The sequence below is a fragment of the Alteromonas sp. ABE4_545 genome, from assembly GCF_056161325.1.
Genome location: NZ_JBSWYY010000025.1, coordinates 1 through 48,477, shown reverse-complemented (window position 1 = coordinate 48,477; position 48,477 = coordinate 1). Strand labels below are relative to the sequence as shown.

The window sequence follows — 48,477 nt, the reverse complement described above, 5'->3', positions numbered from 1 at the left end:
ATCATCATTTACTCTCACAACCAAGTTACAAGATCTGATCAGAGTGAAGAGATAATGTTCAAAAAAAATCCCCACTAATTTCTTAGCGGGGATTTGTGTATAAGAGACAGCTGTTCAAAGCGGCCTTTTCAATCAACAACTAACTATGATTATTTATTGATAACAATCTCGTAGCCATTACCTGTTTCAGTAGGTTCTACTGTGATGAAGTAGTTTGCTGTCTCATTAAAGCCAGTACTATCTGTACGATGAAGTAGCGTTTGCTCATCGTTGATGTCTTCATGAACTGCAATCACTTCATAGTAATCTTCTGGAAGTGATTCTTCTTCCACTTCACCTAGCTCAACGTTCTGAACGCTATACTCAGCGTTTTCAGTGGTCTCATCGCTACGTACAAGGTAGAAGTCAACATCTGAATAGTCAGGTACTAAGTTAATGAAGTTAACTGTCTTATCGTAAGCCTGTGACTCAGCACTTTCTACGAATGAAAGTGACACAAGGCCGCCCTCGTTTTCATAGATAATGATCGCTTTACTCTCACTCTGGTTCAGAGTCACTAGCTTGTTAGTTAGCGGTGTTAGAGAACCGTCACCAATTGACAATGACAAGTTGTAATCGCCGTACTCTATCTCAGTGAAATCTGATAATTCACCAGCAGAAAGCTCATAAGTTACTGCTTCAGATGAACTATCACCAGTTAACGTTACTGTTACCGGAGAGTCTGAGTTCAAGCTGTTGTAAATACGGTACTGCGAAGTTGCTTCAACGTCTACTGCACTGGTCACTGTCGATGAGTTAAGAATGAAGTCAACAGCCATACCTGATTGAAGTGCACCTGTTACATCACGAGCTGCAAGTACGTATTCAGTGTTGTATGCAAAGTCAATAGTGTCTGATTCGAATACCACATCCGTTGAACCTGGCTCAGTCAAATATAACGTGTACTCACCTTCATCAAAGTCATCGCTATCACTGTCTGGATCCCAGTATTCAAACTCAACAAGTTCAGAATAGGTCACGGTACCAAGGAAGTTGGCGGCTTCAAACGGGTCGCCATCTTCACTCAAATACACGTCAAAAGACTCGCCATCAGTCATGAACGACGTTGCGAATAGACGGAAGTGATCGTCTAAATTTTCACGCTTCATTTCGTACGTGTAGAACTCAGGGTTTTCAAAATCACCGCCCAATACAACCAGTGTTTTGTAACCTGTACGCATTCTAATTTCGAACGTATCGATTGTGACTTCTTGATCGTCAGAATCTGTGTAAACGAATTCGAAATCCTGCTTACCATTTTCTAGAGAGATAAGACTAGTGGTATCGCCAAACTTAGCGCTGCCAAGCTCATCACCGTCTTCATCAAGTACGGTTACAGTCGCACCATTAGGAGACGCATTGTAAAACTGCAGATAGGCATAAGAGTAATCAGAATTACCGCCGCCTGAGCCGCCACAACTGGCAACACTCAATATCAGCATCAAGATGCCAACACATTTACAAAGAGGTGAAAAAAGGGAGGATCGCATAAACTCATTTATCCTTGATTTTTAAACTAGTGCATAGCAGGAACGCATATTACCCCGCTAAGGCCGGTGACATGATGCACAGGTTCAGCATTTTACGCAACCTTTACATCAAGATTGCCTACATTTTAGCCGCACCGTGACAACAATGCCCCGGTCGATCTTTAAACGCGCTTAACAGTGACCTTTTCTTGGTACATTGTTCGCAATCATCGTTGGTGTTCATCATACCTGTTTCACGGTCCAGTGAGAACACTAACCTACGACTGTAACTATGAAAAAAGGTTTCCTTAATCTCGTAATTTTTGCTGTTTTTTAACCAAAAAATAAAGTCCCGCCGATATAAATACATCAAACGGGACTTTTTAATTTTTTATAAGTTACTGTTTAGCCATGTTTTTATGGAAGTCTGCCAAGTCCTTCACAACGGTTGCACCGTCGATGTCGGCAAACGGTTTATCTGCAAATTTGCTTCCTCGCATTTGTACAGAAACCCTTGCCGCCTCTTCACTCAACATCGTAGCCTGATAGAAGGCTTTTACATCCTCTAATGTGACGGCTTCAGCAGCGGCAATCAAGCGAGCTTTGCTATCGAAGTCGTAGCGCTCTTTCACCCAATCGCTGAACAATGGCGCAGCTTCTGCTGACAGGTTTTTCGGTGGCTCTTTTAATGTCACCAGCACACTCGCTTTAAGCTTTTCAAACTCTTCTTCAGTCATTGCATCGAGCACGTCTTTATACTCAAGCTTGAATTTGTCAAAGCGCGCTTGCATGTCTGCCACATCTTTCACAGGCGTTTGAATGTACATAGCAAAGCCAGTGTATTCGTCGAGGCCAACAGATGTTCCACCTACCGCGTACGCAAGCTGTTCTTCGGTACGCAATTTGTCAAACGCTATGCTGCGGAAGTGACCGCGTAAAATTGTTGCCGCCGCACGCGTAGCAAACCCTGGCGTTGGATGCATATAGGCATCCACAATTGCAACGTCAGCAACATCGATATCTTGTTGCCATACTACAGTTTGTTTAGCCTCTGGCTTCCAATATTCTCTCGCATCGTAATCGGTATTGTTGCGAGTATCAGGAAGGAATGACAACATTGCGTCAACGGTACTTTGTAAGTCGCTGTTGTCGTAATTACCAAACGCAAAGATACGCAATTGGTTGTTAGCCAACAATTTATCTTGGAAGGCCGTCAGATCTGACGCTTTTAGCGACTTCGCTGCGGCTATTAATTCGTCACCCGAGTATTCTCCCATTCGAATAAGCGTTTGATATGCATCGAAGGCTTGATAGAACGGAAACTGTTTACCTTGGTTTTGGATATTGCGAATGAAACGGTCTACCGCCTGTGCAAACTGAGCATCATCCACGTTCACCTTCAAGCCCGCCAGTGCTTCATTTAGCAAGGTTTGTTGTTTATCGGTAAATCCAGAAACCGAAATGGTTAAACCGTTACCCGAGGTTACGCCCAAATTCATCCCTGCAATGCTGGCTTCTGTTAACAGTGCACTTTGCTGCAATCCAAAAATATCTACCCAGATATCCTGAAGCACGCTGGCGTTGATATCTTTTTCTTGTTGTGGACTATTCAGGTAAATTTCCATCACACCGCGTGGTTGCGCAGCAAATAGCTCACTGGGGTACTGCCATACTTTCACTTTGTCATTGTCTATCACAAGTTCCGGTTTGTCTTTGGTGCCAGAGGTCACAATGTCAAAGTTTTCAGGCAGTAAGCGATTCACAGAAGGTAAGTTCATCGGAAACGGTGAAGGTTGAGACCAGGTCGCAATTTCTTCCGGACTGATGTTATCTACCTTGTATTTACCATCATAGAAGTGCATTTCGCTATCTGTTGGCTCTTCTTTACTGATGTACCAAACACGCAGATGTTCTGGTGTTAGCTGTGCAAGCACCTTGTTGATGGCATCTGCATCGAAGTGATCATAGTAGAATGGCGCGGCAATAGCGTATTCAACCGGGTATTCCTGCATAGACGCAGCGAGGTTAGAGACATAGCCAAATTCATCTTGTTTTTCCAAGAACTTAAACTGGTTATTCAGGCTTGTCTTAATCTCATTAAAGTATTTTTTATCAACGCCTTTGGCTTTAATCATGTCGATATATCGCATAATCGTTGCCACGATCATTTCACGGTTTTGTATACCAGCGTCGGTTAATTCAACGTTGATAGTCATAGAACCATAATTGCCGTACATATTCGGGCTAGCGTAAGCGCTTAAACTAGAAATGAGTCCCGCGCCTTTCAACTGAAACGCTGGCGTTCCGGGCATTTCAGAACCAATTAGGAATGATAGGAATCGATTTGGCTTAACTGCAAAATCATCAGCGTTATTTGTGATAGTGAAATCTAGTTTAAGCTCTTTCACATCTTCATTCGGAGAGTAATGAACGCGTTTACCGCCAATTTCCGAATAATCAACCGTTCCAGTAGTTACCGGCTTATCAATATCCTTGTTCGGGATTGAAGAGAAATGTTTCTTCGCCAATGTCTCCATTTCAGCAATAGGTAGATTGCTGATCATAGCCACTTTCATAATGTTGGCTGAGTAGTACTTGTTGAAAAACGCTACCGTTTCTGGGTGAAGTTTACTGTCTTCTTTATCGCCAAGACTCTCAAGGTTACCAATCAGGAAACGGTTGGCAGGATGGTCTCCCATCATAGCGCGAGCAAGCTTAAACTGACCAAAATAGTCCATTTCACGACGCATAGACCATTCTGCGTTCACCGCATTTTTTTCTTTTTCTGTGTATTCAGGATAAAGCTTCGGCGCTTTGAAAAAGTCTGAGAAGCGATCGAGCGCTTCGTCATAAGCAGTATTATTCACTTTGAACATATAGTTAGTAATATCTAACCAGGTATAGGCATTGTGTGCACCGCCGTTAGCGGTCATAAACTCACTGTAGCCTTTAGTGTCTGGGTAGCGCTCGGTACCCAAAAACAACATATGCTCCAAATAGTGAGCCATACCTTGTTGTGACATGGGGTCTTTTAACAAACCTACACCAACGCTTAGTGCTGCTGCAGACTTTTCGGCCGCAGGGTCTGACACCAAAACCACTTCTAGGTCATTGGCTAGGGTTAATGTTTTGTATTCACGGTTGTCGTTAGGGCTAGCAATAATTTGCTCGACCACAGTTTCTGTCGGACTAGTCGTAGAGGTTTGCGTAGTTGCACAACCAGCCATCACCGCAACGGCAACAGCACCTAAAGCGAATAGTTTTTTCATCGTCACTCCCTGAGTGTTATTAATATAGTGCGTTAACTCTAATCAAAGTTATTTACACGCGCCAGAAGTGACGATGAGAGGATTGTATAGAAATGTTTCAGACTGCAGATGAAAGCGATTTAACACAAGATGAAACGCAGCGCCTGAGATTTACCCCTGACGCTGACGGACGATTTCATATAAACACACGCCAGTAGCTACAGATACGTTCAAACTTGAAACGCTACCAGCCATCGGGAGTTTAACTAATTCATCGCAATTTTCTCGTGTTAACCGACGCATTCCTTTACCTTCGGCTCCCATCACCAATGCCATTGGCCCGGTTAACTTCACATCATAAATACTTTGTGTGGCTTCACCCGCTGTACCCACTACCCACACGCCTTGTTGTTGCATTTCTTTCAATGTGCGTGAAAGGTTAGTCACTTGTATCAAAGGCACAACCTCTGCAGCACCACAAGCAACTTTGCGCGCTGTAGCGGTTAAGCCCGCTGATTTATCTTTAGGCACAACAACTGCGTGTACACCTGCTGCGTCGGCTGTACGCAAACATGCGCCCAAATTGTGTGGGTCAGTAACGCCATCGAGCACAAGTAAAAAAGGCTGTTCGTGTTTTGCAATCAATGCATCGAGGTCAGACTCAGTGAGTACCCGAGCGGGCTTGGCGCGAGCAACAATACCTTGGTGCTGCTCACCATTTACCTTGTCATCGAGTACTTTTCGATTACAAAACTGTACCGCTACACCAAAACGACGCGCTTGATTGACGACTTTTGTAAGCCGCTCGTCATCGCGCCCTTTTAATACCCATAGTTCGATTAATCGTTCGGGTTCGTTTTCTACTACTGCCTGCATGGCGTGCAGGCCATATAACCACTCGTGTTGCGCCATTAACGTCGTCTACCTTTCGTATTTTTCTTTGACTTCTTAGCACCTCTTGGCGCTTTGTCGTCGGCTTTTCTGCGACGTCCTGTCGACTCTTTTGTTTCTGGTTTCGAGCGCGCCTTGCGCACTTTTACGGTTTTCCCATTCTTGCCCTTGAGCATAGAGCTGTCCAAGATAAGGTCAATTTTGCGCTCATCGAGATTCACCGCCGCCACTTTAACCACAACAGGATCACCTAAGCGATATTGCATGTGCCCACTTTCGCCGACCAAGCATTGCTTTACATCGTCGTAGCGATAGTAGTCATCTTGTAATGAGGTGATATGCACCAGCCCATCAATATGGTACTCACTGATGCGAATAAACAAGCCGAAACCTGTCACTGAGCTCACCACACCTTCAAAGGTTTCTCCAACGCGGTCGAGCATAAACTCACATTTCAGCCAATCGGCCACATCACGGGTGGCATCGTCGGCACGACGCTCTGTCGTCGAACACTGTTCACCCAATTGCTCCACCTCTTCCTCAGAATAGGCTTTCGCGCCAGATACGGCTTTCTTACCTTGTTGTTTGGCAATAATCGCTTTTAGTGCGCGATGCACCACCAAATCTGGATAGCGGCGAATAGGCGAAGTAAAGTGAGCATAGGCATTCAGCGCCAAACCAAAGTGACCAATATTTTCACCGTCGTACACTGCCTGCTTCATTGACCGCAATAACATGGTTTGGATGAGTTCTTGATCTGGGCGGTTTTTAGTTTTATTCACCACGTCGGTGAAGTCGGCAGGTTGGGCATCATCATTCAAGCGATGAGGCACACCAATTTCAGCCAGATAGGAGGTAAATGAGGTCAAGCGATCCGCATCAGGCTTATCGTGCACACGGAATAATGCGCTTGCTTGGTTCTTTTCAATGTATTTGGCCGCACTCACGTTGGCCATGATCATACATTCTTCAATGAGCTTGTGAGCATCATTGCGTTCAAGTGGCACAATGTTTTCAATTTTTCGCTGCGCATTAAACACAAACTTACTTTCTTGCGTTTCAAACTCAATGGCGCCGCGACGCAGACGCGCTTTTTTCAATGCGCGATACATGTCGTGGAGATTACGCAAATGCGGTACATGCGCTTCATAGCGTTTATGTAACTCAGGGTTACCTTCGAGAATCTGCCACACTTTTGTGTAAGTCAGGCGCGCGTGGGAGTTCATCACCGCTTCATAGAATTGGTAACTGTCTAACTCACCTTGTGCCGTGATGGTCATTTCACACACCATACACAAGCGATCGACTTCAGGATTCAATGAACACAGGCCATTCGACAACAACTCAGGCAACATCGGGATAACTTGGTCGGGGAAGTAAACCGAGTTACCACGATTGAGAGCTTCAGTATCCAACGCGGTTCCAGGGCGCACATAGTAGCTTACATCAGCGATGGCGACCCACAATTGCCAGCCACCTTCATCAAGTGGCTCACAGAATACTGCATCATCAAAGTCACGTGCGTCTTCGCCATCAATGGTAACTAATGGCAACTGACGTAAATCAATACGCCCCGCTTTTGCATCTTCTGGCACGAATTCACCGTAGCTTTCGATTTGCTTACTCACACCATTCGGCCACGCGTGGGGAATATCGAATGTGCGCAATGCCATCTCAATTTCCATCCCCGGCGCCATGTGTTCGCCGAGTACTTCGACAATACGGCCCACCGGATTCACTTTACGGCGTGGGCGTTGAGTGAGTTCCACCACGACCACATGCCCTTGGCGTGCACCGTTCACATGTTCTGGAGGAATGATGATTTCGTGATTGATGCGGCTATCATCAGGAATAACCACACCCATGCCTTGCTCGGTAAAGTAGCGCCCAACGATTGGCTCTGCCCGTGCTTCAATCACTTGGTTGATATAGGCCTCTTTACGGCCTTTTCGGTCTGTACCACTTTCGCGCGCTTCAACGCGATCGTCGTGCAGCAACATTTGCATTTGGCCGGCACTTACGAATAAGTCACCTGACCTATCATCTGGACGTAAAAAACCATAACCGTCGCGATGACCAATAATTCGACCTCGGATTAATTCTTCTTGCTTTTGTACCGCATACTTCTTCGCTTTGGTAAATTGAATTTGTCCTTCGCGCTCCATGGCGCGTAGGCGACGCTGAATGCCAATGCGGCTGTCTTCGTCGTGAGCGTTAACGCGGTTACAAATATCAAGAAATCCCATTGGCTGACCATTGGATTTCATCACTTCTAGCAAAAACTCTCGGCTGGCTACCGGGTTTTCGTACTTGGCTTTCTCCCGCTGATAATGCGGATCGTCACTCATAGATAATAATACACCGTAATAAATAAAATTTTCTGCCAGTAGTATAACAGTAAACCACTTAAAAAAGCTGTGTTCACAAGCAATTATGTGCAATTAATCGACAACTACTTACCGTTAATCGCTATTAAATTGTCACAAAGTTACGCTAAAGTGGGCAAAACAATTCAAAAGATCAAGACCATGGATAGACGACAATTTCTGCATTTCGCTTCTGCTCTCAGCGGTAGTGTCATTATTTCTACGCAATTAACCGCCTGTGGCAGTACGCCGAAAAAGGTCACTGACTCACTCGACGACGTTACCTTTACCCACGGCATTGCCAGCGGCGACCCAACCCAAGATTCGGTCATACTCTGGACACGTGCAGTGCCGGTTTCAGGCAACAATGCTGACATCCGTTGGGAAATAGCATCAACACCAGACTTTCAAAATATCGTGCGAGCGGGTGACGCCACAACCCAAAAAAGGAATGACTATACGATAAAAATTGATGTACGAGACCTGTCTCCCGGCACTGAATATTTTTATCGTTTTATCGGCGAAAAAACCGTGACTCAGGTAGGCCGAACGCGCACCATCCCCTCAGGTTACATAGAACAAATAAAATTTGGTGTCTTTTCCTGCGCAAATTATCCGGCTGGTTTTTTCACACCATACATGGCAGCGGCCGAAGACGACAGTATCGACATCGTTTTACACTTGGGTGATTACATCTACGAATATGCATCCGATGGCTACGCGACAGAACATGCAGCCGAACTTGGCAGATTATTTGATGCCGACAACCAAGGTGAACTATTTACCCTCACGGATTATCGAAAGCGCTACGCTAAGTATCGCGAAGACAAAGGGCTACTCGCACTCCACAAAAACAAACCCTTTATCGCCGTGTGGGACGACCATGAGATTGCCAACGACACTTATAAAACAGGTGCTGAAAATCACACGCCAGACGAAGGTGACTTTTTTGCCCGTCGTGCCGCGGCTGTTCAAGCCTATTATGAATGGCTACCTATTCGCCCCCCATTGGGTGAAAGTAGCCCTCAAATTTACCGTACCTTCGAATTTGGCGATTTGCTCACCCTTTATATGTTAGATACTCGTGTTATTGGTCGAGACAAGCAATTAAATTATGCCAATTATAAAAACGCGCAAACTGGCGAATTCAATGGGCGTCAATTCCAACAAGATGTACTGTCGCCAAACCGTACACTGTTGGGGCAATCTCAATACGAGTGGTTAAGCAAAGCAATAGCCCAATCCACCAGCCGTTGGCAGTTGTTGGGGCAACAAGTACTGATGGGGAAAATGCTATTCCCAGCGGAGATTTTCTCAAGTAAGAAACTAGACGAAGTACCAAAGGCAATTAGCCAGCTCGTTAATTTGAAAAAGAATCAACTCGAAGGCGCACGATTAACACCACAAGAACAAGCTCGCCTCGACACCAAAATGGCTTATAACCTCGATGCTTGGGATGGCTACCCTGTGGAACGTGAGAAACTACTTAAGCTTTGCAAAGATAACAATAAATCGCTGTTGGTGATTGCAGGAGATACCCATAACAGTTGGTGCAATAAACTCACCGACCAATATGGTGACTTAGTGGGGATGGAATTTGCCACAACCAGTGTCTCTTCACCTGGCATGGAGAGTTACATCAAAATGACGCCTGATCAAGCCAAGCAACTTGCCAACGCGCTCCCACTGCTTATTGATGATTTAGAGTATTGTAACTTACACCAACGCGGTTACATGACACTGACGTTAGATCGAGGCGTAGCACAAGCCGATTGGCTTTATGTGAATACTGTACGGTCTGAAGACTACGCCGTAACTAATCAGTTTTCTAAACAATACATCGGCAAATAAAGTAACCGGCCGTGTTAATCACGACACGGCCTACACTTATTCAGAATCGAGCTTAGTACGGACCAAACGCACATACACGAACTTGTCTTTCTCTTTTATGGAGTAGCTTGAATTAAAGAAGGCCACCACCCAAGCCCGTAACGGATCAGATAATGAAGGCGTGGATGTCCAGAAATCATCAGGGGGCGTGTCTGGGAAAAAAGTTGTATCAATGGCTGGGCGTACACAGTTTCTTTCCGTAATAGAAGACAACTCTTTCACATTGGGTAAGCGCCAACCTTCATTGGCATCTTGTTCATATTCAACGGCATACAGTAGCGCTGATTGCCAATCGTATTTTGTCGCTTCTCCTGTGCAATTTGTGCCATCCCATGTTTGTCCAGCAGCACAACGCTGCCATACCAAGCCAGTAGTATCGTGTAAAATTTCGGTTTCGCTCAATAGTGACAGCACCCCATCAGGGGTGGTTTCAACGGCGTCATCTAAACAAGTTTGAGCGAATATTGCAGATGAAAACGCGCCCGCCATGAGGAGTAACAGTAATCTCATCATTATCTCCCTGCTCTAACTAGGCGCACATGCGCGGCGCTGGATTTATTCAAAAAGTTGTCAACACCGGAAATAAAGTCAATTGCCCACGCATTTTGCGCGGCGTTGTTGCTCACACCATCTGCTCCAGGTTGGGCAGTCCAGTACCAAATCACGTCGGCATCTGGGTCTCCGGCATAGGGGAAATAGTCCATGTCTAGCTTCATACCATCACTGCCTCCGAAGTGAACAATCGACAAAAGCTCCATATGATTAGGCAAACGCCAGTCGTAAAAACCACATAAACCCGCAGCATTCACCGCATTAACAAAAGACTCGGTATTACAATTCGTCAGCGAGCATGTGGTATCTGTACCATTTAAATCTCCAACATAACCACCGTTGTCGGTACTGGCATACCACGAATAAGTATTGTCTGGGTTGTGCAAGGTAATATCTTCATTTTTTACCTCCCAAACTAAGCCAGTAGTGTTGTCGCGTACACAGCGGAAATCGGTGGTCGCTGCATCAGCCTCATCACCATTGGCATTCAATTTGGTAAAGTCGAACCCAGCCTCGCCACGCCCCGCTTTTTCAAACGCGTTATTGGTAGCAATAACATCTGCCCCTTTTTGCCCATCTTGTCCCGGCCAGTCATACACGAGATCCGCAGTATTAATGGCATTATTCGCCTGAAAAGCGACACCGGTATCATTCCAAAGCGGAGTGGGATAAGGCATCACGATAACCGAAATAATGTCTGACACTTCATTACCGTATGCATCAGTCACGGTAAAAACAAATTGTACGGTCTCTTGTTCTGATACCGCAGGTGCAATAGCAAAGGTTTGATCAACGTTGGCTTGATCGATCGATATAGGCACATCTGCGCTGTAACTCCACCCTACTGACAAGGGATAAGCGGTGGACACGGAAGAATCGGCACTACCGTTTAGTAAAATTGACTCACCGGTATACACATATTGATTATTGCCCGCATCTGCGGTGGGCTGAGTTGCCGAGATAGATAAAATTTGAATACTGACTGTCGCGCTATCTGAGTCGCCTTCGTCGTCTGTCACAACTAGGGTGAATTGCAGTGTTTCACCACTACTGGTTTCTGGGGTCACTATGGTCAGAGTAGGTTTATTGGTTTCCAACCCATTCATCACATTTGTGCCAGCGTCTTGTTGCCATTGCCATACTGCAATGGTGTCAGGGTCGCCTTCTATTGCATCGTAACTGGCGCGACCGTCGAGTAAGATGCTCACACCCGCAGGATACACACCTGAGTCTAAATCGGGCCAATCGGCCACGGTAACAGATGCAACAGGGAGTTCGGATTCAGGCTCCACCGTAATAACAAACACATCACTGTCGCTGGTGCCATCGGTGACGACACCGGTCAGTGTAAAGGTAAAGCTCGTGTTCTGTTCAACAACAGGCGCGGTAAAACTCAATGTCGCCCCTGTTGTGTCTAGCGTATATTCTAGTGTCGGCGAAACCTGCCATGTATAAGTAACATCGCCGGTTGCGTTAAACGCACGCGCAGTAAACGATACCGCCTCACCTTCACTTACCGAATGATCATTTGCCGCAAACACACTAAATTCTGCGGTGCTATCGTCACCACTTCCCCCACCGCCGCCACAGGCCGTCAGTAAAACCGTTAACAACAACACACTGAACTTTGTACTCACACGCACCGCCTATAAAGGGAAATAGCCACGTATGACATGCTCTTCATCATCGCAGCTTTATTCCATTGAGATACCTTTAAAGCTAGCAGTTAGTTGTAAATTTACCAATGTAAATGAAGTGCTTGAGTTAACTTTCAGGTAAATATTTTTCCATCACAGAAATAATACCCGTGTAGCGTTGACCATGCTCTGGAGCACTTAACTGAGATTTAATTCTAGCCACTTCTTCCACCCCATTTTGCTGCCCCAAGCGCAATTGCCCTTCAACTCGCGTTACGCGAACCGTAAAACCGGTAATTGCCGACAACAATCGCTGTTTATAATCTTCCACCTGTTCCACAGACCAAGGGCTGTCAACGGATTCAGCGTGATGGCACAACGCAGTCACTACGCCGTCTACTTCGTCGGGTGTATTCAACAGGTTTACCACACCACTAATGTGTACACTGGTAAACAGCCACGTGGGCACTCTAGGAGGTTTCGCATATACCGACGGACTTAAATACGCATTGTCCCCCCAGAAAATAATCTTCACCTCAGGCTGAGTCAGTAAAATATCGCAAAGTGGGTTGCGCTTATCCATGTGACTTTCAAGTTCTAGGGTGTCATCGGTCTTTGTTTTTACGCGAAATGGTAAAGGGCTTGCCGTTAATGCGTTATCCTTTGCCACAATCGTGCCCATAATAATGTCGTCCACCAGCTCAGCGGCAAGATTCATGTCAGAAAAATAATAAGGGGCTGGCGCGTACATATAGGATACTCAATGGTGATGTGAAAAACGTCACAGTAACAAATGTAGGCAAATGGCAATCCTGAAAACAGGTCAAACAGTGTTGAAAGAAGGCCATGTTTTTGGGTCAATCACTTTGGTAAGTGGGCCAAATTGAATCCGCGAGCTAGTCAGCCTTTATCCACAATGGCATGCTCGTCAGTTAATCAAATAAAAAAGTGAAGTAAGTGATGCGTGTATTCTTGTTGTTGATGGTATCCATATTAAGCTCGATAAATATCGCACAAGCGGCAACGTCGAATTCATTGCTGACAGGTACACGTCAACTCAACATCACCAGCTCACAAGTTACGTGGACCGCGCTAGATATATCGCCAGACGGCCAAACATTGATCTTCGACGCGCTGGGCGACATATACACCCTCCCCGTCAAAGGCGGTAAAGCAAAACCACTACTCACCGGCGAGGCCTTTGAGTATCACCCTGTTTATTCACCAAATGGTAAACGTATTGCGTTCTTAAGCGACCGTTCTGGCAGCCTTAATTTATGGGTGGCCAATCAAGATGGCAGCCAACCAAAGCAGTTATCAACCGATACAAGAGCCATGATTTACGCCTCACCTTCTTGGTCGGCAGACGGCAAACAAGTGTACGTATCAAAAATGCATTACTCTCTGCTTGCCTTCGAAGTCTTTGCTTACGACATCAACTCGGGGAATGAAACTCGTGTTACTGACGCCACGCCCACAGAAACTGAAGGCTTCGACAGTCGCCATAATGTCGTGGGTGTGCGCCCCACTGACGACGGCACTTACCTGTATTACAGTAAAAAGCTCGGCACAACATGGTCTCCTATGGTCCCTCCGCAGTGGCATATTTTTCGTCAATCGGTCAAAGGTGGTGATATACATGCCATCATTACTGGAAAGCAAAGTGCCATGAGCCCAGTCCCGTCACATCGGGGCGATATTCTTTTATATGCAACGCAAATGGGAGACAAAACAACTTTGCGGCTACGACATCTCGAAACGGGTGTCGACAACCAATTGCTCGCATCCATCGACCCCAGTGGACAAGAAGGCGGGTACTATATGGGCCTGCTACCCCGCGCAGTATTTTCACCTGATGATCAATACATCTACACCAGCATCAACGGCGAGATTGTCCGTATTCAAGTCAAAGACGGTACACAAACCACTATTCCCATGACGTTTCAGGCCTCGTTGGCAACTCAGCCCAATGCACGTGTTGATATTCCTCCTGAAATCGGCCCAGTACAAGCGCGACTCATCCAACAACCCGCTGTGTCACCAGATGGTCGTAGCATTGCGTTTTCAGCGTTCGGCCAACTTTATGTGCAGTCCACCGGCAAACCAACATCAGCTAAACGTATTCCTCGTACGCCTGAACACGCCTTTCAACCCGCTTGGTCGGCTGATGGAAAATGGCTAACTTACGTAACATGGCAAAGGGAAAAAGGCGGTCATATCTGGAAAATCAACCTTGCCGATAACACCGCACCAGTGCAAATGACATCGCTACCCGATTTTTATCAGCATCCTGTTTTCGCGGCAGATAACCAATCTGTTTTCGCTTTGCGCGCCAATCACTATGATCGTATGCATACATTTGGCGAGGTGTTTAGCCCTGTGAGTAATAACTTGGTGTTGGTGAAAACATCGAAAAAAGCCCCCCTATTACTCAGCGAATTTATTAATGGCAGAAGTCTGCACCGATACCAGAATACGCTGTGGGTAGACTCTCAGGCTGGGTTAAAATCCTTCGATTTAATGCAAAACACAATGGCAGATACTCACCTTGTGTTAGATATGTCGGGTAACCAGTATATCGCAGCAAAATTGCCTGTAGAGCAAGTACGCATAAGCCCTGATGGCCAGTGGTTGTTGGCGCGTTCCGCGGCCCAACTCTATGCCATTGACCTTAGTAAGCAAACTTCTGGCTCGCCGATAGATTTGAGCCAACCTAACGCTGCAATCTACAAAATTACACAAGCGGGAGCTGATTACTTTGGTTGGAGTAATCAGGGGCACGAGATCTATTGGACGGCAGGCAGTACCTACTATACCCAATCATTGGCAGACGCCATTACAGCATCGTCGTCACCCGCGGCATTGGCACTTAACGTAGCGCTTCCTCGCGATGTTCCCGAACAAAACACTTTACTGCGTGGTGCGACCATCCTGACCATGAACAAGGAACAACCTGTCATTGAAAACGCCGACCTTTTGATCAAACGTAACCATATTGCAGCACTTGCAACCCGTGGTTCACTCATACCTGATGCCGACACCAAGGTGATTGATGTCAGTGGTAAATACATTATTCCGGGGCTTATCGATGCCCACGCGCATTGGACAGATTTAAAAAGAGAAGTCATCGATACCCAAAAGCAATGGGAGTTTTCGGTCAACCTTGCGTATGGCGTAACGGCGGCTCTCGACGTGCAAACCTTTACCGCCGATACTTTTGCCTACCAAGATCTTATCGACGCGGGTCGCATGCTAGGGCCACGAGCGTTTTCCACCGGCCCTGGTGTATTTCATAACGTACGTCTTACCTCAGTAGAAGACGCAGAGCATATCCTTGCTCGCTATCGCGACCATTACCGCACTCGCAATATCAAGTCGTACATGGTGGGTAATCGTCAGCAACAGCAATACTTACAGCAAGCCGCACTGAATTTGGGAATGATGCCCACCACCGAAGGCGCGAGCAATTTACGCTTGAACTTACTGCACGCACTTGATGGTTTCAGTGGCAATGAGCACAACTTACCCGTGTCGCCCCTGCATGACGATGTGATCAGCCTATACGTCGACAGTGGTATTTCCTATACCCCTACATTGTCAGTTATGTATGGTGGAGCGCCAGCCTTGTTCGAACAAATCGCGAGTGAGAATCCTTATGACAGTGCAAAGCTGCACCACTTTATTCCAGAATTTATATTAGACAGTAAAACCCGTGACTTACCTCGCTGGCACAGAAACGCCTATGCCCGCATCAGTGACTTTGCCAAAGATGCCCTGGCTATTCAGCGACAGGGCGGCATTGTGGCAATGGGCAGTCATGGTGAGATGCAAGGCATTGGGATGCACTGGGAAATGCAAGCCTATGCCACCAGTGGTGCTACCCCGATGGAAGTATTGTATGCTGCCACAATGGGGTCGGCGACAGCGATTGGTCGAGCATCAAGTTTAGGCAGTATTCAAACTGGAAAACTGGCCGATTTAATTATTCTTGAACAAGACCCACGAACAGATATTCGACATACTCAGAGCATTGAAGCCGTGATGAAAAATGGTCGCTTGTACCAAGGCGAAACACTCGCGCCCTACCCTATACACAATCAATAGATGATTGTTTAAGACGAACTTAGGTGTAAGGAATAATTATTGCTTGGTATACTGATGCCTTATGCATCTGGTCAAGAAGAGAAAACAGGACGTTTCCGCTTTGTAATGATTGTTCAAACCTAGTCCTGGAGATTGATGTGAAAAGCAGTGCCGCTCTACAGCATGTAGACAGACCCGTAACCTCACTGACGGATGAATATCCGGCAGGGTTTGTTGACGATTGGCACAGTCACGAGCGCAATCAAGTCGTTTACGCGACCAAGGGTGTGGTGTCGGTCACCACCGAAACCGGCAGTTATGTTATTCCACCACAGCGGGCTTTGTGGATCCCAGCGAAGATGCCGCACATGGCAACGTCGCGTACCGACGTTACCTTAAAAACACTGTATATCGATTCCGGTAGCCGACAGGGCTTACCGACAGAATGTCGAGTATTCAGTGTGTCTGAATTATTGAAAGCCCTTATTAACCAAGCCGTTAATTTCCCTGTATTGTACGACCTCGACAGCAGAGAAGGGCGCATTATGCATCTGCTCCTCGATGAAATTGAGATGATGCCGGTAGATAAACTGTCTATCCCCATGCCGCATGATCGCAGGCTGGCACGTATCTGCCAGCAGTTTATGCGCGACCCAGCACAAAATCAGAGCTTGGATGAATGGAGTCACGATGCGGGCATGAGTCGTCGTACCTTCACGCGGTTATTTCGCCAACAAACTCAATTGAGCTTTGCAAACTGGTGTCAGCAGGTGCGTCTATTAGAAGCCTTGTCTCGGCTCGCCACGGGTGTACCAATTACAACCGTGTCGTACGATGTGGGATACAGCAGCACCAGTGCCTTTACCTCGGTATTTCACAAAACCTTTGGCGTTCCGCCCAGCAAGTATTACGAATAAGCGCAACAAAAAGGCAACCTCAGTCGCGTGGTCTGGCCCTCTTGCACTATCACCCGACCTTCTCGCGCATGCAGCGTGCGATAACTCACCTACTATGGAGTATTCACGAAAATAACACCAAAGTAGTTGCCCCTTTATGCTGTTAGACAATACCGGACACCTGTCAGCCAACGACATTGTACACATAGCGTTTTCTTCTGCCCGTCACCAACGAGACCTTGTGGCCCGCGGAGAAGTGACCCAACACGACCTTTTCTACGTTGCGCAACATCAGATTACCCAGCACAACCCTACACTAAACGCGGTTGTGCATTATAAAAATGACGGGGCATCTCCTAGTTTCGCCAGCGCTTCTCACCCCGTTCAATTGCCTTATTTATTAAAAGCCTCTGATGAATACCCTGGATTTCCCAAAGAGTGTGGAAGTCGCGCTTTTGTGGGCACAGTCGGCCAACAAAAACACCCTTTTATGCACGCACTCGACAATGCTGGACTCGTTCCTATTGGTATGACAACCATGCCAGAATGTGGCTTGTTGGCATCGTGTGAATCTACTCTTTATGGGCCAGCGAAAAACCCGTGGTCACTCGATTATTCTGCGCTAGGCTCTAGCTCAGGCGCGGCGATTTCAGTAGCCAGTGGGATGGTTCCTTTTGCTCATGCTTCGGATGCAGCGGGTTCGATAAGAATGCCCGCATCTGTGTGTGGCGTTGTCGGCTTTAAACCTAGCGCTGGATACAGCTTACGGGCAAGAGCATACGACTTTATTGACGACTACCTATGTACAGACTCATTGTTAGCTCGTACTGTAGACGATGTGATTGACGCAACCAATCTCACTCGACCGCAACATATTGCTCCTTATCACTTTACCCACCAACCTTTGAAGGTGGCAGTGATCTCCGAGGGTCTCGGAGGGGTCAAGCCATCAGAGGAAGTTGCCGCGGCAATGGCTCGCAGCCGGTCATTACTGGCACAAATCCCCGGCATTACTTTGGTAGACGAACACTATCCTTTCAACGTTCACGCGTTACAAGAAGCTTTGCAAACCTTATGGTGTTACCTCGGTGGGCATGTCACTGACGGCGTAATCTCACGATTAGGCACAGACAATATTGAGCAATGGCTAGAACCATGGACCTTAGGCTTACACGCTAAACGCGCAACATTACCCACCACTGCACTGATCGACGCCTACGCCATTATTGAAAAGGCGCGTTCACAAATGGCTGCTTTTTTTGCCAAGGTTGATGTTGTGCTTTCTCCGGTCGTGAACACCACTACGCCTAAGCTTGGCGACCTGTCGCCTAGTCGGCATTTTGAAACCTTGTGGCAATCACTCTTCGACTTCATGGGCCACACCCCAATTCATAACATGCTCGGGCTTCCGAGCATCAGTATTCCGCTCACCACAACGCCGGAAGGTTTACCAATAGGTACGCTTCTCTCTGCCGCCTTCGGACAGGATGATCGCGTATTACAACTGGCACAACAATTAGAGCAACTTAGCCCATGGGCACAGCGCCGCCCTTCTTTAAATACGACGACGATTAAGGAGTAATCTATGCTCAACCGCAGACAATTTATCAAAGGTACTGGTGCTGCATTAGTCGCAAGCCAAGTTGCTTGTGCAGTAAGAGGCGTAGACAGTGCTGATACGGTCTACATTAATGGTGACATTTGGACTGGCGATATCACCCTACCCCGTGCCACTGCAATGGCAGTGAAAGGCAACCAGTTTGTGGCTGTTGGTGAACAAGCGGTATCAGCACTCACCACTGCATCTACCCGCGTGGTGGATTTACAAGGCGCGTTTGTGGCCCCAGGGTTTATTGATAATCACACCCATTTTTTATTGGGCGCTCGCACGCTTAATCAAGTTAACCTTCGCCAAGCCAATAGCAAAGCAGCGTTTATGCAAACGGTGAAAGAAAAAGCCGCAACACTCGCACCGGGCGAATGGATTGAAGGAGGGAACTGGGACGAACAATTATGGGGGGGAGAATTGCCGACCAAAGAATGGCTCGATGCCGTTACGCCTCACCATCCCGTGGCTGTGGCACGACTCGACCTACATATGCTTTTACTTAATTCAAAAGCCTTGGCGATGGCCGGTATCGACAAACACACACAAGCACCAGTAGGTGGTGTGATTATTAAAGATCACAACGGCAACCCAACCGGTATTGTGAAAGACCAAGCCAAAGAACTCGTTTTTCGTGTCAGCCCAAAGCCAAACCTCGATACTAATATTGCCAGCTTTCAAAAAGGCATTGAACACGGCCTGTCTCACGGGGTCACCCAATGTCATATTAAAGCCATTAATTGGGAGTGCCACGATACATTAATGGCAATGCGAGAACGGGGAATTCAACCCAATATGCGATTTAACTCCTATGTGCCGATTCAGCACTGGGAACGCATTTATGCCCAAATTCAAGAAATGGGCACGGGTGATGACTATATTCGATGGGGTGGGTTAAAAGGCTTGTTTGACGGTTCATTAGGTTCGCGCACCGCGCTGTTTCACGATGCCTATGCCGATGACCCGTCGACACACGGTATGACAGTACAAGATCCCGAGCAACTCAAACAATGGACACAACAAGCTGATAAACATCAACTCAGGGTGTCAATTCACGCTATTGGTGATGAAGCCAATGACATGGCGCTGGATATATTTGCTCATACTATTAAAACCAATGGTCGTATTAATCCTAATCGTCGATTTACCATTGAACATGCGCAGCATCTAACCCAATCTGCCATTCCGCGTTTCGCCAAATTGGGCGTGATCCCCTGCGTTCAGCCATATCACGCTATTGATGACGGGCGCTGGGCGGTAAACCGCATTGGCACCCAACGCCTTCAAGGTACTTATGCTTTCCATTCGTTGCTCGCCTCGGGTGCACGGCTGAGTTTCGGCTCAGACTGGCCTGTCGCCCCACTCGATCCTCTAGTTGGTATTGAAGCAGCAGTGCTACGCCAAACCATTGATGGCGCGAACCCCCAAGGCTGGCTACCGCAACAAAAAGTCTCAGTCGACACCGCACTGACCGCGTACACCGTTAACAACGCCTACGCCTGTGGCCAGCAAGATAAATTGGGCAGTATCACTCCGGGTAAATTGGCAGATTTTGTTGTACTTGCCGAGTCGCCCTATCACGTTGAACCTACAGCGATTAGCAAAATTCAGGTACAAAGCACCGTGGTTGGCGGCGAAGAAAAATACCAAAAAGTATAACTTATCCTGTTTTCATCGCGTTTTTTCACCCTCAGAAAAGGCGCGATGAACGATTAATTTTTATTCTGGCCTGACAAACAAACTATATGACCCAGCTTTGAATCTAATCGCTTAAGCTCTCCCTTACACTCGTTGATAGAACAAAAATAATACGAAAACATGTGTTGAAAGGAGAAACCACACCATGGGAAATACATATAAAAATAAGCAAATTAAAGGCCTTAGCCTACTTGCCAGTGCTATCACGCTAGCCTTAAGTGGTCCAGTATCAGCGCAACAAACTCCCCCCGAGAATGATGAGTCGGCTGATCCTTTTGAGGTTATTGAAGTCACGGCCAATAAACGCTCGAGCAATATCAGAGATGTGGCTGGCTCTGTTAGCGCTCTCACAGGTGAACAACTTGAAAAACTCGGTGCTGACAGCTTATCCGACTATATTAACCGCCTTCCCGGCGTACACTTCAACGACTATCAACCTGGCGTTTCTGAGGTCGTTATTCGCGGTGTGTCTGCAACCACTTATCACGAGCAGGGGCAAACAACGGTAGGTTATTTCATTAACGATATTCCACTGTCTGAAGCGGGTTGGCCAATCGTAATCCCCGACATGGATACATTCGACCTCGAACGGGTAGAGGTATTGCGCGGACCACAAGGTACTTTGTACGGTGCGTCAAACCTTGGTGGCTTGGTGAACTACATCGCCAAAGATGCCGACTTAGGTGGATTAGACGCCACCGTTGATTTGAGTGCAGGTTCGACACGCCATGCCGGTGAAGCCAACTATGCCGTGAAAGCCATGTTCAACGCGCCGATTATTGAAGATGAGTTGGCCGTCAGAATTGTTGGTTTAAAACGCTACGACGCAGGTTATTTACACAATGTAGGGACCGGCGAAAAAGGATCTAACGATTTAGCCGTTACGGGATACCGTGGTTCGGTGGTGTATCAACCCACTGTTGATACCAAAATTAGCTATATGGGCATGGTGCAAGAAACCCATCTAGACGACCAAACCTACACCACAATTCCCACATACACACGTGATACATTTATCGCGGAACCCCACGACACAGAATTTAGTTTACACAGCCTGCGCCTCGACCAAAGTTTCGACTTCGCCGACTTAACGGTTTTGGGCGCCTATGCATCAAAAGACAGTGTCATTTCTTTTGACTACACCATTTACGGTTTGCTCGATGCCACCGCCAACACACGTTACGACGGTATCGGCGAATCAGACAGTCGCCACTTTGAAGCGCGCTTTTCGTCGAAAGACAACAGTGTTTTTCAATGGATCCTTGGTGCCGTACATTATACCAGTGACAAAATGGTAAACGACGCCATTTACCAAGAAGGGGCTATCGACTTTATCAACGCCAACCCCGACTCTTTTGGCGGTAATAGTGGTGATTTGTTAGCTCCGGGTAACTACTTTAACCAATACATTGTTAACCAGAGTAACGAAGATTCTGCTATTTTTGGTGAAGTGAGCTGGGATGTCACCGACGCATTTAACGTTACTGTGGGCGGCCGATATTTTGATACCAGCAGCACATCGAATGTTACCACACCGCCCTACGCCAACTACCTTGATGTATATAATGCCGACACGACCAGCTTTGGTGGCGAGTCATCGGAAACCGGATTTACCCCTAAGTTCACTGCTAAGTATCGCTTCTCACCGAGTGTTATGGCTTATTTCAACTATTCAGAAGGCTTCCGAGTAGGTGGTACCAACCCCAATGCTGCGATTTCTGAAGGGACTGAACAAACCTATGCCCCAGATGAGAGCAAGAACTATGAGGTAGGTACGCGTTTAGATTTACTCGACCGTACTGTTCAACTCGATGCCACTCTGTTTCGTATCGATTGGACCGACATGCAAGTCCGCTTGTTTAATGACATGGGGCTTGCTTATGTGACCAATGCTGGGCAATCTCGTATTGATGGTGTGGAATTTACCGGTGCGTGGCGCCCTACTTCTTGGTTCGATTTCAACACCAGTGTGACATACCTCGACTCAAGGCTGACCGCCTTTTTACCCGCCACCTACGCCGCAAACGGCAATGGCGGATATGCAGCAGGCACACCGCTTCCCGGCGCGGCCAAGTGGACATTGTCAAATAACCTTACCGTGACACTTGAATCATTGCCATTTATGCCTCGCCTGTCGCTGTCACACCGTTATCTCGACAAGTCACCCGTCGCCTTTGAATCGGTCACCCAACGCGGTGGATTCAGCCTTGTGGATTTCAAAGCTGATATGCAAATCACAGATCAAATAGAGGTGAGTTTATTTGCCAAAAACGTATTTGATAAATATGGCATTGTTAACTCACCATTTGGTGACGACCAGCCAGATAATCCGCTAGGAAGTATTACTCGCCCCCGCACGCTGGGCGTGAGTATGGTTTGGAAAATGTTTTAATTTCCTTAACGACAGAAAATGCAATGTGTCCCTGTGCATTGCATAAAACAAAGGCCAGCTTGCTATCGAGCTGGCCTTTTCTTTTTTACCCCGTGTATTGGTATTATTGCGCGCCGAAATGCATCGAAAACTCAATACCGTAGAAGCGCGGTGGGCCTGCTACAAATGTTGGGTTACCGAAGCTCCCTCCTGTATTTCCCGCATCCACTAAATATTCGGTATCAAATAAATTGTTAACGAACACATTCACCGACCACGCTTGTGTGGTGTTTTCAATACCGATGCGCAGGTTGGTTAAATTCACTGCATCTTCTGCAATCGCTAACCCAGCGATTGGGGCATTGTCGGTTTCAAAAAACACGTCTGAACGATAGCTGTGTACCACAGAACTGGTGAGCTGATAATTAGCCGTTATGGGAGTATGGTAAAAAGCCCCGACACTCGCAGTCCATTCGGGCTGCAATCGAAAACGGTTTCCAGCTAAATCACCATTATCAGCATCGTCGTCGATGGTAGCATCGATATAAGCCGCATTAGCCAACACTTCAAAACCATCGGTGATCAGTGCCGTTACTTCTATTTCCGCGCCAATGTTGGTCGCCGCGCCCGCATTGGCCGTGTAAAAGTCTCCGGCTTCATCTTGCAAAGTTACCTGAAAGTCTGAGTAATCTTGATAGTACACTGACGCGGCATAACCCACCTTGCCGTTGAGTGTTTGCCCTTTCAATCCAGCTTCATAGTTCCAAACGACTTCTGCGGCGATGGCATCAACGTCAGCGACAACATTACCCGCACTGTCTGTTGTACTGTTAACTTCAATCACATCACTTCGGCGACCTTTACTAATGGTGGCAAAAACATTTAAGTCGGGCGATATCGCATACAAAGCATTGAATCGCGGTAGCCAAGCGCTGTAGTCACCAGAAGCGGTGAACTTCTCTCCGTCGGTACTGACGAGTGGCAACAGTGGGCTACCACTCAGTAAGCCGTCCGGTGATACACTACTAAAGCCACTTTCTTTGTCTTCGCTTACGTAGCGTAAGCCTGCGGTAAGCTGCAGGTTGTTGTTCACGTAATAGGTTAAATCGGCAAACGACGACAATGTCGTATTGTCACCAAAATTGGTATATTCCGCATAATAAGGAACTGCGGTTTGTGCACCGTTGACCAACAAGCTGGTGTAATCGGTACAACTCAACCCTGTAGACACATAACCCAAACAATTTAAGTAGGTGACTTCCTCTGTACTAAAAGGCACTCGCTGGTGCCCTTCTTCTGAAAAATAGTTCACGCCATAAATGGCCGTGTATTGGTCAGTGTCAACCACAACGCGAAACTCTTGGCTCAACTGTTCACCTTCGGCATCCTCGCCAAATTCTAGAAACCACGCTTGTGTGCCGTCGGCATCAAAGACTTCCAACGAATCAAAGTTTCTAAACCCTGTTATTGAAGTTAGGGTCGTTGTATCTGACAGCGCATATTCAATGGTCGCATTTATGTCATTTACAGTACGCTCTATACCGAGCTTGTCTTTACCAAACACTTCACCCGACAACGGACTACCAGCCATTTCCACATAGCTAAACGGGCTAGTGTCTCCGTCTGTCGGAGCATAAACACCATTTTTAAACGAGGTTCCCGTATCGTTATTGCGTTCATAGCTATAGACCAAATCAACGGTCAGGTCGTCGGTTGGGGTAAACCGCAATGAAGGACGAAAGGCCAAACGCTCAATACCTTGCATGTCTTCCTGTTGAGTCCACCCTGCTGTCACTGCGCCCTCATCACCGGCAATATTCTCAATGTAGCCATCGCGGGTGCGATACTGCAACGCCAAACGGCCTTGCACCTCACGGTTACCCCCGGTGACAAAACCCGACAACGTAGTGGCATTATAATTACCCAATCCCAACGTAAACTCAGCACTCATGGCTTCTTCTGGCTTGCGGGTAATAACACTCACTGCCCCCACAGAAGATGCAGTACCAAACAAAGTTGCTTGTGGTCCTTTTACTACCTCTACACGTTCAATGTCATATAGTTCGAAATACGAACCGCGACTGCGTGATACATCAACACCATTGTAATAAACAGAGACTCTCGGTGCCGATTGAGCTGAGCCACTGTCTGAGGTAATACCGCGGATCACAAACCCCGGGTTATTGGGGCTTTGTTCTTGAATAACCAAGCCCGGCGTAATATCTGATAGCACATCTAGTTCAGCCACGCCCAACTGTTCTAGAAATTTGCCATCGTATGCACTAATTGCGACAGGTACATCGGCAATTGATTGCTCGCGCTTCTGCGCCGTTACCATGATTTCATCAATGATTCGGCTGTCATCAACGGCCTGTGCAACAGCGTTAGAAGAAGAAAGCGCTGTGGTAATAACTACAGCGACAGAAGAAAGAGGAAAAGCATTCAAACGGGTCATGTCTACGTTCCGTATGGATTTAAAAACGTAGACAATAGTGGTCTTACAAGTCAGTTAAATGTCGCAACCTTGACAATAAAATGAAGTTTTTACTACGACAACATGAATCACTAAAACAATTAGCTATCAATAAGTTTGCGCGCATTACGCACTGCTTTCGGGTGCATTAACTTTTCTAACTCGGATAAGTAATTGGCAATTATTGCGTGCTGTTTTTTATCGTCGGTCACTGCATTATATAGCCACCGATATGCGTCTTCGTAATCATATGGGCTGCCGTAACCATCAATAAATAGATTGGCCAACTGCATTTGTGCTTTCAAGTTCCCCAGTGCAGATGCTTCTCGTAAATAAACAACCGCCCGCTGTTTATCTTCTTGTACCAATGTACCTTTTGCATAGTAGCGCCCCAATTGTTCTAGCGCAGCTGGCAAGCCTTGTTGGGCGGCATCTCGCATCAATGCAACCCCTCGCTCGGGCTGAGCATCAACGCATACCCCCCAAGCCAGCATGTCACCCCATAAAAACTGATAAGCAGGCTCTAACAACACTTCGGCATGAGCTTCTATATCTTGTACCAACTGGCAGCGATCGAGCACAACGCGGTCGAGATGCTCGTTTTTATTGATTAATTTGATCAACTCATCTTGAGAATAAATCTGCACCGCTTTTATTGTTTGTGCCTGCAAGCCAATAGGCGCGAATAAAGAGAGTGCACAAAGCAGCAATAGTGAGTGTCGCATAGAAGCTCCTCAACAGATCATAGACAGAGTAATTATCGGCAATCTTCGTAAATACTTAACGAGCAAGATAACAGATGAAAAAAAGTATTCCGTTAATCAGTACAGCTTATTTAATCGCGCGTATCAAGTATGCTTTTTTCTGTGGCCACGCTGACTATATCTAAACTGAACAAGGAAAAAGTAATGCAAACACTTACACAAATCGAAACTCAAACGGTGTCTGGTGGCCTTACCCGTGAAGATACTCAATTTATTACTGGCATGTTAGCCGGCGCGGTATCGGGTGGTAACGGGTTTATTATGGGGGCCGTTGGCTGGCTTGCTGGTAAATACTATGATTTCCAGAGTGGCGTGTCATTTGATGCCCCGTCTGGCTACCTATCCAACCATTTAACTACAGCGCAATATCGTCAAATGCAGACGACGCGATAAAAAAGACGCATTATAAAGGGGAAGGTGTTTTCGCACTTTCCCGTTCAAATAAGTGGAAACGCAACACAAAATAAGGGAGCTAGTATGTTTCAGTATCGCAAAATATCATTTATCTCTGACATTATTTTCTCAATGTTGGCAGCTGCTCTTGGCATTGCCTTATTTTTAACGCCATCTCTCTTTGAGTACGAAGCAGTGAGAATTATCGTCTTAATCGGGCTTACCGTGCTTCCGCTAAAGTATCTTCTCACCATAAAAAAGCTATCAAAACCATAACTTCGATTAAACGCTCATGGTCGTTGGCGACAAGACTCCCCAGAGAATCGCTAAACTGAGTCATCCGAAATCGAACTTTAATGGTATAATTCCGTACATTAAATTTTGACTGGCCGTCGTATTCTAAATGAAATACAAAGATTTACGGGATTTTATCCAACAGCTAGAAGCCAAGGGTGAACTTAAACGTATTACCCAACCTATCGATACTGATCTGGAAATGACAGAAATTGCTGACCGCACCCTGCGTGCTGGCGGCCCAGCACTGTTGTTTGAAAACCCAAAGAATCACGACATACCTGTGCTGGCAAATCTATTCGGCACTCCTGAACGCGTTGCGATGGGCATGGGCCAACCCTCCGTTGCTGCCTTGCGTGATGTGGGTAAGCTCCTCGCATACCTGAAAGAGCCAGAGCCGCCTAAAGGCATTAAAGACTTGTGGGACAAGCTCCCTATCTTCAAACAAGTACTGAACATGCCAGCAAAAGAACTGAGAAAAGCCCCGTGTCAGGAAGTTGTACTTACCGGCGATGACGTTGATTTAACCAAGCTTCCTATTCAACGTTGTTGGCCCGGAGACGCTGCACCGTTGATCACCTGGGGGCTGACTGTTACCAAAGGCCCGCATAAGAAACGTCAAAATTTGGGTATTTACCGCCAACAGGTATTAGGCAAAAACAAAGTCATAATGCGCTGGTTATCCCATCGTGGCGGCGCGCTGGATTTTCGTGAATGGTGTCAAACCCACCCGGGCGAACCCTATCCTGTGTCGGTTGCTTTGGGCGCAGACCCAGCAACAATTTTAGGTGCCGTCACGCCTGTACCAGACACGCTCAGTGAATATGCCTTCGCTGGTTTATTACGTGGCGAAAAAACAGAAGTTGTAAAGTCAGTAAGTAATAACTTACAAGTACCTGCAAGCGCCGAAATCGTACTTGAAGGGTATATTGCACAAGACGAAACCGCACCGGAAGGACCATACGGCGACCACACGGGCTACTACAACGAAATCGACACCTTCCCTGTGTTTACCGTCACTCACATTACGCATAGACGTAACCCCATTTATCACTCAACGTACACAGGTCGTCCACCCGATGAACCTGCCGTGTTAGGTGTAGCCTTGAACGAAGTTTTTGTACCTATATTGCAAAAACAGTTTCCAGAAATTGTTGATTTTTATCTTCCACCTGAAGGCTGCTCTTATCGTATGGCGGTAGTGACGATGAAGAAGCAATATCCAGGTCATGCCAAACGCGTTATGATGGGAGTGTGGTCGTTCTTACGTCAATTTATGTACACCAAGTTTGTGATTGTGTGTGACGACGACGTGAATGCCAGAGATTGGAATGACGTTATTTGGGCTATCACCACACGAATGGACCCAGCCCGCGACACCACCATGATCGAAAACACCCCCATTGATTATCTCGACTTTGCCTCTCCTGTCTCTGGGCTTGGCTCTAAAATGGGACTAGACGCCACCAACAAAATGCCCGGTGAAACTGATCGCGAATGGGGCACGCCAATCGTCATGGACGAAGCAGTAAAACAGCGCGTTGATGACATCTGGGATGAGCTTGGTATTATGGACCAGCCATCCACTCTCAAATCAAAGAATTAAGAAGGGCTTACATGTCAGAATTTGAATGTCAGGTTAGCAATATCGAACCGTTGACCAACATAGTATATAAAGTTGAGCTAACCCCTGCGGCTCCTGTCGACTTTAAAGCCGGCCAATATGTGATGGTACATATGGCCGAAGATGATAAACGCCCTTTTTCAATTGCAAACGCTGCCTATGACAATAGCCGTATTGAATTGCACATTGGCGCAGACCCTCAAAACGCTTATGCAACGCAAGTATTAGAACGCATGCGAGCAGAAGGAAAAATCACCCTGAGCGGTGGTCACGGTGAAGCATTCTTCCAACCAAATGGCGCTCCGGTGATCCTTATTGCAGGTGGAACAGGTTTCTCATACACCTATTCCATTCTCATGCAATCACTGAAGCAAGATCCCAATACTGACATTACTTTGTATTGGGGAGGGCGTCACGCAGACGATTTGTATTATCGCAAAGAATTGGTGTCATTAGCCGCACATCACCCGCACTTTACGTTTGTACCTGTGGTTGAATTTGCATCCGACGACTGGGAAGGTCGTACAGGTATGGTTCATCACGCAGTCATGGCCGATTACCCCACTTTTGATATCCACCAAGTTTATGTTGCTGGACGATTTGAAATGGCCAAAGTCATCCGTGACGACTTCGCAGAACGAGGACTAAGCAAAGACCAGCTATTTGGTGATGCCTTCTCATTTATCTAAGCGCAATAGGACATAATAATGAAAACAACACTCCTAGCCTCTGTACTCTCTGTTGGAGTGGCGTTGCCGTTAGCAGCAAACGCCGCACCGACCGAAATCACTTATCAGGATCAACCTCAACTGCATAGCATCGCTTCGTCGGTGTCGGCAGAACGCATTGAGCAAAACATTCGCACATTAGTCGGCTTTGGCACGCGCCACACCTTATCTGAAACACAGTCAGAAACACGAGGAATTGGCGCCGCTCGCCGCTGGATAAAGCGTGAGTTTGAGAAAATTTCTGCTGAGTGTGGGGGGTGTTTAGAAGTTTATTATTCCAAAGACACTATCAGTGGTGAAAAACGCATCCCCAATGCGACTGAAGTTGTTAGTGTCATTGCTATTCAACGAGGTACAACCGATCCTTCGCGCTACGTGTTGATGTCTGGCGACATAGACTCTCGCGTGTCCGATGTCATGGACGCAACATCCGACGCTCCTGGAGCCAATGACAATGCATCAGGTGTTGCAGGCACGTTGGAAGCGGCCCGAGTACTAAGCCAATACCAGTTTAATGGCAGCATTGTGTACGCCGCACTATCAGGGGAAGAACAAGGCCTATTTGGTGGCAAAATTCTTGCCCAGCAAGCCAAAGAAGAAGGCTGGCGCATTAAAGCAGTATTAAACAACGACATGATTGGCAACATAGCGGGTATCAACGGCGTTATTAACAACACCACCGCACGCTTATTTGCTGAAGGCACTCGCGTAACAGAAACCGAACGCGAGGCGACAGTCCGTCGCTTTACTGGTGGCGAAGTAGACTCACCAAGCCGTAACTTGGCTCGCTACATCGACTGGATCGCAGACCGCTACATTCCTAATCTCGACACCATGGTGGTGTATCGTTTGGATCGTTTCGGCCGCGGTGGTCATCACCGCCCGTTTAACGATTTAGGCTACCCGGGTATCCGCATTATGGAAACCAATGAAAACTATCATCGCCAACACCAAGATTTACGCACCGAGAACGGTATTGTTTATGGCGATACCATCGACGGCGTCAATTTCGATTATGCCGCCAAGCTCACTGCATTAAACGCTGTGAGCCTCGCCAGTATGGCATGGGCGCCGTCGCCACCAGCCGAGGTGAGTATTGAAGGCGCGGTGAAACCGTCGACAACACTGCGTTGGCAAGCTCTGGATAAATCTCAAAACCCTCAATTGGCAGGATACAAAATTTACTGGCGATATACCGATGCACCACAATGGCAATTTAGCCGTTTTGTTGGCGATGTGAGCGAATTTACGCTAGAAAACGTAGTGATTGATAATTATTTCTTTGGTGTGGCCAGTGTGAGCAAAAGCGGTGTCGAAAGCCCAGTTGTGTTCCCCGGTGCCGCCGGCAGTTTTGGTAAATAACGCCTATGACACATTTGGTTAAGACGATATGCGCGGCGGTTTTATGTTTAGTGTTTAGTACCGCCCATGCCTCACTCACACTTGTTGCCAATCCCTACCCGACGTTTATTAGCGGGCAGAGCGATGAACCAGCCCGTATTAACGCCGTAATCAACGAAGCATTTAAACGCGCAGGGATTAGCATAACCTTAGTGGTTGAACGACCGGCTTTTTCTGGCTCTGGGTTATTGAGTGGCAAGTATCAAGGCGAATTTGCTCGATTAACGCTGGCTGAGCCTAACGACCAGTTTTTGTATTCTCGCCCATTTTCTCCGGCGCATTTGTATTTAGCGAGTAAATCTACCCCATTAACAGGCGTCAAACACTTCGAACATGTTATGGGCAGCAGAGTGGCTGCAGAAAATCGCCTCGTCAACACACCATTACTACGCGAAGAGAAAGCCGTAAATTGGGCTCGTAATCCATCAACCTATGATGTTTTCAAACAGGTTGCTGACAAGCGCGCTGATTTTTTACTGGCAGACAAACTCATTATCGACGAGTTTAATCTGTTATTGACTGACGCTGATGAAGAGCCCTTGGTCGTTTCACCAAGCCCTTTGGTGAAGGCCGATTTTGTCATCTCGATCAATAAACAAGTGAAAGACGCGCCAGCTATCATCAGTGCCTTCAATCAAGCGATTGAAAGCATGCGTGAAGACAACACACTGGCAACATTGCTGCAAACACCCGCTGCATCTCGCAAAAGCTTACTTGATGCCAACGTATACAAACGCCTAGTACGTGAGTGGTAAACTTACTTTAGGCCCATGTTTGTTGGCTACGCGCCACAATGTTTTGCATACACGCCATGATGTGATCGCGAAACCACTGGTGCTCATAATCATCGCGATACTTCACATGCCACGCTGCAAGCACCTCAACGAGCGGCAGTGAAGGCGGCAACGCTATTAACGACATATCAAGGCTTTGTTTCAGTTGATACGCAATCATCCCAGGCATCGTTGCGACCGCATTTGACTCCCTCGCCGTCAGCGCCGCCGAGAAAAAGCTCGGTACCATAAACTGGTGGCTCCGAGACAGTGAAAACTGATTCAGCACCGCATTCACTTCATGGTCAAATTCCGTCTGAATGGTGGCCAATACATGGGGATAAGCAAGCAACGAAGCTTCATCCACGGTGGTACTTTTCAAAGGGTGGTCAGGGGCGACCAATCCAACCAAAGCCACTTCACCCAGCTTTTTAACGACGGTTTCCGGCGGAAATCCACGTCGTCCACTAATTTCAATATCGATATTATCCGCTCGAAAATCTCCCGAGGGAAACTCACCGATAAAGTGGAACCCCACGTGCGGTGCTTCAGCTTGAATTCGAGGCAATAGTTCACGACTGATCACGCCCGCTAAAGTACCATCGCAACGCACCCGAAATACGCGCTGACAAGCTTGCATGCTGTCGGGTTGTTGTCGAGTAGCTAGAGATTCAGCCAACCCCAACAAAGTCCTCAATTCTGACTGCATAGCTTCGGCTCGAGGTGTTTTTACCAAGTGTCGACCAGACCGCACTAACAATTGATCGTGAAATGCCTCGCGCAGCTGAGACAGCGCACGGCTGACGGTTGGTGCACTCATCGAAAGAATACGCGCTGTTTCGGTCACACTTTGCGTTAACAGTAACTGTTCAAGTATGGGCAATAAATTGAGGTCGACACGATGGAGCACACCATTACCGGATTTCATAATATGAAATAACTCTTTTTAAATTTTTCAATTTTGACAACTCATCACGCACAGTAACATGAGTAAAAGGTTTTACAAGGAAAACACCATGCGACTACTACCCTCCCGCTGGGCCCTCGTTGGCGTGATCAGTCTGTGCTTATCGTCAGCATTTGCTCACGCCGCGTCAGGCCAGTTATCTGCCGAAGCACAGCAAATTATTCAACAATACAATATGCAACACATACCCCATGAAGGCCCCTATTTTCTGCAAACAGCGAAAAGTCATGAGCTAATTGAGGGCCAGATGGCTAAACGCTATCAAGGTACGCGGTATGCGTACACGGCCATATTATCTATGATGACCGACGTCGACTTTTCAGCTCTTCATCAACTTAACAGCGATGAAATTTGGCACTTCTACGGTGGTGCGCCGGCCGAAATTGTCATGCTCTACCCTGACGGTAACACCGACGTAATTATTTTCGGTAATCAAATATCACAAGGCCAGCAACCGCAAGTGGTTGTGCCTAGAGGAGTATGGATGGGCGCGCGCCTGTTACCGGGCGCAGAAAAAGACTACACATTTTTCGGCACTACCATGGCTCCAGGCTTCGAATACCAAGATTACACCGCCGGCAAGCGAGATAGCTTATTGCGAGATTATCCCGCACAAGCTGCACGTATTATCGCGTTAACTCGCCCAGACAAAGACACCGAACTGACTCAGGAAGGTCAAGTGAAAACCACACAACCACCAGTACACATTGAAGAACTTATAGGCCTTAACGGTCCGGTAGTAAACGCAGCAACGAGTGTTGCCAAAGTCTCTATGGCGGCTAACTCCCAATTGCCACTGAGCTTTAATAAAGAAAATACCGAAGTGGTAATAGTGGTCAGCGGAACCGGCACATTAACCATTGCGGGCCAACCAACTCCGCTTTCGCCCAACGCAGTGGTTCTACTTCCACCGCAAGTGAAGTACCAATTTTATGCCAGCAGTGACTTGGTGTTCTACGCCATTGTCTCTCCAGCGTTTGAACCCAGTGACCATATCGAGATCAAGGAGTAACGAGTATGCCATTTCTACGACTATGCCTGTACATGATGCTTTTCTGCGTCTCTCTTTGCACTTATGCCCAGCCGCCAATTAAAATTAAGGCTGTGGTTTTGGTTAACTTTGAAATTGGCGAAGACACCGGTGACACCGCCGGAGAATTCCAACATTGGATGACACGAGGCATTGACGGCAAAACACCACTCACCTGTACACCTCTTCCATTTAGCACACACGATGCATGCCTTGACCACACCCAAAGTGTATTGGTTACCTATACCGGCCTAACGGCTGATAAAGCAGCGGCAAGTGTGATGGCATTAGGTCTTGACCCTAGGTTTGACTTTAGCGAAAGCTATTGGCTCATTGGCGGAATTGCCGGTATTGATGCAGACGACGGCTCTCTTGGTTCCGCGGTGTGGGGAAAGTACATAGTAAATGGAGATTGGGCACATGAAATCGACCCGCGTGAAATGCCTGCGTCTTGGGACATTGGCTATATCCCTTTCGCTCGCAATGAGCCGTACGCGCAGCCAGCCAAAGATGAGCAAGGAAAAGTATTCGCGTTAAATACCCAGTTGGCCGATTGGGCATACCAATTTACGCAAAGCCTACCGCTAGCGAGTAGCGAACAAATGGTGTCTATTGCCAAGGAATATACGACTCAACCTAACGCACAACGAGGCCCAATAGTGATGCAAGGCGACAATGTGTCTGCCAGTACATTTTGGCACGGAAAAATTCTGAACAAATGGGCGAATGATTGGATGCACTATTGGACTGAAGGCAAAGGCGAATTTGTCACCAGTGCAGTCGAAGACAGCGGCATTATGGAAGCAATCCGCTTTTTAGCACAGGGGCAGCGTGCTAATACGCAACGAGTCATGTTACTCAGAACGGCGAGTAATTTCACAACGCCTCCTCCTCACCTCGACGCCGCGACCAACCTTGCACGTGAGATGTCGGGCTTTGGCGCAATGGAGCCCGCGGTAGAAAACCATTGGCGTGTTGGCAGTGCCGTAATCAGAGAAATTGTTAACAACTGGAGTCAGTGGCAACAAAAGCCGTAACAAGTTAAAGAGGCCGCCGCCAATCGTGGAGGCCTCCAACTATCGAATGATTAGCAGTCGAATCGATCGGCGTTCATCACCTTAACCCACGCGTTAACAAAGTCTTTTACAAACTTCTCCTGATTATCGTCTTGGGCATAAACCTCTGCGTACGCACGCAATATTGAGTTAGAACCAAAAATCAAATCAATGCGTGACGCCATATATTTCGTATCTCCCGTAACTCTGTCAATCAAGGCAAAATTGCCGTTATCGGCAGGAGCCCAGCGATAAGCCATATCCGTAACATTCACAAAGAAATCGTTAGTTAGCAAGCCTTCCCGCTCGGTAAATACGCCTAATTGAGAACCGCCATAATTGGCGCCCAGTACCCGCATCCCGCCTATTAGCACTGTCATTTCCGGTGCGGTTAAGCCCATCAACTGAGTGCGGTCGAGTAACAGCTCTTCAGCCGCCACCGAATAATCGCGCTGTAACCAATTGCGATATCCGTCGTGAATAGGCTCAAGAGGCGCAAATGAATCGCCGTCGGTCATGGCGTCCGTTGCATCTCCTCGTCCAGGCATAAATGGTACTGTGACCGAGAAACCAGCGTCACTAGCGGCCTTTTCTATCGCGGCTGACCCAGCAAGCACAATGAGGTCAGCCAAGCTGACTTTCTTCGACAACGACGCTTGAATACTTTCCAGCGTGCTGAGTACCCGCTGTAACCGCTCTGGCTCGTTGCCCTGCCAGTCTTTCATCGGCGCTAAGCGAATTCGCGCGCCATTGGCCCCGCCGCGGTAATCAGAACAACGGAAAGTACGCGCACTGTCCCAAGCGGTGGTAATCATATCTGCACTGGATAAACCACTATCGAGTAGCGTCGATTTAAGCGCTGCAATATCGTTAGCATCAAGGGTGTAATTTACAGCCGGTACAGGATCTTGCCATATTAGGTCTTCAGCGGGCACATCTGCGCCAAGGTAGCGAGCTTTAGGGCCTAGATCTCTGTGCGTTAGCTTAAACCATGCTCGCGCAAACACATCAGAGAAATACTCAAAGTCATCGTTAAACTTTTCAATGATTTTGCGGTACGTCGGGTCCATTTTCATCGCCATATCCGCATCTGTCATGATGGGATTCAAGCGAATACTGGGGTCTTCAACATCTACGGGCTTGTCTTCTTCTTTAATATCAACCGGTTCCCACTGCCACGCACCGGCTGGGCTTTTAGTGAGTTCCCAATCATAGTTAAGAAGTAAGTAGCAGTAACCGTTATCCCATTTAGTCGGATGCGTAGTCCACGCCCCTTCAATCCCCGAAGTCACGGTGTCTCTGCCGATCCCTCGCGACGTGTGATTATTCCACCCCAAACCTTGTTCGCTGATATCAGCCGCTTCGGGTTCTGGGCCTAACAAAGCAGCGTCGCCATTGCCGTGCGTTTTCCCCACGGTGTGCCCACCCACAGTCAGCGCAGCGGTCTCTTCGTCATTCATCGCCATACGCGCAAAGGTCTCGCGTACTTGCGCGGCAGTTTTTAATGGGTCAGGGTTACCATTCACCCCTTCTGGATTCACATAAATTAACCCCATTTGTACTGCCGCCAAGGGGTTTTCCATTGTGTCTGGGGCATCAACATTGTCATAGCGATGGTCGCTGGGTGCTAACCATTCTCTTTCAGCCCCCCAGTACACATCTTTCTCGGGGTGCCAAATATCTTCTCGTCCACCAGCAAAACCAAAGGTTTTTAGCCCCATGGACTCATATGCCATATTGCCCGCCAAAATCAGCAAATCGGCCCACGATATTTTGTTGCCGTATTTTTTCTTAATTGGCCATAACAACCGCCGAGCTTTGTCGAGATTAACGTTATCTGGCCAAGAATTAAGTGGCGCAAAGCGTTGGTTACCGGTGCCACCGCCGCCACGACCATCAGCAATGCGATACGAGCCAGCTGCATGCCACGCCATACGAATCATTAAACCGCCATAGTGCCCCCAATCCGCCGGCCACCAAGCCTGACTGGATGTCATCAACGCTTTTAGATCTGATTTCACCGCGTCTAAATCCAGCGACGAAAAAGCCTCAGCGTAGTTAAAATCGGGGTCTAGCGGGTTGGTCTTGGTATCGTGTTGGTGAAGAATGTCGAGGTTTAACGATTCTGGCCACCAATCGGTGTTGGTACTTTTCGTTGTAGTCTGCCCGCCATGCATTACCGGGCACTTGCCTGTATTACTAGAGTTATCCATTGCTTATCTCCAATTCAGATAACGTCAATATCAAAAAACTGCGATATTTAGCTTGGGGTAGTTATCAAGATAGCAGACATATTGAATAACTGTTTGTTAGCGCGTCCTCTTTTAAATATAAAGTGCCGCATGCTTTAATAGTTGTGATTTTCTAGCGAAACAAACAAAAAGATGCACGCACCACCCATTTATTACAATAAATAACATCACAAAATGCATTTATCGTGATTAAAAAAATGATTGAAATAGCGATTAAGCGGCACCATAGTGTATGGATACAGGCACTTTCAACCGCCAAATGTTAATACATTGTGATAAATCACGTTCTGGAAGGCAAAATGGCTGGAAAAGAGATAAATCTCAAGAAAACACGAAAATTGTTATTTGATATATTGCGGCCCGAAACAAGCTTTTTTTATGTCGCAATCGCCTATGGGCTGGGAATTGGCCTACTGACCCTCGCTGTACCTATTGCGGTTCAGACGCTGATTAATACCGTTGTTAACACTGCCTCTACCCGTGCCGTTGTGATACTCAGTATTATCTTATTTATCACGCTATTGCTCTACGGGATCCTGAGCGCATTGCGCGTGCGTGTGATGGAGTTGTATGAACGCCGTATTTATAGCCGGCTAACCGCAGACCTCACCCTCAAAACCATACAAGCACACCACAAGTTTTTTGAAGGAAGAAGAAACACCACTATCACGCATCGTTATTTTGAAGTGATGACATTTCAAAAAAATATTCCCTCGCTGATGGTAGATGGCTTCGCATTGGTTCTGCAGCTACTTGTTGGTTTTACCTTAGTCTCTTTCTATCACCCATTTTTGTTAGCCTTTAACCTTATTGTACTACTGATGATGTGGTTTATTTGGCGCGTACTAAGCAAACAAGCGAAAACCACCGCTGTGGCGTTGTCGAATTCTAAATACGAAACAGCCAAATGGCTCAGTGATATTTCGTCAGCCCCTACTTTCTTTAAATCTAGTCGACACTTGCGTTTCGCCGCAGACAAAACCGAAGGCATGATCAGAGATTACATTAGCTGTCATGCTGGCCACTTCAACTTTACCTTTTCACAAACCGTTTTTTATTTAGTGTTATATGCACTAGCCAGTTCAGCCTTGCTGGGTTTAGGTGGTTGGCTCGTCGTTGAAGAACAGTTGTCGGTAGGTCAATTAGTGGCGGCTGAATTGATCATGTCAGCCGTCTTTCTAGGTATCTCTAACTTCAGTACCTACCTTATTCTGTACTATGAACTCTACGGTGCTGCACAAAAGCTGGGAAGTGTGCTGAATATTCCACAAGAAAACACTGCAACCTCAGACCGCGACGTTGAAGGTGACAACACATTGGTTTTTCACGATGTGGTCTTGAGTCAGGATGACAAAAAATGTGGGGTCGATATCGCGCTCAAACCCGATGCTAAGTACTTTGTGATGAACAACCAAGTATGGCAACAACGGCGCTTTCTCAGCTCTTTAAAGTGCTACGAAACTCCCGACAGTGGTTGGATACAATTAGGTGAAGGTGCCATTACCGATTATCACACCTATGGGTTGCGTCAAGCTATCGCAACCATCGACCGCGGGCTGATTATCGAATGTAGCATTTTAGAATACATTCGATTGATTGCCCCCAATGCAACAGAGAAGAAAATTCGTGAAGTATGTGGTGAGTTGTTACTCGAACCCACTATCAACAATTTGCCGTTGGGCTTAAACGCGATGCTGTCCCCTCTGGGTTACCCGCTTCAGCCCACTGAGTTTTTATTGCTCAAGGTTGCAGCGGCATTACTTTCTCAACCCAAAGTGTTAATTCTCAACCAGCATTTTGATGCTATTCCAGCGCATTTACGTGAAGTCATCCTCGCTTATATTGAGGCTCAACCGGTCACCGTACTGTACTTTACTACCGCCCCATTACCCCATTATTTCGACGGGACCATTCAACTTGACGAAACCAGTCATTTAACGCCACATTCAGCAACGAAGGAGACCGACGATGAAGTTTGATCAAAAAGCCTTCATGGCAAAAATGAACATTGTGGCTTCACAAAACGTGCCCCAACTGCATCGCGTTTTAGCCTTTATGCTTGTGGTATTTGTTGGGTTAACGATTGCGTTACTCTATTTCACCCCTTGGCAACAAACCGCTTTTGGCACAGGAGTGGTAAGTACACTTGACCCCAGTGATCGCGCGCAACCTATATCAGCTCTCGTACCGGGGCAAATTAAGACTTGGCACGTACAAGAAGGTCAATCGGTGAAAGCCGGCGATCCGCTTGTGACCTTAGAAGATACCGACAAACAACTCGTCGAAAAGCTCAATGCACAGTTACGTGCGGCTCAATCTAAATACGACGCAGACATGTTAGCTGTGCAAAATGCCCGGTCTAATTTAGACCGACAGCGCAAATTAGCGGCAGAGGGGCTAGTGTCACCCCGACAAATTGAAGCTGCCGAAATCGTGGTACAAGAAAAACTCGCCACAGCAGCTAATTCTCAGCAATCAATTAATACGGTCAGCATGTCACTGGCTAGGCAGTCAACACAAACGAAAGTGGCGCCACAAAGCGGCACTGTTACCCAACTACACTCTGGCGGCATCTCTACCATGGTGAAAGCGGGAGATATACTCGGTTGGTTTGTACCTGAGGGTGTTGAACGCATGGTTCGCGTGAAAGTGAACGGCCTTAATGCCCCCTTGATCACCCCAGGCCGCAAGGCCCGTTTACAGTTTGAAGGTTGGCCGATATTTCAGTTTAGCGGCTGGCCAAGTACATCTGTAGGCACGTTCGGCGGTATCGTTTACACAGTAGAACCTGTGGCTGATGCAAATGGGCAATTTACCGTATGGATAAAAGAAGACACCAACGAGCGTCCGTGGCCTGATGAACGCTTTGCGCGACTAGATAGCCGAGTTAACGCGTGGGTGCTGCTCGAAGAGGTACGTTTAGGTTACGAATTATGGCGACAGCTCAATAACTTCCCTCCTGAAAGCAAACAAATTAAGGAGCAATTAAAAAGTGGTAAATAAACGATTATTGCTTGCTCTTCTCTTTGTTCCTTCTGTTTCTTTTTTTGCAAAGGCGGCAGATTCTGTCGCGCCTTCTGCGTCAGATGTTCTTAAGTCGGTATTGCAACACCATCCAAAACTGCTTGAATTGGAAGCAAAATCAGGGCAACGACAAGCGACACTGGATGCCGCAGAAGCAGCTTTTGATATAAGTGTTGAGCAAGAAACGGCATTGCGTACTTCTGGCTATTACAGTGGTGACTATCTCACCCAACGCGTGGTTAACCCATTGGGTTTTGCCAATGCCAAACTCAAAGGTGAATACCGCTACGCCAATGGGGATTTTCCGTATTATGAACGCGAATATCCTACTTTGTCTGGCGGTGAAGCCAGTGTTGGGTTGTCTTTGTCGTTGCTCCAAAATAGAGACATAGATAAAAAGCGTATGGCCATTCAAGACGCCCAATTGGGAATTGGCCAATGGCAAGCTGAACAAGCCCAGGCTATCAATATTCTCGTATTCAGTGGCCTTAGCACCTATTTGGATTGGTACGAGAGTCATTTAAATGAAAAGGTCTATGAAGACTTACTCGCCACTACGCAGATGCGCGGCAAAGCGATAGCCAAACGAGTGAGTACCGGTGATCTCGCCCCTATTAATCAAACCGAATTCAACGTCACCTTGATGCAACGTGAATTGGCTTTGCAACAAGCCAAACAAAAGGCGGTTCAAAGCCGTGAAAAACTCGCTTATTACTTTCGCAATGCACAGTTCAAGCCGGTTAGCGCTGATACACTTACGGGCATACCCAATGATATTGCATGGCCGTGGCGTGCCGATAAGCTCAACCAAGGTGTTTTATCGAATTACGTAAATACCCATCCCGAATTAGCAGAACTCCGGTCTGAAATTACGCTTGCAGAAAACAAACTGAAATTAGCTCAAAACAGTTTGTTACCCACTCTTGACCTCGAGGCAAAACTCGCTCGAGATTTAGGTAACGGCCCTGAAAACCTAACAGGAACAGAGTCAAAGGTGAGCCTACAGTTTTCTATGCCATTGGGGCGTCGCCAAGCCAAAGCCGAAGAGGCTCAAGCTCAGCTAAAACTCCAAGCACTTAACTACCAGTTACAAACCACCAGTGAAGCCATTTTGCGAGACGTAAAAGTCGCGTTTCAAGCAGTAGAATACGCCCAACGAATTGCAGCGTTACAAGAACAACAAGCGCAACTCGCAGAGCAGCTTTTTACCCAAGAAAAAAAGCGGTTTGAAATGGGTGATAGCGATCTCTTTTTGCTGAACAGTCGAGAGGCACAAGCCATCGGTGCCAAGCTTGATACCATCAGTGCAAAAATTGCGATTAAACGTGCCACCCTGATCACTCTCTATCAAGCTGGAATGCTGGCCAACGACGAAACTACGTTGGCCTCTCGCTAGCTATATCTAGATTAAAAGAAGGCTTGTAACCCGGTTTGTGCCCGCCCCAATATGAGGCCATGAATATCATAGGTGCCTTCGTAGGTATTCACGGTTTCGAGATTAATCATATGACGCATAACGTGAAATTCATCCGATATCCCATTTCCGCCGTGCATATCCCGAGACTGTCTTGCAATATCCAAAGCTTTACCGCAGTTATTGCGCTTGATCAGTGAAATCATGGAAGGGTCAAAACCGCCATCATCAATCAAGCGACCGACTCTGAGTGCCGCTTGGAGACCTAGCGTAATTTCAGTTTGCATATTGGCGAGTTTGGTCTGGAACAACTGTGTTTGTGCCAACGGACGATTAAATTGAATACGGTCTAATCCGTACTGTCTAGCCGCATGCCAGCAAAATTCAGCACTGCCCATTGCGCCCCAAGCAATGCCATAACGGGCCATATTTAAACAACTAAACGGCCCTTTCAAACCTCTGACTTTGGGCAATACATTTTCTTCTGGAACAAATACGTTATCCATCACGACTTCACCAGTGATAGAGGCTTTTAACGACAACTTACCTTGGATTTCGGGAGCACTTAACCCAGGCATCCCTTTTTCCAGAATAAAACCACAGATTGCATCGTCTTCGTCGCGTTTTTTGGCCCACACCACAAACACATCAGCGATGGGCGCATTGGTGATCCACATTTTATTACCCGTGAGTTTATACCCTCCCTCAACTTTTTCGGCTCGGGTTTTCATGCCGGCAGGATCAGAACCAGCATCAGGTTCGGTGAGTCCAAAACAACCAATAAATTCACCCGAAGCGAGTTTAGGTAAGTATTTTTCTTTCTGTGCCTCACTACCAAAGGCATTAATGGGGTGCATAACCAAAGAAGACTGTACACTCATGGCACTGCGATAACCGCTGTCTACTCGCTCAACCTCACGGGCAATCAAACCATAGCTTACGTAATTCACACCGGAACAGCCGTAACCTTGAATAGTGGCACCAAGTAACCCCATGTCGCCAAACTGGCGCATAATCCTAGGGTCAAAGTGCGCTTTTCGATTTGCCTCAAGAATTCCTGGCCTTAACGCTTGCTGACAAAACTCATTTGCAGCATCGCGTATCATGCGCTCTTCTTCAGACAATTGCTGTGACAAACCTAGAATATCTTGCCAATCACTTTGCGTTACTGCGGTTGTAGCCATGGTTTTTCCTACACCAGTTTAATGATGACAATGAGTGTATCACCGCCAAAAACTATCCCCCATCAATCCTGTGTAGGCTAAACCATTCACTGTGTTAATAATGCGGTACACACGCTTTGGTTATAGATGGTGCAGAGGCAGTGCTGTGGAGTATTTTATTTGCTCCATGGCAAAACTGGAGGTAACGTCGCCCAAATGAATACCCTTGACTAAACGCTTGTAGAAATGATCGAAACTACGCATATCGGTAACCAGTACCTTAAGCATATAGTCGTATTCACCTGACATGCGATAAAACTCCACCACTTCGTCGAAGGCAGAAGCATGCCGAGCAAACTTGTCTAACCACCCCCCATCGTGCTGCGCGGCTTTCACTTGCACAAATACCGTCATAGCCAGACCCAATTTTTCAGCATTGAGTAAGGCAACTCGTTTGCTGATTAAACCGGCTTGTTGTAACCGTTGAATACGACGCCAACACGGTGTGGAGGTCAGCCCTACCGACTCAGCAATGTCATTAATAGGTAGCTCGGCATCTCTTTGTAACGCAGAGAGAATCGCTTTATCCACCGAATCTATAGCAATATTTTTCATAATTTAAAGTAAAATTAGAATTTAACTGCACAAAAGATGCCTTAGAAACCTTAATTTAGCAAATAGATTCGTGTGAGCGTGACACACTAATAGACAGAAAATAATGGCAAGCAGTAGCCACAATTAGGGAGTAATACCATCATGTCTAATGCGCAATCGGTAGCGAGTGTCAGGCAACCTCACATTTATGCTGATATCACAGAAGTGATTGGCAATACGCCTCTAGTGCGAATGCCTCGTATTATGGCTACCCATCAAAGCCAAGCAAACTTGTTGGCAAAATTGGAATACTTCAACCCAGCTGGGTCAATAAAAGATCGCGCCGCACGCAGTATGCTAGCGGCGTTGAAAAACTCACCACAATTTAACTCGCGCACCCATATTGTCGAAGCCACATCGGGAAATAGTGGCGTTGCCTGCGCCTGTTTGTGCGCTATTTATGGCATCCCCTTAACCATTGTCATGCCTGAGAATATGTCACTAGAGCGCCAAAAACTGATCAAACACTATGGCGCTACATTAATCACCACGCCCGCTGAACTCGGTACTCCCGGCGCGATTGCCTATTGTGAAAAGCTGGTTGAAGAAAACCCTGATGCAGTGGCTATCGACCAGTTTTCAAACCTAGCTAACCCAGCTGCGCACAGCCGAACAACTGCTGAAGAAATTTGGCGTGATACTGCTGGTACTGTGGACGTTGTGGTTGCTGGCGTAGGAACAGGCGGCACCATTACGGGGTTGTCGCATACCTTGAAAAAACACAATCCTGAGATAGAAATTGTACTGGCAGAACCTGCATCCTGCCCTCTGCATAGCAAGGGAAAGGTAGGTAAGCACATAATACAAGGTATAAGCACAGGGCACATGCCAGCAGTGTTCCAACGTCAAGCGGTTGATACGGTAGTAACTGTGGCGGATGAAGATGCAATAAAAATGGCTAAAGCCTTAGCCCGTTCTGAAGGAATGGCTGTGGGTTTATCATCCGGTACAGTGACAGCAGCAGCCTGTGAATTAGCCAAACAGAAAAAATATCAGCATAAGAATATTGTTGTGATCATGGCTGACGGTGCAGAACGCTATTATTCAACGTGCTTGTTTGAAGATTAACAAGCACGCTGAACCTGCGTTCATCGCGCTTAGCCCGCGGTTTTCTCCCACCACGGGGCAGAGAAGTCCACTTGAGACTCTGGAACAGTCAGGCCATATTTGTCGGTCGACATAGCTTGCCAAAATGCCTTTTCAAACGCTTGATGAGAAATGACGATCTCGCCTCGCTCGAAATAACCCGTTAACAACGAATGATAGGCTTTAATCGGCGAAAGTGGATTACTCTGTTGAAAGACCACAGTGCCGCCATAAGTCTCATAAAGCGCTTTATCTACCTGCCAACGCATAACTTGTTTCTGCGCGATGGCTCGCTTATCAGCATCGGATTTATCTGCCATAGCGGGGCCAAACTTGTCGAGAAAGGAGCTGATAAGCGCTTCTGTTGGGGCAATGCCTTTTTCGTTCGCAAATTGTTTCAAAGCCGCGTCAAACAGTACTTCGGTTAATTTATTCTCGCGATAAACCGTTAAGAAACCCGGCTCGTTGATCATTGCTTCGCCATCCATATCTGCAAATTCTTTTAACTCGTCTTTGGAAGGCGACAAACTCGATAACGTAATAGGCTTAGAGAATGCAGACGCAACAACATGATCTTGCGCGCAAGCCACACCACTAATACAAAAAACAAAGAAAAAACAAAAACAACGCGCAATCATAACGTCACTCCCTATGACATAAACTCGCTATAGCATAGCGACTATTATTGTGAGTTACCAACAAACAGGATCAACACACACATTAGCTAGACAAACATGTGACGGGGAAAAATTGGGGATAGGCGAGACAAAAAGAAACGGCGCCCTATAGGCGCCGTTACATAAAAACCTTTATGGCTTAGATGGCATTTACGTTTGCAGCTTGAAGACCTTTTTGACCTTCTTCAACTTCAAACTCAACGCGCTGGCCGTCAGTTAGGGTTTTATAACCTTCAGAAACGATTGCACGGAAGTGTACGAATACATCTTTACCGCCGTTGTCTTGAGTTAAAAAGCCGTAGCCTTTATCAGCGTTGAACCATTTTACAGTGCCAGTTACTTTAGACATGTGAACCTCAAAAATTACAAATATATAGTTGCGACGTGCGCAATACCTTGTCTTTAAACAGTGCGGTTATTCGGTTTTATACACTTAACAATGAACAAACGCCTGAACACAAATCACGAAGTAACTTGAGAGGTTTAACATGTAGCAAGTAACAAAATAATCACGTCTACTTAAAGACAAGATCTACTATACCACTGAATCTGCAAATTGATACAAAAATTAATCATTTATCGCCATGATTAATAAAAAGTTCACGCAAGCAGATAAAAAATCTCGCGTTAGACGCTGGTTTTACTTCTGCCCCTTTCGCCATGAGAGGTACCACATCAATAATCCAACAGCCCCTAAACCTGTAGAGATGCCCCAATGTAAGTCTTTCGAAACCAATATCACACTGCTGATAATAAAGGTCGCGCCGACAATACTCATGTGTGTGGCTTGTTGAGATTGCTTTTGCCTTTCCAGCAACGCTTGGTTTGCCCGCTCTTGATGTTCAGGAAAATGCTTCAACTGGCGTAAACTATCGTGCAGCAAGTCGGGCATATCGGGTAACTTTTCCGACCAAAACGGTAAGTTGTTTTTAATTTTGGTCAGCATGGCAGTAATGCCAATTTGCTCTTTCATCCAATTTTCGAGGAATGGCTTGGCGGTTTGCCACAAGTCGAGTTGCGGGTACAACTGGCGTCCAAGGCCTTCAATGTAAAGCAGCGTTTTTTGCAGTAGTACTAATTGAGGCTGCACTTCCATGTTAAAGCGTCGAGCAGTATTAAATAACTGCATAAGCACGTTACCGAAAGAGATCTCCGCGAGAGGCTTTTGGAATATAGGCTCACAAACAGTGCGGATGGCCATTTCAAATTCATCAATATTCGTATCGCCAGGCACCCAGCCTGAATCTGCGTGCAATTGTGCCACTTTGCGATAATCGCGATTAAAAAACGCGATAAAGTTTTCGGCCAAGTAACGCTTATCGTCTTGGTTCAGCGTACCCACAATGCCAAAATCGATTGCGATATATTGAGGGTTTTCAGGTGTGTTAGTGGATACAAAAATATTGCCGGGATGCATGTCGGCATGAAAAAAGCTGTCTCGGAATACCTGAGTAAAGAAAACTTCTACACCACGCTCCGCGAGCTTTTTCATATTGGTGTTTTGTGCCAGTAACGCGTCGATATTGGAGATAGGAATACCGCGAATACGTTCCATCACAAGTACATTACTGCGGCAATAGTCACTGTATATTTCTGGCACATAGAGTGACTCGGAGCCTTCAAAATTGCGCCGTAATTGAATACCGTTTGCAGACTCACGCATCAAATCTAGTTCATCAACAATGGTGCGTTCGTATTCTCTGATCACTTCAACAGGGCGTAAACGTTTGCCATCGGGCAACCACTTTTGCAATACCGTTGCGAAAGTAAATAGCAGTTCGATATCGGCCTTGATAGTGTGTCGAATATCAGGGCGAAGTACTTTTATTACTACTTCTTGCTGATTGTGTTTAAGCCTTGCAGTATGCACCTGTGCGATAGACGCAGAGGCCAGCGGCTTAGCGTCAAACTCACTGAAACAGGCCTCAATATTTGGGATGTCGAGCGCCTTGATGATAATCGCTTGGGCAAGTTCACTGGAAAAGGGCGTCACTTTGTCCTGCAATGTCGCCAATTCATTGGCGATATCATGAGGGAGTAAATCGCGACGAGTTGAGAGCATTTGGCCAAATTTGATAAACACGGGGCCAAGTGACTCAAGGGCCAGCATTATACGGCGACCTTCAGATTCATCTTTGTGCTTATTGCGAAGCCAAAAAAAGCTCCAACGCATTAATCGCGCATACCAAGGCAACCAACGATCTGGAATAACGTCATCTAACCCGTGTTCTAACATCACTTTCGTGATGTGATATAACCGCATGATCCGCATAACTAGTCTTCGTTACTCCGCATGGTTACTGCCGCTTCTAAGTTTGCCAGTCTGGCTTCGAAACGGTCCACATCATTGCGTAGTTCATCCACTTGGTCGTAAAAGTGAAGCAAGCCTAATTTACTTGCCACCACAGGTTTTTCGTCCACTAGCGTATCGCGAACTATGTGCCCCGCACGACTGAATAGTGTTTTAGCTTGCTCGCCTAGTTGCTTTGCAATGGCAAAGACTTGGTGAGCAAAAACATCTGAGGTACGACTCGCCAATACCTCTTCCCAGTCAATATCAAGCTTGGCGAATAATTCACTCGCTTGCTGCGCAATATTCAGCTCGCCATCCACACTCAATACGCCTTGTCTTATCATAGCGGTGAGTTGGCTTGACTGCTTTAATTCGGGTAACGCACTTAATTGGGTTTGTACAAAACACTGCTGTTTATCTAGCGTGGCAATAATCGCTTCTGGCGTGAGCGGTAACGCCAACACGTCAACTCCTTGAGCAGAAAACGCCAATGCAAATGGCTGCGACCACTCTTTAAGTTGCACAATAAGCTGCTTACCAGCGAGTGACTGCAAACGCTTGGCACTGTCTTCGTCCAACGCTAAGAGGTGATTAAGCCCCTGCTCAATCACACTGGTTAGTAGCGGCAATGCAGGCATTAAAACTTGTATCCTCGATGCAAGGCAACAATGCCACCGGTGAGGTTTTGGTAGTCGCAGCGTTCAAAGCCCGCTTCTTCAAACATCGCTTTCAACGTGTCTTGGTCTGGGTGCATGCGAATAGATTCAGCCAGATACTGGTAGCTTTCGCTGTCGTTCGCGATGAGTTGGCCCATTTTAGGCAAAATGTGGAACGAATACATATCGTACACTTTGGTCAACGCTTCGGTTGTCGGCTTAGAAAACTCCAACACTAACAAACGACCACCTGGCTTGAGAACGCGGTAAATCGACTTCAGCGCATTGGCTTTTTCCGTCACATTGCGCAAACCAAATGCCATGGTGACTAGGTCAAAATGATTATCGGGAAACGGTAAGGCTTCTGCGTTGGCTTGCACGTAATCAACGTTACCAACAATGCCTCGGTCGCGCAACTTATCGCGCCCAACACTGAGCATGGCATGGTTAATATCAGCTAATACCACTTGCCCTGTAGGACCAACGATACGAGAGAATTTCGCCGTGAGGTCGCCTGTACCACCAGCAATATCCAACACGCGATGTCCGGCACGCACGCCACTGCAATCAATGGTATAGCGCTTCCACAGGCGGTGAATACCCATCGACATCACGTCATTCATCACATCATATTTTGCTGCAACAGAGTCGAACACGTTGGCAACTAGCGAGGCCTTTTGCGATTTATCAACCGTTTTAAAACCAAAATGAGTTGTGTGTTCTGACTGAGATTCTGGTGAATGACTTTCTGGTGTGTCGTTATGATTCATGGGCGTTAGGCTACCATTCGCTATCTGCTAATTAGTCGTCAGTTTATCGAAAAGCGAGATTAATCAACAGTGATTTGTATCAATTCAAGTGAGGAGATTGTGCCATAAAAAAGGGAGCCAAGCTCCCTTCAGATTGATGATAAACCCCTCTTTTTTCAGAGGGGTTTATTTTTTCTAGCAGCCGAAGGCTGCGATCGCGATATTTTTTATAGCAGCTTTATTGTTCGAGTGTTGGGTTCT

At 46.9% G+C, this 48,477-nt stretch carries 36 protein-coding genes; 18 read left to right on the top strand and 18 right to left on the bottom strand.

Annotated features, from left to right (window positions below; genetic code table 11):
* Window positions 1-149 precede the first annotated feature (149 nt).
* The 4 genes from ACXAH6_RS16960 to rnr form a co-directional block, all read right to left on the bottom strand.
* Window positions 150-1,481 (bottom strand): DUF4397 domain-containing protein, encoded by a 1,332-nt coding sequence (locus tag ACXAH6_RS16960; protein WP_474878745.1) that lies wholly within the window; start codon window positions 1,479-1,481, stop codon window positions 150-152.
* Window positions 1,482-1,906: 425 nt separating this feature from the next.
* On the bottom strand, window positions 1,907-4,777 hold the full coding sequence (locus ACXAH6_RS16955; RefSeq protein WP_474878743.1) for an insulinase family protein: 2,871 nt from the start codon (window positions 4,775-4,777) through the stop codon (window positions 1,907-1,909).
* A gap of 150 nt (window positions 4,778-4,927) precedes the next feature.
* A complete protein-coding gene (gene rlmB, locus ACXAH6_RS16950; RefSeq protein ID WP_474878741.1) occupies window positions 4,928-5,668 on the bottom strand; it encodes a 23S rRNA (guanosine(2251)-2'-O)-methyltransferase RlmB in 741 nt (246 codons plus the stop codon).
* Window positions 5,668-7,995, bottom strand: a complete 2,328-nt coding sequence (gene rnr, locus ACXAH6_RS16945; RefSeq protein ID WP_474878740.1) for a ribonuclease R — start codon at window positions 7,993-7,995, stop codon at window positions 5,668-5,670. Before rnr ends, rlmB begins: the two co-directional genes overlap by 1 nt.
* Window positions 7,996-8,175: 180 nt before the next feature.
* On the opposite strand from rnr, the gene ACXAH6_RS16940 reads away from it, so the two are divergent.
* The gene (locus ACXAH6_RS16940; RefSeq protein WP_474878739.1) at window positions 8,176-9,864 is read left to right on the top strand and encodes an alkaline phosphatase D family protein; all 1,689 of its coding nucleotides are present in this window, start codon (window positions 8,176-8,178) and stop codon (window positions 9,862-9,864) included.
* 36 nt (window positions 9,865-9,900) lie between these two features.
* Here the strand turns inward: ACXAH6_RS16940 and ACXAH6_RS16935 are convergent, their stop codons facing one another.
* From ACXAH6_RS16935 to ACXAH6_RS16925, 3 genes are all read right to left on the bottom strand, one after another.
* Window positions 9,901-10,413: an Lcl C-terminal domain-containing protein gene (locus tag ACXAH6_RS16935; RefSeq protein WP_474878749.1), complete on the bottom strand. Its 513-nt coding sequence runs from the start codon at window positions 10,411-10,413 to the stop codon at window positions 9,901-9,903.
* A 2-nt stretch (window positions 10,414-10,415) separates the two neighbouring features.
* Window positions 10,416-12,092, bottom strand: coding sequence for an Lcl C-terminal domain-containing protein (locus ACXAH6_RS16930; protein WP_474878737.1), 1,677 nt, complete (start codon window positions 12,090-12,092; stop codon window positions 10,416-10,418).
* Between the two features lie 127 nt (window positions 12,093-12,219).
* Window positions 12,220-12,843 carry an FMN-binding negative transcriptional regulator gene (locus tag ACXAH6_RS16925; RefSeq protein WP_474878736.1) on the bottom strand — a complete coding sequence of 208 codons (624 nt, stop codon included), beginning with the start codon at window positions 12,841-12,843 and terminating at the stop codon, window positions 12,220-12,222.
* A 209-nt stretch (window positions 12,844-13,052) separates the two neighbouring features.
* Between ACXAH6_RS16925 and ACXAH6_RS16920 the strand changes: the two genes are divergently transcribed.
* From ACXAH6_RS16920 to ACXAH6_RS16900, 5 genes are all read left to right on the top strand, one after another.
* A complete protein-coding gene (locus ACXAH6_RS16920; RefSeq protein ID WP_474878747.1) occupies window positions 13,053-16,196 on the top strand; it encodes an amidohydrolase family protein in 3,144 nt (1,047 codons plus the stop codon).
* A 137-nt stretch (window positions 16,197-16,333) separates the two neighbouring features.
* Window positions 16,334-17,092, top strand: coding sequence for an AraC family ligand binding domain-containing protein (locus ACXAH6_RS16915; RefSeq protein ID WP_474878734.1), 759 nt, complete (start codon window positions 16,334-16,336; stop codon window positions 17,090-17,092).
* Window positions 17,093-17,228: 136 nt separating this feature from the next.
* Entirely contained in the window at window positions 17,229-18,653 is a 1,425-nt protein-coding gene (locus ACXAH6_RS16910; RefSeq protein ID WP_474878733.1) for an amidase, read from the top strand.
* 3 nt (window positions 18,654-18,656) lie between these two features.
* Window positions 18,657-20,336 (top strand): amidohydrolase, encoded by a 1,680-nt coding sequence (locus ACXAH6_RS16905; RefSeq protein ID WP_474878731.1) that lies wholly within the window; start codon window positions 18,657-18,659, stop codon window positions 20,334-20,336.
* A 184-nt stretch (window positions 20,337-20,520) separates the two neighbouring features.
* On the top strand, window positions 20,521-22,767 hold the full coding sequence (locus tag ACXAH6_RS16900) for a TonB-dependent receptor (protein WP_474878729.1): 2,247 nt from the start codon (window positions 20,521-20,523) through the stop codon (window positions 22,765-22,767).
* Between the two features lie 103 nt (window positions 22,768-22,870).
* Here the strand turns inward: ACXAH6_RS16900 and ACXAH6_RS16895 are convergent, their stop codons facing one another.
* Both ACXAH6_RS16895 and ACXAH6_RS16890 read right to left on the bottom strand, forming a co-directional pair.
* Complete coding sequence (locus ACXAH6_RS16895; RefSeq protein ID WP_474878728.1) at window positions 22,871-25,201, bottom strand: TonB-dependent receptor; 2,331 nt, start codon at window positions 25,199-25,201, stop codon at window positions 22,871-22,873.
* Window positions 25,202-25,320: 119 nt separating this feature from the next.
* Window positions 25,321-25,944, bottom strand: a complete 624-nt coding sequence (locus ACXAH6_RS16890) for a tetratricopeptide repeat protein (protein WP_474878726.1) — start codon at window positions 25,942-25,944, stop codon at window positions 25,321-25,323.
* A gap of 183 nt (window positions 25,945-26,127) precedes the next feature.
* On the opposite strand from ACXAH6_RS16890, the gene ACXAH6_RS16885 reads away from it, so the two are divergent.
* The 6 genes from ACXAH6_RS16885 to ACXAH6_RS16860 all read left to right on the top strand — a co-directional run bounded on the left by ACXAH6_RS16885 (window position 26,128) and on the right by ACXAH6_RS16860 (window position 31,178).
* Window positions 26,128-26,376 (top strand): hypothetical protein, encoded by a 249-nt coding sequence (locus ACXAH6_RS16885; protein WP_474878725.1) that lies wholly within the window; start codon window positions 26,128-26,130, stop codon window positions 26,374-26,376.
* An 84-nt stretch (window positions 26,377-26,460) separates the two neighbouring features.
* On the top strand, window positions 26,461-26,652 hold the full coding sequence (locus ACXAH6_RS16880) for a hypothetical protein (protein ID WP_474878723.1): 192 nt from the start codon (window positions 26,461-26,463) through the stop codon (window positions 26,650-26,652).
* A 127-nt stretch (window positions 26,653-26,779) separates the two neighbouring features.
* Entirely contained in the window at window positions 26,780-28,276 is a 1,497-nt protein-coding gene (gene ubiD, locus ACXAH6_RS16875) for a 4-hydroxy-3-polyprenylbenzoate decarboxylase (protein ID WP_474878722.1), read from the top strand.
* An 11-nt stretch (window positions 28,277-28,287) separates the two neighbouring features.
* Window positions 28,288-28,983 carry an NAD(P)H-flavin reductase gene (fre, locus tag ACXAH6_RS16870; protein ID WP_474878721.1) on the top strand — a complete coding sequence of 232 codons (696 nt, stop codon included), beginning with the start codon at window positions 28,288-28,290 and terminating at the stop codon, window positions 28,981-28,983.
* An 18-nt stretch (window positions 28,984-29,001) separates the two neighbouring features.
* Window positions 29,002-30,384, top strand: coding sequence for a M28 family metallopeptidase (locus ACXAH6_RS16865; RefSeq protein WP_474878719.1), 1,383 nt, complete (start codon window positions 29,002-29,004; stop codon window positions 30,382-30,384).
* Window positions 30,385-30,434: 50 nt separating this feature from the next.
* Entirely contained in the window at window positions 30,435-31,178 is a 744-nt protein-coding gene (locus ACXAH6_RS16860) for a substrate-binding periplasmic protein (protein WP_474878717.1), read from the top strand.
* Window positions 31,179-31,185: 7 nt separating this feature from the next.
* Here ACXAH6_RS16860 and ACXAH6_RS16855 read toward each other — a convergent pair whose 3' ends face one another.
* Window positions 31,186-32,124, bottom strand: coding sequence for a LysR family transcriptional regulator (locus ACXAH6_RS16855; protein ID WP_474878715.1), 939 nt, complete (start codon window positions 32,122-32,124; stop codon window positions 31,186-31,188).
* 88 nt (window positions 32,125-32,212) lie between these two features.
* Here ACXAH6_RS16855 and ACXAH6_RS16850 point away from each other — a divergent pair, with 88 nt between their 5' ends.
* Complete coding sequence (locus ACXAH6_RS16850) at window positions 32,213-33,175, top strand: cupin domain-containing protein (protein WP_474878713.1); 963 nt, start codon at window positions 32,213-32,215, stop codon at window positions 33,173-33,175.
* Between the two features lie 5 nt (window positions 33,176-33,180).
* A complete protein-coding gene (locus ACXAH6_RS16845) occupies window positions 33,181-34,230 on the top strand; it encodes a purine nucleoside permease (RefSeq protein ID WP_474878711.1) in 1,050 nt (349 codons plus the stop codon).
* Between the two features lie 50 nt (window positions 34,231-34,280).
* Here the strand turns inward: ACXAH6_RS16845 and katG are convergent, their stop codons facing one another.
* The gene (gene katG, locus ACXAH6_RS16840) at window positions 34,281-36,461 is read right to left on the bottom strand and encodes a catalase/peroxidase HPI (protein WP_474878709.1); all 2,181 of its coding nucleotides are present in this window, start codon (window positions 36,459-36,461) and stop codon (window positions 34,281-34,283) included.
* 338 nt (window positions 36,462-36,799) lie between these two features.
* On the opposite strand from katG, the gene ACXAH6_RS16835 reads away from it, so the two are divergent.
* Genes ACXAH6_RS16835 through ACXAH6_RS16825 form a run of 3 tightly spaced genes read left to right on the top strand, consistent with a single transcriptional unit; the run spans window position 36,800 to window position 40,920 of the window.
* On the top strand, window positions 36,800-38,479 hold the full coding sequence (locus tag ACXAH6_RS16835) for an ABC transporter transmembrane domain-containing protein (RefSeq protein WP_474878708.1): 1,680 nt from the start codon (window positions 36,800-36,802) through the stop codon (window positions 38,477-38,479).
* The gene (locus tag ACXAH6_RS16830; RefSeq protein ID WP_474878707.1) at window positions 38,469-39,503 is read left to right on the top strand and encodes an efflux RND transporter periplasmic adaptor subunit; all 1,035 of its coding nucleotides are present in this window, start codon (window positions 38,469-38,471) and stop codon (window positions 39,501-39,503) included. The genes ACXAH6_RS16835 and ACXAH6_RS16830 overlap by 11 nt, the downstream gene beginning before the upstream one ends.
* The gene (locus ACXAH6_RS16825) at window positions 39,493-40,920 is read left to right on the top strand and encodes a TolC family protein (protein WP_474878705.1); all 1,428 of its coding nucleotides are present in this window, start codon (window positions 39,493-39,495) and stop codon (window positions 40,918-40,920) included. The genes ACXAH6_RS16830 and ACXAH6_RS16825 overlap by 11 nt, the downstream gene beginning before the upstream one ends.
* Window positions 40,921-40,931: 11 nt before the next feature.
* On the opposite strand, the gene ACXAH6_RS16820 is transcribed toward ACXAH6_RS16825, so the two are convergent.
* The gene (locus ACXAH6_RS16820; RefSeq protein WP_474878703.1) at window positions 40,932-42,122 is read right to left on the bottom strand and encodes an acyl-CoA dehydrogenase; all 1,191 of its coding nucleotides are present in this window, start codon (window positions 42,120-42,122) and stop codon (window positions 40,932-40,934) included.
* Window positions 42,123-42,242: 120 nt separating this feature from the next.
* Window positions 42,243-42,716, bottom strand: a complete 474-nt coding sequence (locus ACXAH6_RS16815; protein WP_474878702.1) for an Lrp/AsnC family transcriptional regulator — start codon at window positions 42,714-42,716, stop codon at window positions 42,243-42,245.
* A 141-nt stretch (window positions 42,717-42,857) separates the two neighbouring features.
* Here ACXAH6_RS16815 and ACXAH6_RS16810 point away from each other — a divergent pair, with 141 nt between their 5' ends.
* Entirely contained in the window at window positions 42,858-43,823 is a 966-nt protein-coding gene (locus tag ACXAH6_RS16810) for a PLP-dependent cysteine synthase family protein (protein ID WP_474878700.1), read from the top strand.
* A gap of 29 nt (window positions 43,824-43,852) precedes the next feature.
* On the opposite strand, the gene ACXAH6_RS16805 is transcribed toward ACXAH6_RS16810, so the two are convergent.
* The 5 genes from ACXAH6_RS16805 to ubiE all read right to left on the bottom strand — a co-directional run bounded on the left by ACXAH6_RS16805 (window position 43,853) and on the right by ubiE (window position 48,237).
* Window positions 43,853-44,479, bottom strand: a complete 627-nt coding sequence (locus tag ACXAH6_RS16805) for a hypothetical protein (RefSeq protein WP_474878699.1) — start codon at window positions 44,477-44,479, stop codon at window positions 43,853-43,855.
* Window positions 44,480-44,657: 178 nt separating this feature from the next.
* Window positions 44,658-44,867: a transcription antiterminator/RNA stability regulator CspE gene (cspE, locus tag ACXAH6_RS16800; protein ID WP_474878698.1), complete on the bottom strand. Its 210-nt coding sequence runs from the start codon at window positions 44,865-44,867 to the stop codon at window positions 44,658-44,660.
* A 291-nt stretch (window positions 44,868-45,158) separates the two neighbouring features.
* Window positions 45,159-46,790, bottom strand: a complete 1,632-nt coding sequence (gene ubiB, locus ACXAH6_RS16795) for a ubiquinone biosynthesis regulatory protein kinase UbiB (RefSeq protein ID WP_474878696.1) — start codon at window positions 46,788-46,790, stop codon at window positions 45,159-45,161.
* Window positions 46,791-46,792: 2 nt separating this feature from the next.
* A complete protein-coding gene (locus ACXAH6_RS16790) occupies window positions 46,793-47,449 on the bottom strand; it encodes a ubiquinone biosynthesis accessory factor UbiJ (protein ID WP_474878694.1) in 657 nt (218 codons plus the stop codon).
* Window positions 47,449-48,237: a bifunctional demethylmenaquinone methyltransferase/2-methoxy-6-polyprenyl-1,4-benzoquinol methylase UbiE gene (ubiE, locus tag ACXAH6_RS16785; RefSeq protein WP_474878692.1), complete on the bottom strand. Its 789-nt coding sequence runs from the start codon at window positions 48,235-48,237 to the stop codon at window positions 47,449-47,451. Before ubiE ends, ACXAH6_RS16790 begins: the two co-directional genes overlap by 1 nt.
* Window positions 48,238-48,477 lie beyond the last annotated feature (240 nt).

Coding starts and splice junctions, on each gene's coding strand:
- ACXAH6_RS16960 (WP_474878745.1), bottom strand. CDS start 1,481: ATGCTGATATTGAGTGTTGCCAGTTGTGGCGGCTCAGGCGGCGGTAAT.
- ACXAH6_RS16955 (WP_474878743.1), bottom strand. CDS start 4,777: ATGAAAAAACTATTCGCTTTAGGTGCTGTTGCCGTTGCGGTGATGGCT.
- rlmB (WP_474878741.1), bottom strand. CDS start 5,668: ATGGCGCAACACGAGTGGTTATATGGCCTGCACGCCATGCAGGCAGTA.
- rnr (WP_474878740.1), bottom strand. CDS start 7,995: ATGAGTGACGATCCGCATTATCAGCGGGAGAAAGCCAAGTACGAAAAC.
- ACXAH6_RS16940 (WP_474878739.1), top strand. CDS start 8,176: ATGGATAGACGACAATTTCTGCATTTCGCTTCTGCTCTCAGCGGTAGT.
- ACXAH6_RS16935 (WP_474878749.1), bottom strand. CDS start 10,413: ATGAGATTACTGTTACTCCTCATGGCGGGCGCGTTTTCATCTGCAATA.
- ACXAH6_RS16925 (WP_474878736.1), bottom strand. CDS start 12,843: ATGTACGCGCCAGCCCCTTATTATTTTTCTGACATGAATCTTGCCGCT.
- ACXAH6_RS16920 (WP_474878747.1), top strand. CDS start 13,053: ATGCGTGTATTCTTGTTGTTGATGGTATCCATATTAAGCTCGATAAAT.
- ACXAH6_RS16910 (WP_474878733.1), top strand. CDS start 17,229: ATGCTGTTAGACAATACCGGACACCTGTCAGCCAACGACATTGTACAC.
- ACXAH6_RS16905 (WP_474878731.1), top strand. CDS start 18,657: ATGCTCAACCGCAGACAATTTATCAAAGGTACTGGTGCTGCATTAGTC.
- ACXAH6_RS16900 (WP_474878729.1), top strand. CDS start 20,521: ATGGGAAATACATATAAAAATAAGCAAATTAAAGGCCTTAGCCTACTT.
- ACXAH6_RS16895 (WP_474878728.1), bottom strand. CDS start 25,201: ATGACCCGTTTGAATGCTTTTCCTCTTTCTTCTGTCGCTGTAGTTATT.
- ACXAH6_RS16890 (WP_474878726.1), bottom strand. CDS start 25,944: ATGCGACACTCACTATTGCTGCTTTGTGCACTCTCTTTATTCGCGCCT.
- ACXAH6_RS16885 (WP_474878725.1), top strand. CDS start 26,128: ATGCAAACACTTACACAAATCGAAACTCAAACGGTGTCTGGTGGCCTT.
- ACXAH6_RS16880 (WP_474878723.1), top strand. CDS start 26,461: ATGTTTCAGTATCGCAAAATATCATTTATCTCTGACATTATTTTCTCA.
- ubiD (WP_474878722.1), top strand. CDS start 26,780: ATGAAATACAAAGATTTACGGGATTTTATCCAACAGCTAGAAGCCAAG.
- fre (WP_474878721.1), top strand. CDS start 28,288: ATGTCAGAATTTGAATGTCAGGTTAGCAATATCGAACCGTTGACCAAC.
- ACXAH6_RS16865 (WP_474878719.1), top strand. CDS start 29,002: ATGAAAACAACACTCCTAGCCTCTGTACTCTCTGTTGGAGTGGCGTTG.
- ACXAH6_RS16855 (WP_474878715.1), bottom strand. CDS start 32,124: ATGAAATCCGGTAATGGTGTGCTCCATCGTGTCGACCTCAATTTATTG.
- ACXAH6_RS16850 (WP_474878713.1), top strand. CDS start 32,213: ATGCGACTACTACCCTCCCGCTGGGCCCTCGTTGGCGTGATCAGTCTG.
- ACXAH6_RS16845 (WP_474878711.1), top strand. CDS start 33,181: ATGCCATTTCTACGACTATGCCTGTACATGATGCTTTTCTGCGTCTCT.
- katG (WP_474878709.1), bottom strand. CDS start 36,461: ATGGATAACTCTAGTAATACAGGCAAGTGCCCGGTAATGCATGGCGGG.
- ACXAH6_RS16835 (WP_474878708.1), top strand. CDS start 36,800: ATGGCTGGAAAAGAGATAAATCTCAAGAAAACACGAAAATTGTTATTT.
- ACXAH6_RS16830 (WP_474878707.1), top strand. CDS start 38,469: ATGAAGTTTGATCAAAAAGCCTTCATGGCAAAAATGAACATTGTGGCT.
- ACXAH6_RS16820 (WP_474878703.1), bottom strand. CDS start 42,122: ATGGCTACAACCGCAGTAACGCAAAGTGATTGGCAAGATATTCTAGGT.
- ACXAH6_RS16815 (WP_474878702.1), bottom strand. CDS start 42,716: ATGAAAAATATTGCTATAGATTCGGTGGATAAAGCGATTCTCTCTGCG.
- ACXAH6_RS16810 (WP_474878700.1), top strand. CDS start 42,858: ATGTCTAATGCGCAATCGGTAGCGAGTGTCAGGCAACCTCACATTTAT.
- ACXAH6_RS16805 (WP_474878699.1), bottom strand. CDS start 44,479: ATGATTGCGCGTTGTTTTTGTTTTTTCTTTGTTTTTTGTATTAGTGGT.
- cspE (WP_474878698.1), bottom strand. CDS start 44,867: ATGTCTAAAGTAACTGGCACTGTAAAATGGTTCAACGCTGATAAAGGC.
- ubiB (WP_474878696.1), bottom strand. CDS start 46,790: ATGCGGATCATGCGGTTATATCACATCACGAAAGTGATGTTAGAACAC.
- ACXAH6_RS16790 (WP_474878694.1), bottom strand. CDS start 47,449: ATGCCTGCATTGCCGCTACTAACCAGTGTGATTGAGCAGGGGCTTAAT.
- ubiE (WP_474878692.1), bottom strand. CDS start 48,237: ATGAATCATAACGACACACCAGAAAGTCATTCACCAGAATCTCAGTCA.